The 55,155-nt window shown below is 55.8% G+C and carries 56 protein-coding genes and 1 pseudogene (2 of these 57 running past the window's edge); 24 read left to right on the top strand and 33 right to left on the bottom strand.

The window, feature by feature from the left end; genetic code table 11:
* On the bottom strand, positions 1–29 hold the beginning of the coding sequence (locus tag AC2T28_RS09290; protein WP_486748962.1) for a DUF952 domain-containing protein. Its footprint begins 310 nt before the window's first position; only the first 29 of its 339 coding nucleotides appear in the window; its start codon is at positions 27–29; the stop codon falls past the left edge of the window.
* Positions 30–273: 244 nt separating this feature from the next.
* Between AC2T28_RS09290 and AC2T28_RS09285 the strand changes: the two genes are divergently transcribed.
* The 3 genes from AC2T28_RS09285 (at position 274) to AC2T28_RS09275 (ending at position 3,076) form a co-directional block, all read left to right on the top strand.
* Positions 274–1,851, top strand: coding sequence for a bifunctional metallophosphatase/5'-nucleotidase (locus tag AC2T28_RS09285; RefSeq protein ID WP_486748692.1), 1,578 nt, complete (start codon positions 274–276; stop codon positions 1,849–1,851).
* Positions 1,852–2,056: 205 nt separating this feature from the next.
* Positions 2,057–2,545: a hypothetical protein gene (locus AC2T28_RS09280; RefSeq protein ID WP_486748691.1), complete on the top strand. Its 489-nt coding sequence runs from the start codon at positions 2,057–2,059 to the stop codon at positions 2,543–2,545.
* A gap of 36 nt (positions 2,546–2,581) precedes the next feature.
* Positions 2,582–3,076 (top strand): helix-turn-helix transcriptional regulator, encoded by a 495-nt coding sequence (locus AC2T28_RS09275; RefSeq protein ID WP_486748690.1) that lies wholly within the window; start codon positions 2,582–2,584, stop codon positions 3,074–3,076.
* Between the two features lie 53 nt (positions 3,077–3,129).
* Here the strand turns inward: AC2T28_RS09275 and AC2T28_RS09270 are convergent, their stop codons facing one another.
* The gene (locus AC2T28_RS09270; protein WP_486748689.1) at positions 3,130–4,779 is read right to left on the bottom strand and encodes a tetratricopeptide repeat-containing sulfotransferase family protein; all 1,650 of its coding nucleotides are present in this window, start codon (positions 4,777–4,779) and stop codon (positions 3,130–3,132) included.
* A gap of 62 nt (positions 4,780–4,841) precedes the next feature.
* On the opposite strand from AC2T28_RS09270, the gene AC2T28_RS09265 reads away from it, so the two are divergent.
* Positions 4,842–5,531: an SOS response-associated peptidase gene (locus tag AC2T28_RS09265; RefSeq protein WP_486748688.1), complete on the top strand. Its 690-nt coding sequence runs from the start codon at positions 4,842–4,844 to the stop codon at positions 5,529–5,531.
* Here the strand turns inward: AC2T28_RS09265 and AC2T28_RS09260 are convergent.
* Entirely contained in the window at positions 5,528–6,025 is a 498-nt protein-coding gene (locus tag AC2T28_RS09260; protein WP_486748687.1) for a MarR family winged helix-turn-helix transcriptional regulator, read from the bottom strand. The genes AC2T28_RS09265 and AC2T28_RS09260 overlap by 4 nt on opposite strands.
* A gap of 181 nt (positions 6,026–6,206) precedes the next feature.
* On the opposite strand from AC2T28_RS09260, the gene mnmH reads away from it, so the two are divergent.
* Positions 6,207–7,277 carry a tRNA 2-selenouridine(34) synthase MnmH gene (gene mnmH / locus AC2T28_RS09255; protein WP_486748686.1) on the top strand — a complete coding sequence of 357 codons (1,071 nt, stop codon included), beginning with the start codon at positions 6,207–6,209 and terminating at the stop codon, positions 7,275–7,277.
* Here mnmH and selD read toward each other — a convergent pair.
* The 7 genes from selD to AC2T28_RS09220 are packed head-to-tail and all read right to left on the bottom strand — an operon-like array spanning position 7,270 to position 15,390.
* Positions 7,270–9,429 carry a selenide, water dikinase SelD gene (gene selD, locus AC2T28_RS09250; protein WP_486748685.1) on the bottom strand — a complete coding sequence of 720 codons (2,160 nt, stop codon included), beginning with the start codon at positions 9,427–9,429 and terminating at the stop codon, positions 7,270–7,272. The genes mnmH and selD overlap by 8 nt on opposite strands.
* 51 nt (positions 9,430–9,480) lie before the next feature.
* Positions 9,481–9,849, bottom strand: a complete 369-nt coding sequence (locus AC2T28_RS09245; RefSeq protein WP_486748684.1) for a Na+/H+ antiporter subunit G — start codon at positions 9,847–9,849, stop codon at positions 9,481–9,483.
* A 7-nt stretch (positions 9,850–9,856) separates the two neighbouring features.
* Positions 9,857–10,126, bottom strand: coding sequence for a K+/H+ antiporter subunit F (locus AC2T28_RS09240; protein ID WP_486748683.1), 270 nt, complete (start codon positions 10,124–10,126; stop codon positions 9,857–9,859).
* Positions 10,123–10,620 carry a Na+/H+ antiporter subunit E gene (locus AC2T28_RS09235; protein WP_486748682.1) on the bottom strand — a complete coding sequence of 166 codons (498 nt, stop codon included), beginning with the start codon at positions 10,618–10,620 and terminating at the stop codon, positions 10,123–10,125. Before AC2T28_RS09235 ends, AC2T28_RS09240 begins: the two co-directional genes overlap by 4 nt.
* The gene (locus AC2T28_RS09230) at positions 10,617–12,173 is read right to left on the bottom strand and encodes a monovalent cation/H+ antiporter subunit D (protein ID WP_486748681.1); all 1,557 of its coding nucleotides are present in this window, start codon (positions 12,171–12,173) and stop codon (positions 10,617–10,619) included. The genes AC2T28_RS09235 and AC2T28_RS09230 overlap by 4 nt, the downstream gene beginning before the upstream one ends.
* Complete coding sequence (locus AC2T28_RS09225; RefSeq protein WP_486748680.1) at positions 12,170–12,523, bottom strand: Na+/H+ antiporter subunit C; 354 nt, start codon at positions 12,521–12,523, stop codon at positions 12,170–12,172. The genes AC2T28_RS09230 and AC2T28_RS09225 overlap by 4 nt, the downstream gene beginning before the upstream one ends.
* 2 nt (positions 12,524–12,525) lie before the next feature.
* Positions 12,526–15,390 carry a monovalent cation/H+ antiporter subunit A gene (locus tag AC2T28_RS09220; RefSeq protein ID WP_486748679.1) on the bottom strand — a complete coding sequence of 955 codons (2,865 nt, stop codon included), beginning with the start codon at positions 15,388–15,390 and terminating at the stop codon, positions 12,526–12,528.
* A 261-nt stretch (positions 15,391–15,651) separates the two neighbouring features.
* Between AC2T28_RS09220 and AC2T28_RS09215 the strand changes: the two genes are divergently transcribed.
* Positions 15,652–16,104, top strand: a complete 453-nt coding sequence (locus tag AC2T28_RS09215) for a rhodanese-like domain-containing protein (protein WP_486748678.1) — start codon at positions 15,652–15,654, stop codon at positions 16,102–16,104.
* Complete coding sequence (locus AC2T28_RS09210; RefSeq protein WP_486748677.1) at positions 16,101–16,916, top strand: CE1 family esterase; 816 nt, start codon at positions 16,101–16,103, stop codon at positions 16,914–16,916. Before AC2T28_RS09215 ends, AC2T28_RS09210 begins: the two co-directional genes overlap by 4 nt.
* 150 nt (positions 16,917–17,066) lie before the next feature.
* Here the strand turns inward: AC2T28_RS09210 and mdoH are convergent, their stop codons facing one another.
* The 7 genes from mdoH to AC2T28_RS09175 all read right to left on the bottom strand — a co-directional run bounded on the left by mdoH (position 17,067) and on the right by AC2T28_RS09175 (position 26,727).
* The gene (gene mdoH, locus AC2T28_RS09205; protein ID WP_486748676.1) at positions 17,067–18,944 is read right to left on the bottom strand and encodes a glucans biosynthesis glucosyltransferase MdoH; all 1,878 of its coding nucleotides are present in this window, start codon (positions 18,942–18,944) and stop codon (positions 17,067–17,069) included.
* The gene (locus AC2T28_RS09200) at positions 18,941–20,449 is read right to left on the bottom strand and encodes an OpgD/OpgG family glucan biosynthesis protein (protein ID WP_486748675.1); all 1,509 of its coding nucleotides are present in this window, start codon (positions 20,447–20,449) and stop codon (positions 18,941–18,943) included. Before AC2T28_RS09200 ends, mdoH begins: the two co-directional genes overlap by 4 nt.
* Positions 20,446–21,714, bottom strand: coding sequence for an OpgC family protein (locus AC2T28_RS09195; RefSeq protein ID WP_486748674.1), 1,269 nt, complete (start codon positions 21,712–21,714; stop codon positions 20,446–20,448). The genes AC2T28_RS09200 and AC2T28_RS09195 overlap by 4 nt, the downstream gene beginning before the upstream one ends.
* Positions 21,715–21,736: 22 nt before the next feature.
* Positions 21,737–23,098, bottom strand: coding sequence for a tetratricopeptide repeat protein (locus tag AC2T28_RS09190; protein WP_486748673.1), 1,362 nt, complete (start codon positions 23,096–23,098; stop codon positions 21,737–21,739).
* A gap of 248 nt (positions 23,099–23,346) precedes the next feature.
* Positions 23,347–24,558 carry a CaiB/BaiF CoA transferase family protein gene (locus AC2T28_RS09185; protein WP_486748672.1) on the bottom strand — a complete coding sequence of 404 codons (1,212 nt, stop codon included), beginning with the start codon at positions 24,556–24,558 and terminating at the stop codon, positions 23,347–23,349.
* A complete protein-coding gene (locus tag AC2T28_RS09180) occupies positions 24,545–26,158 on the bottom strand; it encodes a thiamine pyrophosphate-binding protein (protein WP_486748671.1) in 1,614 nt (537 codons plus the stop codon). The genes AC2T28_RS09185 and AC2T28_RS09180 overlap by 14 nt, the downstream gene beginning before the upstream one ends.
* 92 nt (positions 26,159–26,250) lie before the next feature.
* Entirely contained in the window at positions 26,251–26,727 is a 477-nt protein-coding gene (locus AC2T28_RS09175; protein WP_486748670.1) for a DUF302 domain-containing protein, read from the bottom strand.
* 139 nt (positions 26,728–26,866) lie between these two features.
* On the opposite strand from AC2T28_RS09175, the gene AC2T28_RS09170 reads away from it, so the two are divergent.
* A complete protein-coding gene (locus AC2T28_RS09170) occupies positions 26,867–27,778 on the top strand; it encodes an aminoglycoside phosphotransferase family protein (protein ID WP_486748669.1) in 912 nt (303 codons plus the stop codon).
* 61 nt (positions 27,779–27,839) lie between these two features.
* Here the strand turns inward: AC2T28_RS09170 and AC2T28_RS09165 are convergent, their stop codons facing one another.
* The 3 genes from AC2T28_RS09165 to AC2T28_RS09155 form a co-directional block, all read right to left on the bottom strand.
* Positions 27,840–29,513 (bottom strand): U32 family peptidase, encoded by a 1,674-nt coding sequence (locus AC2T28_RS09165; RefSeq protein WP_486748668.1) that lies wholly within the window; start codon positions 29,511–29,513, stop codon positions 27,840–27,842.
* 150 nt (positions 29,514–29,663) lie between these two features.
* A complete protein-coding gene (locus AC2T28_RS09160; protein ID WP_486748961.1) occupies positions 29,664–30,149 on the bottom strand; it encodes a GNAT family N-acetyltransferase in 486 nt (161 codons plus the stop codon).
* A gap of 172 nt (positions 30,150–30,321) precedes the next feature.
* Positions 30,322–30,498, bottom strand: coding sequence for a hypothetical protein (locus tag AC2T28_RS09155; RefSeq protein ID WP_486748667.1), 177 nt, complete (start codon positions 30,496–30,498; stop codon positions 30,322–30,324).
* Positions 30,499–30,636: 138 nt separating this feature from the next.
* Between AC2T28_RS09155 and AC2T28_RS09150 the strand changes: the two genes are divergently transcribed.
* From AC2T28_RS09150 to AC2T28_RS09140, 3 genes are read left to right on the top strand one after another with little or no spacing between them, the layout of a single operon-like run.
* Positions 30,637–30,966: a hypothetical protein gene (locus tag AC2T28_RS09150; RefSeq protein ID WP_486748666.1), complete on the top strand. Its 330-nt coding sequence runs from the start codon at positions 30,637–30,639 to the stop codon at positions 30,964–30,966.
* Positions 30,967–30,987: 21 nt separating this feature from the next.
* Positions 30,988–31,788 carry a DUF2145 domain-containing protein gene (locus AC2T28_RS09145; RefSeq protein WP_486748665.1) on the top strand — a complete coding sequence of 267 codons (801 nt, stop codon included), beginning with the start codon at positions 30,988–30,990 and terminating at the stop codon, positions 31,786–31,788.
* 39 nt (positions 31,789–31,827) lie between these two features.
* Positions 31,828–32,433, top strand: coding sequence for a TetR/AcrR family transcriptional regulator (locus AC2T28_RS09140; RefSeq protein ID WP_486748664.1), 606 nt, complete (start codon positions 31,828–31,830; stop codon positions 32,431–32,433).
* 19 nt (positions 32,434–32,452) lie between these two features.
* Here the strand turns inward: AC2T28_RS09140 and AC2T28_RS09135 are convergent.
* Positions 32,453–32,689, bottom strand: a pseudogene (locus AC2T28_RS09135) (methyltransferase family protein); the annotation flags it as partial.
* Positions 32,690–32,701: 12 nt separating this feature from the next.
* Complete coding sequence (locus AC2T28_RS09130) at positions 32,702–33,130, bottom strand: hypothetical protein (RefSeq protein WP_486748663.1); 429 nt, start codon at positions 33,128–33,130, stop codon at positions 32,702–32,704.
* 136 nt (positions 33,131–33,266) lie between these two features.
* On the opposite strand from AC2T28_RS09130, the gene AC2T28_RS09125 reads away from it, so the two are divergent.
* Positions 33,267–33,755 (top strand): TetR/AcrR family transcriptional regulator, encoded by a 489-nt coding sequence (locus AC2T28_RS09125; RefSeq protein WP_486748662.1) that lies wholly within the window; start codon positions 33,267–33,269, stop codon positions 33,753–33,755.
* A gap of 40 nt (positions 33,756–33,795) precedes the next feature.
* On the opposite strand, the gene AC2T28_RS09120 is transcribed toward AC2T28_RS09125, so the two are convergent.
* Positions 33,796–34,803: a GlxA family transcriptional regulator gene (locus tag AC2T28_RS09120; RefSeq protein WP_486748661.1), complete on the bottom strand. Its 1,008-nt coding sequence runs from the start codon at positions 34,801–34,803 to the stop codon at positions 33,796–33,798.
* 255 nt (positions 34,804–35,058) lie between these two features.
* Between AC2T28_RS09120 and AC2T28_RS09115 the strand changes: the two genes are divergently transcribed.
* From AC2T28_RS09115 to AC2T28_RS09090, 6 genes are all read left to right on the top strand, one after another.
* Positions 35,059–35,691 carry an ATP-dependent Clp protease proteolytic subunit gene (locus AC2T28_RS09115; protein ID WP_486748660.1) on the top strand — a complete coding sequence of 211 codons (633 nt, stop codon included), beginning with the start codon at positions 35,059–35,061 and terminating at the stop codon, positions 35,689–35,691.
* 145 nt (positions 35,692–35,836) lie between these two features.
* A complete protein-coding gene (gene clpX / locus AC2T28_RS09110; protein ID WP_486748659.1) occupies positions 35,837–37,105 on the top strand; it encodes an ATP-dependent Clp protease ATP-binding subunit ClpX in 1,269 nt (422 codons plus the stop codon).
* Positions 37,106–37,214: 109 nt separating this feature from the next.
* Positions 37,215–37,574 carry a RidA family protein gene (locus AC2T28_RS09105; RefSeq protein WP_486748658.1) on the top strand — a complete coding sequence of 120 codons (360 nt, stop codon included), beginning with the start codon at positions 37,215–37,217 and terminating at the stop codon, positions 37,572–37,574.
* A gap of 134 nt (positions 37,575–37,708) precedes the next feature.
* Entirely contained in the window at positions 37,709–38,095 is a 387-nt protein-coding gene (locus AC2T28_RS09100) for an NADH:ubiquinone oxidoreductase subunit NDUFA12 (RefSeq protein WP_486748657.1), read from the top strand.
* Positions 38,096–38,122: 27 nt separating this feature from the next.
* Positions 38,123–38,575 carry an outer membrane lipid asymmetry maintenance protein MlaD gene (gene mlaD, locus AC2T28_RS09095; protein ID WP_486748656.1) on the top strand — a complete coding sequence of 151 codons (453 nt, stop codon included), beginning with the start codon at positions 38,123–38,125 and terminating at the stop codon, positions 38,573–38,575.
* Positions 38,576–38,679: 104 nt separating this feature from the next.
* Positions 38,680–38,973 carry a DUF2155 domain-containing protein gene (locus AC2T28_RS09090; protein ID WP_486748960.1) on the top strand — a complete coding sequence of 98 codons (294 nt, stop codon included), beginning with the start codon at positions 38,680–38,682 and terminating at the stop codon, positions 38,971–38,973.
* Here AC2T28_RS09090 and aat read toward each other — a convergent pair.
* The 4 genes from aat to AC2T28_RS09070 all read right to left on the bottom strand — a co-directional run bounded on the left by aat (position 38,937) and on the right by AC2T28_RS09070 (position 42,161).
* On the bottom strand, positions 38,937–39,569 hold the full coding sequence (gene aat, locus AC2T28_RS09085) for a leucyl/phenylalanyl-tRNA--protein transferase (RefSeq protein WP_486748655.1): 633 nt from the start codon (positions 39,567–39,569) through the stop codon (positions 38,937–38,939). The two genes, AC2T28_RS09090 and aat, sit on opposite strands and share 37 nt — an antisense overlap.
* 57 nt (positions 39,570–39,626) lie before the next feature.
* Positions 39,627–40,976, bottom strand: a complete 1,350-nt coding sequence (accC, locus tag AC2T28_RS09080) for an acetyl-CoA carboxylase biotin carboxylase subunit (protein ID WP_486748654.1) — start codon at positions 40,974–40,976, stop codon at positions 39,627–39,629.
* Between the two features lie 9 nt (positions 40,977–40,985).
* Positions 40,986–41,480, bottom strand: a complete 495-nt coding sequence (gene accB / locus AC2T28_RS09075) for an acetyl-CoA carboxylase biotin carboxyl carrier protein (protein ID WP_486748653.1) — start codon at positions 41,478–41,480, stop codon at positions 40,986–40,988.
* A gap of 144 nt (positions 41,481–41,624) precedes the next feature.
* Positions 41,625–42,161 (bottom strand): LuxR C-terminal-related transcriptional regulator, encoded by a 537-nt coding sequence (locus AC2T28_RS09070; protein ID WP_486748652.1) that lies wholly within the window; start codon positions 42,159–42,161, stop codon positions 41,625–41,627.
* Positions 42,162–42,305: 144 nt separating this feature from the next.
* Between AC2T28_RS09070 and AC2T28_RS09065 the strand changes: the two genes are divergently transcribed.
* Positions 42,306–44,039, top strand: coding sequence for a bifunctional helix-turn-helix transcriptional regulator/alpha/beta hydrolase (locus tag AC2T28_RS09065; RefSeq protein WP_486748651.1), 1,734 nt, complete (start codon positions 42,306–42,308; stop codon positions 44,037–44,039).
* A 95-nt stretch (positions 44,040–44,134) separates the two neighbouring features.
* Positions 44,135–44,497, top strand: a complete 363-nt coding sequence (locus AC2T28_RS09060) for a CBU_0592 family membrane protein (RefSeq protein ID WP_486748650.1) — start codon at positions 44,135–44,137, stop codon at positions 44,495–44,497.
* Positions 44,498–44,666: 169 nt separating this feature from the next.
* Here AC2T28_RS09060 and AC2T28_RS09055 read toward each other — a convergent pair whose 3' ends face one another.
* The 6 genes from AC2T28_RS09055 to AC2T28_RS09030 form a co-directional block, all read right to left on the bottom strand.
* The gene (locus AC2T28_RS09055; protein ID WP_486748649.1) at positions 44,667–45,191 is read right to left on the bottom strand and encodes a cytochrome b/b6 domain-containing protein; all 525 of its coding nucleotides are present in this window, start codon (positions 45,189–45,191) and stop codon (positions 44,667–44,669) included.
* Between the two features lie 223 nt (positions 45,192–45,414).
* A complete protein-coding gene (locus tag AC2T28_RS09050; protein ID WP_486748648.1) occupies positions 45,415–46,170 on the bottom strand; it encodes an ABC transporter ATP-binding protein in 756 nt (251 codons plus the stop codon).
* 12 nt (positions 46,171–46,182) lie between these two features.
* Positions 46,183–46,938: an ABC transporter ATP-binding protein gene (locus tag AC2T28_RS09045; protein WP_486748647.1), complete on the bottom strand. Its 756-nt coding sequence runs from the start codon at positions 46,936–46,938 to the stop codon at positions 46,183–46,185.
* A gap of 11 nt (positions 46,939–46,949) precedes the next feature.
* Entirely contained in the window at positions 46,950–48,152 is a 1,203-nt protein-coding gene (locus AC2T28_RS09040) for a branched-chain amino acid ABC transporter permease (RefSeq protein WP_486748646.1), read from the bottom strand.
* Between the two features lie 4 nt (positions 48,153–48,156).
* Positions 48,157–49,179: a branched-chain amino acid ABC transporter permease gene (locus AC2T28_RS09035; protein WP_486748645.1), complete on the bottom strand. Its 1,023-nt coding sequence runs from the start codon at positions 49,177–49,179 to the stop codon at positions 48,157–48,159.
* Between the two features lie 140 nt (positions 49,180–49,319).
* Positions 49,320–50,663 (bottom strand): substrate-binding protein, encoded by a 1,344-nt coding sequence (locus AC2T28_RS09030; protein ID WP_486748644.1) that lies wholly within the window; start codon positions 50,661–50,663, stop codon positions 49,320–49,322.
* A 229-nt stretch (positions 50,664–50,892) separates the two neighbouring features.
* Between AC2T28_RS09030 and AC2T28_RS09025 the strand changes: the two genes are divergently transcribed.
* The 4 genes from AC2T28_RS09025 to AC2T28_RS09010 form a co-directional block, all read left to right on the top strand.
* Complete coding sequence (locus tag AC2T28_RS09025; RefSeq protein ID WP_486748643.1) at positions 50,893–52,188, top strand: short-chain fatty acyl-CoA regulator family protein; 1,296 nt, start codon at positions 50,893–50,895, stop codon at positions 52,186–52,188.
* A gap of 97 nt (positions 52,189–52,285) precedes the next feature.
* On the top strand, positions 52,286–52,666 hold the full coding sequence (locus AC2T28_RS09020; RefSeq protein ID WP_486748642.1) for a response regulator transcription factor: 381 nt from the start codon (positions 52,286–52,288) through the stop codon (positions 52,664–52,666).
* A complete protein-coding gene (locus tag AC2T28_RS09015) occupies positions 52,663–52,986 on the top strand; it encodes a hypothetical protein (RefSeq protein ID WP_486748641.1) in 324 nt (107 codons plus the stop codon). The genes AC2T28_RS09020 and AC2T28_RS09015 overlap by 4 nt, the downstream gene beginning before the upstream one ends.
* On the top strand, positions 52,986–55,155 hold the 5' portion of the coding sequence (locus AC2T28_RS09010) for an ATP-binding protein (protein ID WP_486748640.1). Its footprint extends 509 nt past the window's final position; 2,170 of the gene's 2,679 nt are visible here — the first part of the coding sequence; the start codon lies at positions 52,986–52,988; its stop codon lies off the right edge, out of view. The genes AC2T28_RS09015 and AC2T28_RS09010 overlap by 1 nt, the downstream gene beginning before the upstream one ends.

Genomic DNA, 55,155 nt, shown 5'->3' with positions numbered 1-55,155 from the left:
TCGGCGCGGAATATCTTGTAAATCAGCATGAAGGCGTGATGCCCTGCGGCTGCGCCGGGGTCAAGCATTTGGCTTTGTAACGCTGCCTAAATAGGCAGCGAAACCGTCATTTCAGCGTCATGTAAGTGGCCTATTCAAAGGGGCAGTTGGGGAAGTTGCGACAATAGTCTTGCGATTCCGACAGCTGGACGCAAGAATGTCATATTCCCCAACGTGGATGCATCATTCGTGTCCATCGGGGCGATAACAAGAAGAACTGGGAGATTCTCTATTATGATGACGCGAATTCTTACTTCGGTGGCGGCCCTTGGGCTGACAGCTGGTATGGCTGCGGCCGACTATAAACTGACAATTCTGCACACCAACGATTTCCACTCCAGATTTGAGCCGGTCAGCAAGTATGACAGCGGCTGCCGTGAAGGCGACAACGCCGAAGGTAAGTGCTTTGGTGGCTCTGCTCGTTTGGTGACGGCAATCGCCGATGCGCGTGCTCGCTCGAACAACTCGATCCTGGTGGATGGTGGCGACCAGTTCCAGGGCTCGCTGTTCTATACCTATTACAAGGGTAAAGTTGCAGCCGAAATGATGAACAAAATGGGCTACGACGGCATGACCGTTGGTAACCACGAGTTCGATGACGGCCCCGAAGTTCTGCGTGGCTTCATGGATTCGGTTGATTTCCCAATCCTAATGTCTAACGCCGACGTCAGCGCCGAGCCTGCTCTGGCTGGTGTTCTGAACAAATCCACCGTGATCGAGCGCGGCGGTGAAAAAATCGGCCTGATCGGCCTGACACCAGAAGACACCCACGATCTGGCCAGCCCTGGCAAAAACATCACCTTTGGTGACCCGGTTGCTGCGGTTCAGGCTGAAGTAGACCGCCTGACAGCCGAAGGCGTGAACAAGATTATCGTGCTCAGCCACTCGGGTTATGTTCTCGACCAAAAAGTTGCCGCCGAAACGACCGGTGTTGACGTGATTGTTGGTGGCCACTCGAACAGCTACCTGTCGAACGTGTCCGACCGTGCAGTTGGTCCTTACCCGACAATGGTCAACGACACAGCGATTGTTCAGGCCTATGCCTATGGCAAGTTCCTGGGTGAACTGAACGTGACCTTTGACGACGCCGGCAACGTGGTTGAGGCCGCAGGTGAGCCGCTGAGCATGGATGCAGCCGTGGCCGAAGACGAAGCCACAGTTGCCCGTATCGCCGAGCTGGGCACACCACTGGAAGAAATCCGCACCAAGGTTGTGGCCGAGTCAGCTGAATCCATCAACGGTGACCGCGCAACCTGCCGTATTCAGGAATGCCAGATGGGCAATCTTGTAGCGGATGCGATGTTGGCACGGGTAAAGGACCAGGGCGTCACCATTGCCATTGCAAACTCGGGCGGCATTCGTGCCAGCATGGAACCGGGTGAAGTCACAATGGGCGAAGTACTGTCGGTTCTGCCGTTCCAGAATACCCTGTCGACCTTTGAACTGGATGGCGCGACCCTGGTTGCGGCACTTGAAAACGGTGTAAGCCAGGTGGAAGAGGTCAAAGGCCGCTTCCCACAGGTTGCCGGTCTGAAGTTTAGCTGGGATGCAAGCGTTGCAGCCGGCGAAGGCCGAATCCAGGACGTTATGGTTGCCGATGGCGACGGTTTCGTTGCGGTTGATCCGGCCAAAACCTACATGGTTGTGACCAACAACTATGTGCGTGGCGGCGGTGACGGCTACAAAATGTTCGCAGGCGACGACAAGAACGCCTATGACTTTGGCCCAGACCTGGCTGATGTTCTGGCTGAATACATGGCAACAAACTCGCCATATACACCTTACGTTGATGGACGTATTTCTCAGAAGTAAGCACTCACGAGAAAGCTAAGAAGTGGCCCCGCTGATCGATGTCAGCGGGGCTTTTTTTACGTGCAATGTCCGTGGTTCCGGGCATAGGCCTTTTGCTTAAATACGGCAATTTCAACCAAAGTCGTATTCCTCAGACACCCGCTTGAGTGATTGGATTGGGTATATCCAGCTTGAGGAAAAGCAAATGTTGAACAAGACAATATTGATGAGTGTCGCTGCCACGCTGATGGCAACAACCGCTATGGCACAGGTCACCAAGGCGGAGATTGTTCAGGAGCTGACCGACGAGGGCTATACTGAGATCGAGATCAGGCAAACACTGTTCGGAAATACCAAGTTCGAAGCCACAGGGCCGGGCGTCGAGCGTGAAATTGTTCTGGGGAAAGACGGGACTGTTTTGCGTGACAGAACCGAGATCGACGACGAAGAAGATGACGATGAAGAGGATCTGGAAGAGGACGATCTGGAAGACGTTGAAGACGAGATCGAAGATGACCTCGAAGAGGAGGACGATGAAGAGGGTGATGATAGCGAAGACGACGACGGTGAAGACGATCCCGAGGATGAGGGAGACGACGACGGCGAAGAAGACGACGATGGCGAGGACGACGATGGTGAGGAAGAGGGAGACGACGATGGGGAAGATGACGACGACGGGGAAGGCGAAGAAGATGAGGGCGAGGACGACGACTAAGCCCTGATCAGCTTGATTAGTTTGGAGCACGTTTAGTTGAAACTACCACTGACATCATCCGCGATGTTCAAGGTTGGGGGGCTAATTTACTTAGCCTCCGCCTTGGCGTTTCTGTCGCAGCTGGTTGGCGAGATTACGGGATACTACCTGATTTCTAACAGCTGGCTGGCACATGAACTGGTGTCTCTTGCCACATTAGTGGGGTTCGTCTCTGGCGCCGTGTTGATCTGGCGCAGCCATCGCCAGCTTCAACGCCGCAACCGCGAAGTTGAGCGCCACCTGCGTGCCGCCCAGGGGCAGTTCTTTGCCATGTTGAATGGTCAGTTTGACCGTTGGGCCCTTAGCAAGGCTGAAAAGGACATTGCCTTGCTCACTGTCAAAGGACTGTCCGTTGCGGAAATCGCCGACCTACGAAAGACCAGCCAAGGCACGGTGAAATCGCAAAACAGTTCGATTTACCGGAAAGCCGGAGTGAAGACACGCACCCAACTGTTGGGGGTACTGATTGACGAACTGTTGCCCGACGATTGAGCGCATTCGTTAGAAAGCCTAGAGGTGGTCTTGTCTTTCAAGATCTGAACCGGTCACAAATCGTACTCGGGCCACAGTGTCGCATCCAGTTTGGCAAGAAAAGGTTGAAGCTCTTCAGCGGCCTGCTTCCACTTGCCAACAGATCTAGATGAGATTTTGCTCCGCACCTGATCAATGCTGGCGGTCTTAACGGTCGAAGTGTTTCGTTCAGGCGCGATCATCGCTGGATCCCAGTCAATCCCACAGTGTGCGGCAACTTGCCTGATAACGGTTTCGGGCTCAGCTATGAGCTGCTCGTATTGAATTGTAAGGATCTGGCCTGCAAACTTTGCCTGCCACATATTTATGTAACGTCGATACAGGTTGGCACTATGGGCCATGGCAGCCCAGTCATTCGCGTGAGTTATGCCGCTGGCTGGAAACCGTTGGATCCATGTGGATAGCGCGGTATCACGGGGATCTCTGAGGATATTGACGACCTTGGCGTTTGGGATGGCCGACAAAATATGACCTACATTCTGGTAGTTATGTGGCATCTTGTCGACAAACGCTTTGCTGCTAGGCAAAAGCGGAGGCAGGCTCTCGGCATAATAAGCGGCAAGTTCGTTCGCCTCTGACACGGAAAATCCATGCGCGCTTTTCAGGTGTTCTCTGCAAAACTGGCCCACAGCTGGTAGCTCGCCACAGGCCTCTGTTGTTTTCGATGATGACAACATCATCTCAAGCAAAGTTGTTCCAGATCTGGGCTGACCAACAACGAAGATGGGAACAACCGAGGCCAAATCAGGATGCCCATCGGCGACAACGGGATCTTCGAACCCCTGTCTTGCAACTTCAAAGAGCTGGTCTTGTTTCACTTCATCATATGGGTTCTTGGCAAATCGAGCGGCGTTTGCTTTGGCAAAAAGAGGCAAGGCGTTCGTCAGGCCTTCGCATGTCTTTACAAGTTGGGCATGCGCATAATGAAGCAGGTCTTCTTGCTGGATGGCATCCGTTGAAATCTGGTCTATGTTTTTGAGCAGCCTTTGGGCCTCGTCTGGCGTTGCCAGCAGAGAAAGCTCGTAGATTGCATTTAGATCGCTCGGGTCTCTATCGACTATCGAAGCAAAGATCTGCTTGGCCTCTTGCTTGTCGCCCCGCTGATGCAGGCTTTGCGCGTATAGTCTGGCAGCCATGGGGTGGGTCGGCGAAAGCTCATAAGCCTGGAACCGATCCTCAAAACTAAGATCATAGCGGTTCATGTGGTTGTAGGCTGTGCCACGCAAGCAGAGCAATTCCACCTTGCCTGGAAACCGGTCCAGCCGATGCGTGGTGAATTTAACCAGTTCAGCCCATTGCTCACTTCTGGCCATCAGGTTTCCAAGCAACGAGACAAAGTGTAGGCGATCGGGGTATTTTTCGATCGTCTTGAACAGATATTCTTCCGCGACGGTTACCTGGTTCGACATCTCAAGAGCTGAAACGAGGTTCTCAACGTCCTTTTCGTCACCTGGGCGTAATTTGGCTGCACCAAGAAAATACTGAGCGGCCTTTTTGTACTGTCCATCGGATTGCAAAACAAAACCAGTCATCGACCAAAAGTCAGGATCTTTTGGGAATTTTTTCACTCCCAGTTTGGCCTTCTTCAGGGCTTGGGAGTTCTTCGCGTTCTCCATGTCTGCTAGGATCTTTGACTTGAGTAGAGAAGCTGGGGGCGCGGACATGAACTTTGGAAATCCTTGAGTTTTGTCTGGACTTGGCAGTGCAGTTTGGGGATTTTTGGACCATGTGTGGACGACTTGCAACTACTCTTCCCAACGATGCCATGGCGCAGCTGTTTGCAGCTGTGCCCGCCAATAATCTGCCCAATGTCCCGAACTTCAATGTCTGCCCTACAAACCCAGTACATGTGGTGCGCAGTGGCGAGTTGGGGCGCCAGCTGCTGTCAATGCGTTGGGGATTTCTGCCGCATTGGTATCAAGCTCCAAACGCTGGTCCGCTGCTGATCAACGCCCGTGCCGAGACAATCGCCAACAAACCCGCCTTTGCCTCGGCCTGTCGCGAACGCCGCTGCCTGATCCCGGCGACTGGTTTTTATGAATGGACCAAGGACGCGCTGGATCGCAGGTTACCGTGGTATTTCCAGCGCCGTGATGAGGCCCCTGTGGCCTTTGCCGGGATCTGGCAAAGTTGGGGCAACGACGATTCCGTTAACAGCTGCGCGATTGTCACCACAGCTGCCAATCAACAGATTTCATCGGTCCACCACCGGATGCCCTTGATCCTGGAACATCAGGATTGGCCACTCTGGCTAGGGGAGCAAGGGCAGGGGGCCGCCACATTGATGCAGCCCGGCGATAACGATGTGCTAGAGTTTCACCGGGTTGACCCGGCGGTGAACTCCAACCGGGCGTCAGGCCCCGAATTGATCGAGCCCTTTGACGAAAATGATATCCCGCGCGGGCAGCTGATCTAGGCGTTGCCCTGGTCTGATGTAGTATCCAGGCTGCGGTGCGGCGCGCGGCTCAAGTCATTTCCAGCCAGAACAACCTTCTGCATCAAATTGACCAGCAGTTCTTGTTCCTCAGAATCCAAGCCCGCCAAAATGTCCGGCTGTGCGTTTTCCACCAGCGGATGCGCTTGCTTTAGCAAAGCCTCACCATCTGATGACAAAAACAGCTCGCGCGCACGCCGGTCGGTGGCTGAGACTTTTCTTTGCACCATGCCCTTGGCCTCCAGGCGATCAATAACCTTGCCCAGGGTGGCACGGTCATAGGCAATCAACCCCGCAACCGAGGCCTGATCGATGCCAGGATGATCCCGGATTGCACAGAGTGCCGCATATTGGACCGGTGTAATGGAAAGCCCGCCAGAGGCCACATGCTCCATGAACTGGGCCACGGAAATTTGGTTCAACCTGCGGATCAGGTGACCCGGCATATTATGAATATCCAAAGGGTGTAATTCCATTGTGTTCCCGCAAATTAGCCCAGTTTTTGTAGGGTGGAAGGACACCCATCTCGCCAAGTATCGTTCAAAATACTCAAATTAAGATTACTTATGCTGGGAACCACTGTGCAAGTAGCTTTTTGTTGCGTGCCGGGTCGAAACGACACTTCCCTCAGGTCAATGCTGCGGGTACAGAGAGCCTATGGCTTTGACTTTTTGCTCGTTACTAGAATTGCTTGATCACTCGTTTGATAGTGTGATCGATGTGCGCAGCCCCGCCGAGTTTGCCGAAGATCATGTTCCGGGTGCTATCAACCTGCCGGTGCTGGACAACGATGAACGCGCCCAGGTTGGGACGATGTATGTGCAAAAAAGCCGGTTCCTGGCCCGCAAGCTGGGCGCGGCCATGGTGTTCAAAAACGCTGCACAGCACATAGAAACAACAATGACCGACAAAGACGGTGGCTGGCAGCCGCTGGTCTATTGCTGGCGCGGTGGCCAGCGCTCTGGGTCATTTACTTGGATGTTGCAGCAAATTGGTTGGCGCGCTGATGTAGTGGAGGGCGGTTACCAGACCTATCGCCGTTTGGTGAAGGCCTATCTCTATGACACACCCTTAGCACATCGCTTGATTGCCTTGGATGGCTATACCGGCACAGCCAAAACCGACCTGTTGAAACTGGTACAGGAACGTGGTGCGCAGGTTCTGGATCTGGAAGGTCTGGCCAATCATCGCGGATCATTGCTGGGTGGGATGGACGGCCCCCAGCCAAGCCAAAAGGCGTTTGAAACAAACGCCGCTGCCCAATTGGCACGGTTTGACCATACCAAACCCGTTTTGGTCGAGGCGGAGTCCAACAAGATCGGCGAGCGCATCATTCCGCCATCGTTGTGGACTGCAATGAAGGCAGCCCCACGTATTCAGGTCAACGCACCAGTTGCCGCGCGTTGCCGATATTTGGTTCGAGCATATGATGACATCTTGTCCGATGCATCAAAACTGCGCCGAAAACTGAACCCACTGCGGGCGCATCGTTCAAATGTGGTAGTAGACAAATGGCTGGATCTGATCGCCACGGGGGACAAGTCAGGATTGACCGAGGCCCTGATGGTTCAGCACTATGATCCGGCATACCTCAAATCACGGCAAACGGCTAACGCCGAGGTCAGGAGCGAAGTGACCGTAGACGAGCTGGATACAGATGGGCTGAATAAAGCAGCTGATCAGATATCTGTATTGGTCCAGTCGTATGGTGCGGCCGAAATTAGTTAATCTTGATACCAGCGTGAGCGTCCGTGACCGAGCCGATTACGGCTGCTTGTTCACCAACTTCGTGTAATCGCGCCATGAGGGTTTGCGCCTCGTCGGCGGCAACCGCGGCCAGCAAGCCACCTGCGGTCTGCGGGTCAAACAACAGCTCCTGGGAGCCGCTGATTTGATGCTCAGGAGCCAAAGCCCGGTTTTCAACAAACAACGAGGATTTCACTCCTTGTCGGCTCAACTCCTTGGCCCCGGACATTAGCGGCACTGCCGCCATGTTCAGAACGGCGCCAACACCGGATGCTTCACAGATCCCAGACAGGTGGCCATACAGGCCAAAGCCAGTGACATCAGTTATGGCATGGGCGGGTTGCAATATCTTCGCGGTCTCCGCCTGTGGGCGAGACATCATCGCCAGGGCCTCGCTCACCCAAGCGCCATCAGCTTGGCCCGCCATTTCAGCTGCCATAATCACGCCCGAGCCAATTGGCTTGGTCAGGAGCAACACATCTCCGGGTTTGGCCCCGGCAAGTGTACTTGCCGGGCGAGGGCACAGCCCCGTCACGGTGAAGCCAATGGTCAACTCGTCCCCCAGCGAGGTGTGCCCGCCGACAATCTCGGCTCCAGCACTCCGCATGACGTCGGTAGAGGCAGCCATGATCTCACTCAGGGTACGTTGCTGCAGTTCAGACGACATGCGCGGCAAGATCAGATTGGCCGTGGCCGCTTGCGGCTCTGCCCCCATGGCCCAGATATCGCCCAGTGCATGAACCGCTGTGATTCGGGCCATTAACACCGGATCATTAGTTAGTGCGCGTAAATGATCCGAGCTGATAACCAGTTTAACCCCGCCAGTGATCAGCAAGGCAGCATCGTCGCCGGGCAGTGGGGTGATGTCATCGCGAACGCTACCGGGAAGCGGTTCCAGCGCAGCCCGCAGCGCAGTGCGCCCCACCTTGGCCCCACAGCCACCGCACATCGGCTTGTCTCCCAATGCTTCGGCCATTCCAAGCGTATGATGCGGGGGTAGTTCTGGCTGCTCCATTTCGGGCAACTCGCGAAACTTGATCATGAAGGTCTGGTCGATGTGATTTTTCCAGCGCCACATCAGCGACCCCGATAGGGTGAGTCCATGCCGTTCGGCCAGGGCAGATTTCTCACCAAGTGAGACCAGCTTCAGGTAATCATTTTGAGGCTTATACGGACGCAGATCTTCGCCGCTCAGAACCGCACATAGATTGTCAAACAGCACCGGTGCCTGCCGCACCGCATAGACCCCAGCTTTGGGGCGCGGCGTGTGGCTTAGATGGGCGCAATCGCCCGCAGCAAAGACCAAAGGGTCCGAGCTTTGCAAATTCTGATCCACCGAGATGAAACCATTGTGCAGCTCAAGTCCGGTCCCTGCGATCCAGTCATAGGGCCGCGCTCCCGCAGCGCCAGTGGTGAAATCCGACAGCACCTCGCGCCCATCCGCCAGGCGTATGTGGTCTGGTTCGATACTTGCGATCTCGACACCTTCCAGCAATGTGACCGCGTGTTCGGTCAAGGCAGTGCGCAACTTGGCGCGGGCCTTGCTGCCAATGGCCCGTAACGCATGGGCGTTGTCGATCAGAGTGGCCTGCGCCAGCCGTCCACGCGCGCGCAGCGAATGGGCCATTGCCAGAACCAGCTCAACCCCGGCAACGCCGCCGCCAATGACCGCAATATGGGCTGGGCCATCGCCATTTCGAAACGCCCCCCATGTCTTAGCAAAGGAACCCAATGGTTTGGCGGGTACGGCATAGTCAGCAAATCCTGGTAGATCTGGCATGTCCGAAGTGATGCCAATATCAACCGAAGCCACGTCATAAGCGATCGGAGGCCGCCCCGGCACATGTATCTGCCGCTCCTCGGTGTCGATGCCCGTAGCAGCCCCGAGCACAACCCGAGCTCCCGCAAAACGGGCCAGCTTGACCAGATCGATGTCCAGTTCTTCACGTTGATAGTGCCCGGCTACAAATCCCGGCAGCATGCCCGAATAGGGCGCGGTGGGGCCAGGGTTGATAACGGTCAGTCGCGCACCGGGCAGGGGAGACATCCCCCATTTGCGCAACACCAGTGCATGAGCATGCCCGCCGCCAATCAGTACAAGGTCTCTGGTCAGCGGCAGGCGTGTATCATGCATATCAAGTGGGGCCTAAAATATAGGAAGTGGTGCTGAACAGAGGGGTTCCGTTCAGCTCTCTTTACTTTCGGGCAGGTCTGTTGTTGCCCAGTCGCCATCTTCACCCGCCGATGGCAGGCTCTCGCGGCTTTCTCGACGGTGGATATGCACCTTGGCAATGAAGTTCGCCGTGATCGGAGCTGTCAGCAGCAAGAACAGGGTGATCATCAGCTCGTGCACGGACATATAAGGACCATTTGCAAAGGCATTGGCCATCGAGGCCAGCAACACGCCGCCCACACCCAAAGTGGTCGCTTTGGTTGGGGCGTGCAGGCGTGACATGGCATCGCTCAGTTTTAACAACCCGTACGAGCCGACAAAACCAAAGATGCCCGCCGTAACCAGGAACACAGTGATCAGGATTTCGAAAAATTGCGCCATGTCAGCCTCACTCGATGATGTTGCCGCGCAGGATAAAGCGGGCATAGGCTACGGTTGATACAAAGCCAAGCATGGCAACAATCATGGCAGCCTCAAAATAGATGCCGGTGCCAAGCGCGATGCCATACAGCACCATAAGGGCGATGGCATTGATGAACATGGTGTCCAGCGCCAGAATGCGGTCGGCGATTTCATCGGCAAACAGCACTTTCCAAAGGTTCATCAGAATGCCCAGGGCAAAACAGCCAAAGGCAAAGATTGCAGCATAGGTGATCATTCGAAAATCTCCATCAGGCGGCGCTCGTAGCGCTGTTTGATCTCGTCGCGGACTTCATCCGGGTTTGGCGCGTCCAGGCAATGTACCAACAGGGCGTGGCCCTCGGCGGATACATCCGCCGATACGGTACCCGGCGTCATGGTGATGGTGCCAGCCAGCGTTGTAATCGCCTCGGGGGTGCGCAGGTCTAGCGGGATGGTGACCCAGTTGGGCTGGCGATCGGCGTTGGATTTGAACACCACGATCTTGGCGACCACCACATTGGCGACAACGATGTCATACAGAACCACCAGAATGTACTCGATGACCTTTAGCGGCTTGGCCAGACGTGGGCGATCGGGCCAATAGGGCTGGGTGAAAAACGGGATCACCAGGCCCAGACCTAAACCAAACACCAGCGAGTTCAGCGACCAGCCATTGACCAGCAGCAGCCAGGTCACAGTCAGCAACAGGGTCAGGATCGGGTGCGGCACCAGCCGTCGTAGCAGCTTCATTGTTCAGCCCTCCGTAGAACGGCATCGATGTAAACGCTTGGCTCAAAAAGCTGAGCCGCAGTGGCTTCGGAATAGTCCATCATTGGCCCCGCAAACACTGTCAGCAAAGCCAATCCGGCGATTAAGCTGAAACAAGCAACAAAGGGCAGAGCAGTAGCCTTGGGGGCCTCTTCCTCGGGCACGGCTTGAGTGTCATCCACGGGCAACTCAGGTTCGGCCTCGCGGATATGCTCGGCGTCGTGGCTTTTCCAGAAAACCTCGGATCCGGCGCGGGCCAGACCGATGATAGTGATCAGTGATCCCGCCAGAATGACCAGCCAGATCCAGCTCACCAACTCGTGGTCACGGGCGGCATCCATAACTAGCAGCTTGCCAATGAAACCGGATAGCGGAGGCATGCCAGCCATTGCAATCGCGCCAATAAAGAACAGAGTCGCAATCAGCCCGGTTTGTGCCATGGGGCGTTGCGCGATGATGGCACCGCCGCGACGTTCCATCACCAGATCAGCCACCAGGAACAGCAACGCCGCGGCCAATGTGGAATGCACGGTGTAATACAGTGCAGCAGCCGTGGATTCGGGAGTGAACAGCGCAATCGCGATCAGCAGGGTTCCCATCGAGGTGATGGCGCCAAAGGCAACCAACCGACCAATCTCACGCGATCCCAATACACCAAAGGCGCCAACAGCCAGGGTGAGCATCGCGGCGGGCAACAGCCAGTCGCCAACCAGTCCGGCAGTGATGGCCACATCGGGGCTAAACACCAATGTGTACATCCGCAAGATGGCATAGGCGCCCACCTTGGTCATGATGGCAAACAAAGCGGCTACGGGCAGGGGGGCGTTGGCGTATGAGGCAGGCAGCCAGAAATGCAGGGGCAGAACCGCGGCCTTGATCGCAAAGACCAGCAGCAACATGATCGCACCCACCCGCAACAACGCGGTGTCATCGGACGAAAGCTCGGCCACGCGCACCGCCAGATCGGCCATGTTTAGCGTGCCAGTGACCGAATACAGGGTCCCCAGCGCTAGCAGGAACAGGCTGGAGCCCAGCAGGTTATAGACCACGTATTGAACACCAGCCTGCAATCGCTTGGCACCGCCGCCGTGGATCATCAGACCATAGGATGCAATCAGCAGCACCTCGAAAAACACAAACAAGTTGAACGCGTCACCGGTCAGAAACGCGCCCAGAATACCCATCAGCTGGAACTGCAACAGCGCATGGAAATGACGCCCACGGTTATCCCAGCCAGATCCGATGGCATAAAGCACGACAGCCAGAGCCAACCCCGAGGTTAGCAACAGCATCAGCGCTGACAGGCGATCCAACACCAGAACAATGCCAAACGGCGCGCGCCAGTTGCCCAGCTCATAAACCTGAACCGTTCCATCGGCAGCTTGTGATGCCAGAACCAGTGTGACCACCAGCAAGGCAACCGTACTGGCAACCGAGAAAATCCGCTGCAAGCTTAGATGGTGACGCAGCACCATGATAATAAAGGGTGCGATGATGGCAGGCAGCACCACCGGCGCAATCAGCAAGTGGTTCATGCGTCGTCTCCTGCGCCGTCGACATCTTCGATCATGTCTATATTGTCATCCTTGGCTGACAAATAGGCCCCCAGCGCTATCATCACCACCACAGCAGTCATACCAAAAGAAATCACGATTGCGGTCAAAACCAGCGCCTGTGGCAGCGGATCGGTATAGGGCACGTCGACGTATTTGTTCAGCACCGCAGGGGCGTTAACCGTCAGGCGTCCGGTGGCAAACAGGAACACGTTGACACCGTAAGTCAGCAACGACAGCCCCAGAATGACGGGGAAGGTGCGTTTGCGTAGGATCAGATAAATCCCGGCAGCAGTCAGAGCGCCCACAGCTGTGGCAAATAGGATTTCCATGCTCAGACCTCCTCTTTAGTAGTTTCGGGCGCGTCATCGCGGGCCGGGTTAATGTCCATGGCGTGTTCGGATGTCATGCCGGGCTGCCAGGCCAGACGGGCCAGGCTTTCCAGTGTCAGCATCACCGCACCGACAACGGCCAGGAAAACACCAAGGTCGAACAGCGCTGCTGTGGCCCATTCAAATTCCTCAAGTGGTGGCCAATGCAGATAGCCAAACGAGCTGGTCAGGAAGGGGCGACCGGCCAGCCACGAGCCAACACCGGTGGCGGCCGCAATCAGCACACCGGATCCGATGATGCCATGGTAATAGAACTTCTGCCGTTCAGCCGCCCAGCCAAAGCCAGACGCCATGTACTGCATGAGCATCGCAATCGCGGCGATCAGGCCAGCGATAAAGCCGCCGCCGGGCAGGTTGTGACCGCGGAAGAAGATATAAGCAGCAACCATTAGGGCCAGCGGCATCATCACACGGGTGGCAACAACCATCATAAGCGGGTGCGGGTCACCGTCCTGCGGCAGGTCGGGTTTGCGGTTCAGCAAATAGGCGCGGACTTTTGAACCCAGAATGGCCTCGGTCAGTGCATAGATCACCAGTGCGGCAATCCCCAGCACGATGATTTCGCCAAATGTATCGTAACCACGGAAGTCGACCAGGATCACGTTCACCACATTGGTGCCGCCGCCGCCTTTGTAAGAGTTGGCAAGGTGGAACTCGGAAATTGATGGCATGGCAAAATTGCGGGTCATCAAGGCATAGATCAGCCCGCCGACACCCGCACCCGCAGTGATCGAAATCGCCGCATCGCGCAGGCGCGTACTGACTGGGGTTTCAACCGGTGTTTCCTTGGGTAGGAAGTTCAGCGCCAGCAGCATCAGGATGATGGTCACCACCTCAACCGAGATCTGGGTCAGTGCCAGATCCGGGGCCGACAGATAGTTGAACGACAGCGAAACAATCAGACCGACAACACCGATCAGCACCAGCGCCAACAGACGGTTGCGGTGATGCACTACGATGAAACCCGTGGCGACGATCAGGCAGAACCAGCCAATGATTGGCAAAGGCCCGGCCTCTTGCACTGCACGTGTCGCGTCGGACATCACACCGGTGCGATAGGCATAGAGCGAGATCGCCGTGGTAAAGACCACCATGATCGCCGAGTAGCGGGTGATAGAGCCATTGTGTAGCGTATCAGTCAGGCCGCGGGCGAACCGGGTCAGCGCGCCAATCAGCCCTTCAAAGATTTCCTTGGCCTCGGGGCGGGGCGCTGCCTCCCACACGGCAGCAAGCTTCTTGTGTGACATCAGCAAGATGATACCGCCCGTGATCGCCGCAATCGACATCATCAGTGCGGTGTTGAACCCGTGCCAAAGCTTGGGCTTGAAGTAGGGCACCTGTCCGTCGCCAATCACCGCAGCCGAAGCAGAGGAGACAACGGGGCCGGAAATGATGCCAGGGGTCAGGCCGATGGCAATCACCAGCGAAGCCAAGAAAGCCGGGGCCAGCCATAGGCCAGGATTTGGATCATGCGGCTGCGTTGGATAGTCGTGCCGCTGCGGGCCCAGGAACACATGAACAATATAGCGGAACGAATAAGCCGCCGAGAACATCGCTGCAAAGACGGCTAGTGCAGGAACCAGATAATGGTTGCCACGCCACAGCGTATTTATAGTTTCCTCCAGCATCATTTCTTTGCTGAGGAAGCCGTTCAACGGTGGCAAACCGGCCATCGACAGCGAAGCAATCACCGCAATGGTAAAGGTGATCGGCATCAGATGTCGCAGACCACCCAGACGTTTGATGTCGCGAGTATGGGCGCCATGGTCGATGATGCCAGCGGTCATAAACAAGGCGGCCTTGAAGGTCGCGTGGTTGACGATGTGGAACACCGCCGCAACGGCCGCTGCCTTGGTGCCAAAGCCCAAGAGCATGGTGATCAGACCCAAATGGCTGACGGTTGAAAAGGCCAGCAAACCCTTCAGGTCATCCTTGAACAATGCGATCACCGCGCCGATCACCATGGTGATCAAACCAGTTGTGGCCACAATGTAGAACCAGGCCTCGGTGCCCGCCAGAACCGGCCACATCCGCGCCATCAGGAACAAGCCCGCTTTCACCATAGTGGCCGAGTGCAGATAGGCTGAAACCGGCGTTGGTGCAGCCATGGCATGGGGCAGCCAGAAGTGGAACGGGAACTGTGCCGATTTAGTAAACGCACCAATCAGGATCAGGATCAGCGCAGGCATGTATAGTGATGAGGACTGGATCAGTTCTTTGTTCTGCAGGATCACAGTCAGGTCATAAGACCCTACGATATTGCCCAGGATCAGCATCCCCGCGATCATCGCCAGACCACCGGACCCGGTAACGGCCAGCGCCATTCGCGCTCCTTGGCGTCCCTCGGGTAGATGCTTCCAATAGCCGATCAGCAGGAACGAACTAAGCGAGGTAAGTTCCCAGAAAATCAGCAAAAGCAAGATGTTGTCGGACAGAACAATACCAACCATCGCGCCTTGGAATAACAGAAGGTAAGAGTAGAACTGCCCCATCGGATCTTCGCGCGACAAATAGAACCGCGCGTACAGAATGATCAGCAGGCCAATACCCAGAATCAGACCGGCAAACAGAAAGCCCAGCCCATCCAGATAGAAGTTGGCGTTCAACCCCAATCCAGGCAGCCAGTCCAATCTCGCTTGAACCACCTCACCGCTTAACACGGCAGGGGCGTTTAGCAACAGACCAACAAAGGCCAGCAGGGTGGTAAAACCAGCAGAAGCCGACGCGGCGTTTCGTCCGGCTCGGATCAGTAATGCAGGCAAGAGCGCGCCAAGAAATGGCAGGGCCGCAATCAGAAACAGGGACACGTGTGGATCTCCGGGCTTGGGCAAGGCAAAATTTCTTGTTGCCTAAGCAATTTTTGACTTTTGTGCCAGCCCCCACCGCCCAATCAAAGGGCGATTTCCAGAAGCTGTGCTGTGTTTGCTGAATTTCTAAGCAATAGATGGGCAGGGGGGCGGCGCTGACAAGAACTTGAACGCTGCGTCATCGGCTTTTTCTGACGGCGGCTCTGGAACATGGTATTTCGCCGGTACAGATTTTAGATAATTGGGAAACCTATGACCCAAATGAACATTTCCAGACGCCAACTGATGCTTGGTGGTACAGCGATGGTCGCTGTTGCAGGTGTAGCTGTTTGGTGGCGCCGTCAACCGCCGGGCCATGAACAGCCAAGGTTAAGCGTGACCGAGGCCTATCAGCATGCGCAATCCGGTGATGTCACCCTGATCGACATCCGAACTCCTGTTGAATGGCAGGCAACAGGTGTGCCGGTTGGTGGCCATCAGATCGATATGCGGCGTAAGGATTTCACCGACGCGGTTGCCAAGGCTGTGGGCGATGACCGCAGCGCGCCGATTGCGCTGATCTGCGCGCGCGGCGTGCGCTCAGCGCGCATGACCCTGGCGCTGACCAAGGCCGGGTTCAGTAATATCATTGACGTCCCCGAAGGTATTCTTGGCTCGCGCCAGGGTCCGGGATGGATTGCCAGCAACCTGCCGGTGGCGCGGTGGCAATCATGAGCCGTGCGGCCTTGGCACTGGCCCTGATGTTTGCCGCCTCAACCGCCACAGCCGATTGCGATGGTTCCGCTGACCCCTGTGAAATCAGCACGGGGGAATACCATATTTCCTTGCCGCACGGGGTTGAACAGCCCACCCCAGCTGTTGTCTTCCTGCACGGTTATGGCGGGTCAGGGGCGGGGACGATGAAAAACACCAAAATGATCGAGGCGCTGAACGCGCGCGGATATGCAGTGATCGCCCCCAACGCCACCCGCCGCCGCAATGGCAACCGATCCTGGGTTTTCTTCCCGGGTTGGGAGGGGCGGGATGAGGCTGCCTTTTTGCAAGAGGTGAAGGCGGATGCGCGCGATAGGTTTGGCATTTCCCAGCAAAACACGGTGCTTGCCGGGTTCTCGGCCGGTGCTTTCATGGTCAACTACCTTGCCTGCGCCCATCCCGATGACTTTGCCGCATACGCGCCAGTGGCAGGAGGGTTTTGGCGTCCCCAACCCGACAGCTGCGCTGGCCCGGTCCGCTTGTTTCACAGCCACGGCTGGGCGGACAGAACGGTTCCGTTGGAAGGTCGGTATTTAGGCGGTAAACAGTTCCAGCAGGGCGATATCTACGCGGGGCTGGAATTGTGGCGGCAAACCAACAGTTGTGAAAGCCATGCCCCTGACCAAGTCCGACAGGAAGGCAAAGTCCTGCGCCGTCGCTGGAACTGCGGCGAGGGGCGCGACATTGAATTCCTGTTGTTTCCGGGTGGCCATACTGTTCCCCAAAGCTGGGCAGGTCAAATGCTGGACTGGTTCGAAGCAAAGGTGAACTAAGGAACGGCTCCCGCCCGTCGTCGGCCTCTTGTCAGAGGCGCTCCTCCCGTTGGGCGTGGCACCGCGCCTGGCGCGGTGCCACGCCCAAGGCCGCCAAGGGATTTCGGCGCAGCCGAATGCCCTGTGGGCGCGGGAGGGTTTGGAGAGGGGCTACTCTGCTGCACTGCGGCTGGGGCTACCGCCGTCCAGAATATCCTTTAAACTAGACCGGTGCGCCCGGGCGGTGCGGGTGATTTGCAGTTCAGCAAAGACCTCGCGCGTGCCCATCCAGGTCTTCAGCCGTCTGACGACGGGCAGACCTGACAGGGCTGACAGCGGCACCGCCAGAACCAGGGAAAGGGCAATTGGTAACAGCCAGACAGAGACCATGCCGGATAGGATCCCAGCCCAAAGCGCCAGCCCGCTTGTGGTTTCCAAAGCATGTGAGATCAGCAACGTACGCCACCCATAGCTGCCGCCATCGCGGGCCTGCGGGGCCCAGCCGCGCTGTAGTCCCAGTGCTGTGCGGATCACCGCGATCATCTGCTGTACCATTAGGATCGGGGCGTAGAGAATGGCAAGGATGATTTCGGACACAAAGGACAGGGCAAAACGGCTAGCCCCACCGTAGTCTGCAAACCGGCTGCCACTCAGGGGCAGGGCAGCGATGGCCAAAAGCTTCGGTGCCAAAAGCATCGCATAGATCAGCAGGATCACCAGTACATGGCGTGGCTCAGACATATCCGGCCAAGAGGGCATCAACGGGTTTGTTGCATTAAAATAGGTCAGCACCGAGGCCTCCTCGCCGCGACCAATCAGTGCCCAGATCACCAAGAGGGCAAACCAGATCGGCGCCATCAGGTAGCCAATCGCGCCGTGTAGCAGGTGAAAGCGCGAAATTGAACGAAACCCTTTGGCCCTCAGCAGGTTCAGGTGTTGCAGGTTGCCCTGGCACCAGCGGCGGTCTCGCTGGATGTGGTCAATCAGAGTAGGCGGGGTTTCCTCATAGGATCCGCGAATGCGTGGCAAGAACCGAACCGACCATCCGGCCCGGCGCAGCAATCCAGCTTCGACAAAATCATGGCTCATGATCAGCTTTTCACCCCGGCCCAGGGCGCTGGGAATGCGAGGCAGGCCAGCACAGGCGGCAAAGGCGCGGGTGCGCAAGATGGCGTTATGGCCCCAATAGTTGCCCTCGTGGCCAATCCAACGGGCCAACCCCTCGGCCAGAGCCGCTCCATGCACGCCGTTGGCAAATTGCTGCATGCGGCCAAACACCGACTGCGCGCCAATCAGCTGCGGAAAACTCTGGATCAGCCCGGCACCGGGATCACGGGACAGCGCATCCGACAGGCGGGCAATAGCGCGGCCGGTCATCAGGCTATCAGCATCCAACACCAGCATCGCCTCGTACCCGCTGCCCCAGCGCCGGACCCAATCGGTGATATTACCCACCTTTCGATCCGTATTCTGGTCTCGCCGCCGGTAATAGAGCTTCAATCCGGGTGGCATGATCGCGTGGAGCGCACGCACTGAGATCAGTTCTTGTGCGGCCAGTTCATCGTTACGGGTGTCGGACAGGATGAACATGGAATAGTCATGCACGCCGCCACGCCTGCGCAGGTCTTCCAGCATGGTCCGGGCATTGCCCAGCACATACCAGGGCACTTCGTTGTGCACCGGGATCAGCAGCGCCACCTTCATCGGTTGTGCGCGGGACAGGCGGCGTGTCTTAGGGCGTTGGGACAGGGAATAAAGCCCTAGTAAAACTGTGGCGACGGTGAAGCAGATCCAGAAAAAATTGAAGGCAATCAGGGCCAACAACGCGACCTCAAGCCCGGAAAAACCACCAACGGCAAACCAGTCTTGCATCACCCAGGTTAGCAACCCAGTGCCTGCTATGGCTGGGGAAAAGGCCAGTACCCGCCACATGGCCACATTTTTAGGGGCGTGCTGATTGGGTGCTGCATCGTCTTGAAAAGAACACCCAAAATCCTGTTCTGGCATGTCCAGCGGTTGTTCCGGGGGCATCAGGTGTGGTTGGCTCATGCGGTCCACCGATACAGCCAGACCTCAGACACCGGTTGTCCATCCCTGCGCAGCTGCGCCCGCAGCTCCACCATGTCGCGCTCCCCTGGATCAAAGGAAAATGCCAGTCTCAGCCCGCCGCTTTCCGGGTTGCGCTGCAATACGCCCGCGCTGGTTTCTACATGCGGTGACGAGACGTGGATGTCGTAGCTTTCTGGATTGTCCGCTAATAGAGGATGCGCGGCCAGATCAAGGGTCATGATCCGCCCCGGATCACCAAACACCCGTGCTCCGCCAGAGGTATTGGTCACACGCGGTAGGTCTAGATCAGGCTCGCTCCCCCAGCCCAGCCGATAAGACAAGTCTACCTGCGACCCAGCCACATAAGGCTGGTGCGGACGCCAGTAGGCGACGATATTGTCATAAATCTCTTGATCCGCAGGAATCTCGACCAAGGTCACTGCGCCTTGCCCCCAATCGCCCTTGGGTTCGACCCACAGGCAAGGGCGCTTGTGGTAATTGGCCTCAAGGTCGGCAAAGTCCGAATACTTGCGCGCTCGTTGCATCAGGCCAAAGCCACGTGGGTTGTCATCCACGAATGAGGAAATCTGCAGGGTCTTGGGGTTGGCTAGAGGGCGCCACAGAACTTCGCCATTGCCATTGTGGACCAGCAGCCCGTCACTGTCATGCACGGCGGGGCGGAAATCATCAAACCGGCTGCGGTTGGTCTGATCATAGAGGAACATCGAGGTGAGCGGCCCAAGCCCCACATGGCTCAACTCTTCGCGAGCAAACAGCGTTGCTTCAACCTCCATCACGCAGTTTTCACCCGGTAGGATATCAAACCGATAAGCGCCGCTCACCGAGGGGCTGTCCATCAGGGCATGAACCACGATATTGCGCTGGCCGGGGGCTGGGGTTTCCAGCCAGAATTCGATGAACTCGGGGAATTCTTCTCCCATCGGGTCACCGGTTTTCAAGGCTAGCCCTCGGGCGGACAGTCCATAGGTGTTGGCCAGACCAATGGCGCGGAAATAGCTGGCACCTTGGAATACGCAGAACTCGTTCTTTAGCCCTGGCTGGTTCAGCTCGGTGCGCAGACGTAGGCCAGAGTATCCAAGTGGACCATCCAGGCTCAGCTCTGGCGCCTTATCGGTCTTGTCAAACAGCGACAGATCAAAGGGCACCAGCTGGGCCACATGATCCTGCACCGTGTTGACCTGAACTGGGCGCGGGAAATACAGCCCCGGCAAAAAGAAATCGACGTTATAGCTGCTGGCGGTATCCGACCACAGCGCGTCTTTGCTGCGGAACCAGCGGGTCTGGTACTCCAGATAGGACATGTCCAGCCAGTCCTGCGGGACTGAGGGGCGCGGGGCATAGTCTCGCCTGGACAGTTCCCGCGCCAGTTGGATCACTGTATCACGAGTGAAACGCAGCGTTCCGGTGGCATGTACCGGCAGGGCAAGGGCTGAGGTGCTGGCGAGCGCAGAAGCGAGGAAGGAACGGCGGGTCAGGGCGGTCATCGCTTGGTCCTCCAGGGTTGGGATTTGAACCAGGCCGCCGCAAAGGCCACCAGAATGATAATTGCATAGCCGGTCAAGTTGGCGGCGGCGGTGGTGATGATGGCCCTGTCGGTCTGGTCCAGCGCAAAGCCGATCAAACGTGCCAGCGCCATCGAGAAGACAAAGACTGCCAGCGACTGTTGGCCAACCTTGGTGATCAATTTGAGTAACACTGCCCAAATTCGTGCCGCCACGGATTGGCCGGTGGCGATCAACCGTTTGCCACCTTCACCGGCAATCACCCAGCCCAAGTAAGCCAGCGACAGGAAGTGGACATAGCGCAGCAAGCCAAAGTCGCTCTTATTGCGCCACTCAGCTGTCAGCGCCCAAACGGGACGTATCGTATCTGCCAAGTCTTGGTTCCAGCCTTGCACCCACAAGAACACCTTCCACGAGCCAAAGGGAGCCGAGAAAATAACAAACCCAGCCGCTGCAACGATCAGAAGATTCGACACCGGAGGCTTGGGCAACCAGCCTTTCATGAAGGCAAAGCCGGTAAAGAACAGCAACTGCCAGCCAAAGGGATTGAAGAACCACTTGCGGTCTGACCAGGGCTCTGCCGAGAGGGCAAGACCATCCGGTCCCAGCCCAATCATATAAGGGTTGGCAGTCAGCCAGATCAGTACCGAGGCTGCGGCAACGGCCCATAACCCAACCTTCTCAAGCCCCATCATCACTGGCATCAGCGCCAGGACCACAAGGTACATTGGCAGGATATCAAAATAGTTCGGCACATAGGTTAGGGTGAAAAGCCCAACCAACTGCTGTGTTGTGTTGTTGAAGAAGGGCCTCAGGTTCAACGAGGCAATATAGCTTTTGTCAAAGCCACCGTAGAGGTCGATCACGGCCATCATAGTGGCGATGAAAAAGAACAATCCGATGTGGGCCCAGTACACCTGCCAGACGCGGTAAATCACCCGCGCCGTTCCCAAGGCCCAGCCGCGTCGCGCATATGAGCCACCAAAGGCAATGGCGGAGGCCATGCCGGAACAGAACACAAAAATCTCGGTAGCATCGGAAAAGCCAAACCGCGCCGGGATCCAGCCGGTCCAGCGGTTGCCGGGGATATGGGCGGTCAGGATGATAAACATCGCAATGCCGCGGTAGAAGTCGAGCCTCGGATCACGAGGACGTGCCGCCCCATGGGCCGGCGCTGCTGTCTGATTGGCAGCAGATCCAGGCAGGGCAGAAGCCTGGGTGTCAGGATGGGGGAGAATAGTCGCCATCTAAATTATTTGCCTTTCAAGGTCACTCAGCGGGGACGCTTTGCGCGGGTGAATTGCTGCGGCCGGCAGTAATCAATTCGCGCCGGGCAATGGCGTAGTTGTCCTCAAACCCACCGCGCTTGCTGCGCCGGTCATCCAAGATGGTCTCGACAGCGTCAAGTTGCCCAGCCCGCAGGCCAGCATCAATGGTGATACGTTCAAACACGTCGCGCTGGGCATGACTGCCCCCGGCCAGTTGCAAAGATCCACGCCCCTGCGACAGATGCCTGAACGCGCCCGTATAGTCTCCATCGCCAAAGGCTTCGAGACCCGAGGCCATGGCACTGCCCGGTTCACCCATGCGCTGACCGGTTTCATCCGGGCGGTTCTGCGCATCCGCGTGGATGCGTTGCACCAGCCGTGTGGTGGCCTCTTGGCGGTCATGTCCAGCCAGCGCCAGAAGGTAGTGAAGGTCAGCAAAGATCAAACAGCCATCTTCGGTTCGATTGGCCGAGAGCTCTGACAGTTCTTCCCAGCGACTGCCAACATCGACGCCCTCCAGCTCTAGCCGCATCAACAACGACGTGCCGTTGGAAATATCGCGATAATCGTCGGTCTGATCCTTGCGCACTTCACGATCATAAAGATCCAGCACTTGATCCACCTGACCCAAATCTAGATGCATCAGCGCCTTGTGCCACCACACGTGATAACGGAAGTTGTTGCAATGGGCCCAGGCCTCCTCACGCCCCTCCAGCCACTCCAAACCGGCCTTGGCGTTGCCGGTCATGTCGTGCACATGCGCCACGGCGTGCAACCCCCAGGCATCATTTGGCGCCGTCCAAAGCGCCTGACGACCTGCAATGCCAGCCTTTTCGTACTCGCCGGTCTCTTCCAGTGTAAAGGCGTGACAGCCTAGCAGATAGCCATGCCCGGCATGATCGGTACCATAGGCAGGCAATACACACTCAACCGAGCGCCGCATCCCGGTACTGTCGCCCAAGATAAAACGGATCGAATGGCTCAGCTTCATGGCCAAGGTGTCTGTGGGATGATCCCGCAAGACCTGCTCCATCTTGGCAATTGCCATCGAAGGTTTACCAGCTAACCAGGCCGCTAAGGCCTCGATATACAACCTCTCGCGGGGCAGGGCGGTTGCTGCATTCTGCTTGGCCGACGCCAAAGCCTCACGCGCGGTGGGGATCAGCTCTGACCGGCCAAGCATCAGATAGAACATCCCTTTGCAGGCCTGACCCAAGGCAAAACCCGGCACGGCGGACAAAAGGGACACAAGATGCGTAGGCGTTGAGGCCGCATGGGCAAGAACACCCATTTGTACGGCGTTCCAATCTTGCATTGCTGCCGCATCCGTCAGGCTGGTGTCTTGGCCAAAAGTATCTTGCATTACAAAGCGTCCGATCTGAGCTGAATAAAGGTCTAGGGTCGTTTCAAACAACTTTAGTTCATGCACTTCCACCCGGCGACGCCGGCTAACGCATTGGTGATGTGGTGTGTGTGCAACGGTGAGTTTTGTTGCGAAGTGGCAGAGAAATAGGGGAAATTGTCACAATAGCGGCATCTCTACCCGCACTAAGGCGCGGGTAGAGCAACTGGCTTGGTGCTTTCTGTAACACTTGGCCGATTTGATTTCGGCTAGCGCCCGCCCGGTTCCAGATCAAACGGCGAGTCCGCCGACAAAACAGCATCACTGTCTTCACCGCACCAACGTGGCGCATGCCGATAGGTCACGGGCGTGCGTGAAAGCTTCAGCGGATTGCCGATCAGATGCACCTGACCAGCGCTGCTCTCCATGTCGATCTGCATCTCACGCGCCGCCACCTGATCCGAGGCAAAGACATCCTTCAAATCTTGCACTGGGCCCACTGGAACTTTGCGCGCCTCGAGTCCGGCAATGATGTCATCCGTACTGAACCGTCGCATGGCTGGGATCAGGATCTCATCCAGCGCGGCTCGATATTCTAGCCGGCTTGGGTTGGTTGCAAATCTAGGGTCTTCGATCAGACCAGACAGGCCCAGAAATTCCATATAACGCGCAAACTGGCTGTCGTTGCCAACCGCCAGTATGACATGACCATCGCTACTTTTGTACACGCCATAGGGCATGATGTTCGGGTGCCCATTGCCGCGCCGTTCAGGGATATTGCCGCTTGTGAGGTAATTGACACCTTCGTTGATCAGCCAGGCAATCTGACTGTCGACCAATGAAATGTCGATCTGCTGGCCTTCGCCGGTCTGGCCCTGATGACGCAGGGCTGCAAGAATACCCACAGTCGCATACATGCCGCACATCACATCGGCGATGCCCACGCCAACCTTCATGGGCTCGCCCTCTGGTGCACCGGTCAGTGACATGACCCCGCCATAGCCCTGTGCCATCAAGTCGTAACCGGGTTTTTGTGCATTAGGGCCGTTTTGCCCATAGCCCGAGATCGAGCAATAAATCAGCCGCGGAAAATCGGATTTCAGGCTGTTATAGTCTAACCCGTACTTTTTAAGCCCTCCGGGTTTGAAATTCTCGATCAGAATATCCGCCTGCGCCGCCAAGTCGCGGATAATGCGCTGGCCTTCGGGGCTGGCAATATCAATGGCGACGGATCGCTTGTTGCGATTGGCGGCCATAAAATAGGCCGACATGTCGGTGGGATTGCCATCTTGATCAGTGGCATAGGGCGGCCCCCACTGGCGGGTGTCATCGCCGCCGGATTTTGGGTTCTCCACCTTGATGACTGTGGCGCCCAGATCGCCCAACAGTTGGGTGCAGGTAGGCCCGGCCAAAATGCGCGACAGGTCCAGCACCTTGACGCCGATCAGCGGCCCGTGGGGCAATTGTTCAGATCCGGCCATCATAGCCTCCAGGTTCGATTTCAGCAGCAATCACGGTGAAGACTTCGGCATGTTGCGCCTCAACCAGTGCCGCACGCAGCTCGTCCCGATTGCGCACGGTCATACCATTACCACCAAAGGCCCGGCCCATCGCAGCAAAGTCATGACGACCAAAGTCTACGGCGGCATTAGTCAGCTGCCGTTGTCGTTGTTTCAACTCGATCAGGGCGAGGCTGGCATCGACAAAGACCAAAAAGATCGGTGCCAGTTTCATCTCGGCAGCTGTTGCTAGCTCTCCGGCCACCATTAGAAACCCAGCATCGCCGGAAAAGCTGATCACCGGGCGGTCCGGCTGGGCAAGCTTGCGCCCAATCGCCATCGGCAGGGCACAGCCCATGGTACACAGTCCCGAAGACTGGATCAGCGCACGCGGTTCAGAACAGGTCCACATCTGTGACAGCAGAATGCGATGCGCGCCGCTGTCAGCCGTGGCAAGGGTATTGACGGGCAGCGTGGCGCGCGCTTCGGCAATCACCGCGGCTGGCCCCCAGGTGTCATCCGTTGGAAAGGCTTGTGAAAGAGCCAGCTTGGTGACCTCGGGTTGTCCTTCGACCCAAGTTGATCTGGTTTTTAAGCCTTCCGACATGGCCGCAAGGGTTGGAGCGATCGAAGTAACAAAACTCAGCCCCGATTGGTGCATGTAATGCAAGTTGGGTTCTGGTGCTATGTCGATGACATTCTGTGAGGATACATCCCAGACATCCCGCCAACCGGGGCGCATCTCAATCGGGTCATAGCCAATGCTGAGCACCAGATCCGCAGAGCGGAACAATGGCAGCAAATGCTTGTCTGCCAGCGGAGACAGTCCGGCCCCACCCAGACAGAGTGGGTGATCCTCGGGGATGATGCCTTTGGCTTTGTAACTGGTGACAAATGGGATGTTGTGATGCTCAACAAAAGCCTTGATTGCGTCTCCGGTCTCCTCCTGCAGGGCATCCAGGCCAATTATGGCAATGGGACGTTGGGCCTGTGCCAACCACTCCCGCGCCTGCGCCAGGTCAGCGCCTGCTGGCGCCGTTTCACTTGCAGGCGCGCGGCGATGTCCGCGATCTCTGGCAGGCATATCCGCAACCGAGATCGGCACGTCGATATGCACCGGTCCATTGCGGGGCTCGGTGGCGATTGCGACAGCCTTATCCGCAATCAGATCCACCGTTTCGGCGTCCAAGAAAAAGGTGGCCTTGGTGATCGGGGCAAACACCGCGCGATGATCCAGAACCTGATGCGTGTAGCTTTGTTCTTCGGCGGCATCGACACAGCCGGTCAGCACCAACATGGGCACCCGGTCCTGATGGGCGTTGGCCACCACATTGACACCGTTCAGCGCACCGGGACCCAGGGTTGCAATCAGAATGGCCGGGGCGCCGTCGCTGTGATGCACCGCCTCAGCCATGAAGCCGGCGCAGTTTTCGTGTTTGGCCAGATGCACTGTGATCCCAGCCGCCTGCAGCGCATCCACCAGGGTCAGCACCTCGCCACCGGGCATGCCAAAGGCGTGGCGGCATCCGGCCTCGTATAGCCGTCGGGCCAAAACATCCGCTGCGCGGGAAGGGGTGGTCATCATTGCTACTCCGTACTCAGTTGTCTGCGAGATTGCGGAGTATGGCCTGGGGCGCAAGCCCGCTCACGCCAGTGTGACCAGATGTTGAAGTCTTATTGAGTTGCCTGCTGAGCCAGGGCCTCAAACCGCATATCAAGCTGCCTGGCCAGATCCAGCAAGGCCGCGCCGCCCTCATCCGCGTAAGGAGCAAAGACATAGCTTGGGGTTTTGTAGGAGAGGGTGGCGGTGTCGTCTTGGTTTTCTGTGACATAGACCCGGACTGGGGCCTCGATCATCGCAGCGGTTGAGGTGGCCAGTATCTTGACTGCAAAGTCGTTATTGAACAGGCCAATCACCCGGTTGCCGGGAATGGTAATACCGCGTTTGGCTGCCGCACCAGTCGGGCCTGCCTGTGTCACAACACCAAGTCCCTGCGCTTTGGCGGCGGTTTTCACATCTGAGATCAGCTGCTTATAACTTTTGGAGGTTTCCACAATCACCCAGCCCTCGCGCGGGGCAATTGGGCCCGCAAATGTGGTGGTGGCAAACAGACATAACAGAGCGGCAGAGAAAAATGATGTGAACGGCATAGATAGGCTCCAAATGAAATTCGGTTCACACTAGATGGGTTTTGCGCAATGCTCGGTCACAATGGCGTGCCTGTTGTGATGGTATGCTGAGACCAAGCCAAACAGGCTGATTTTTTCTGTCTCAGGCGCTTTTCTATGAATGAGTTTTTGGAGTGCTGATTTTATGGATGACCGGATTTCTGTTGCCGCCGAACAAGTCAAAGGCCTGATCGCTGACCAGTTCCCTGAGTTGCAAAACCTCGCCATTTCCCCGATCACACCCGGGGGCTGGAACAACCGAAGTTTTCGATTGGGCAATGACCTTGTAGTGCGACTTCCAGCGGCAGAACGATACCAAGCTCAGGTGGGGCGAGAGAGTCTGGGATTGCAAAAGCTACCCTCCAACCTGCCGGTCGACACGCCAAGGTTTTTTGCCAAGGGCAAGCCGGGTCGGGGCTATCCCTATGAGTGGTCTATTTTGCATTGGGTCGTGGGCAGCGCGCTGGATGCTGAGGTTCTGATCGTAGATCCAGAGCTGGCGGTTGAGATTGGTCAGTTCCTTTGGGGGCTGCACCAAGCCAAAACGCCGGAAAACCTGGCCCCCGGCGTGGACAATTTCTATCGGGGTGGGGCACTTCGTTATTATGACGGTGAGACACGAAGGGCACTGCTGCACTTTTCCAAAGATAATCAGGCTGTGCTCACGCAGCTGTGGGAGCAGGCCCTATCCAGTGAGTGGCAGGCTGCACCTGTTTGGGTGCATGGAGACATAGCACCGGGAAACCTGCTGGTACAGAAAGGGCGCCTGTGTGGGGTGATTGATTTTGGTCTGGTGGCCGTCGGTGATCCGGCCTGTGATCTGGTAATTGCCTGGACCCACATGGATGCAACCTGCCGAGAGCAGTTTGTATCAACCCTGTCGCTGGACCAGGCCTGCTGGCAGCGGGCCAGGGGCTGGGCTTTGTGGAAGGCTTCGATTGTTCTGGCTGGGGAAGACGCCCCACACGAGCAGGTAGCTGTTTCACAACGGGTGCTCGACCTTTTGGCTTCAGATCCCGTACTATCCGACTAAAACGTCGTCGCTGTCGCATGAAAGCCAGCTTGCTCAGCTTATTGGGCAAACTGGGAGTGGGTTAAACGTTAGGCGGCAGCTCAGCAGCCGTCGGAAGTTTAAACGCGCTGGCCTCGGCACGGCTTAGCTGCTCGCCTTGATTACGTTTTAACAACACATCGCGGGCCACTGCATATTCATCACCCTGCCAGAAGATCAGACAGCCGTTGCAACCTTTGCCACAGCACCCGGCGGTGCCCACACGATTGGTCTTGAACCGGCGGGTGCTGGTGTCAGCCTCAATCGCGTCAACCAGCGCATCGCGGCGGCGCTTATAGGCGGTCTCGCCGGTGCTGTCGCGGATCTCCATCGCTTGCGCAGTCTTGTCGAGTTGCAGCCGTTTCCACTGCTCATCCGTCAGGGCGCGTTCCTTGCGGATGACGGTTAACGCCGGGAAGTTGGCTTTCAGATCGTTTTGATCCTCTTGCTCGAACAGAGAGAAGGGCAGGCGGATCATCGATTTGTTTGACCCGTGCACCACCTCCTTGCGCGCACCGCTGGCAGCGATTTCATAGTCATAGGCACGCAGCAGAATGGTGTTGCGGGCAATGGGAGAGACCAGTTCCAGCACATCGCCAGCCTCAAGCTTGTTCTTGACCTCAACCAAGAACGCATCCTCGGTCACTTCGCTCACCACACCGGCATATTCCCAAGTCGAGAGCGGCGCGGTGTGTTCATAGCCATGTGACAGGTTGGTCAATCGCCCCTTGTGGAAGGCCAGCGTGTAGCCCCGGTTGCCGACGGTTTCCAACTCAGCCATGTAGTCAGACGCATCCCAGTTGTCGGGGTCGGCATAGTAGTCATCAATAGCCATGCGATAGGCGCGCGCGACCACGGCGGCATAGTATTCCGACTTGCCGCGTCCTTCGACCTTGAGACTGTCCACGCCAATACGCAGATAGTCATCCAGCTTGGGCATCAGGCACAGGTCTTTGGAGTTCAGGATATAGCTGCCGCGCTCATCTTCCTGAATGGGCAGGAACTCACCGGGGCGCACACCTTCTTCCAGCAGGAATTCAAACATGTCGAAGTTGCTTTCATCGACAATCAGCTCTTGTACGGTGCCATCCTTAAGGCGCATGTGGAACTTGTAGTTCCAGCGGCAGGAGTTGGCGCAGTTGCCCTGATTGGCACCGCGTTCAGCCATAAAGTTCGATAGTAGGCAGCGCCCGGAATAGGTCATGCACATGGCGCCGTGAATGAACGCCTCTAGCATGATATCCGGGCACTTCTCGCGGATCTCTTCCAACTCGGGGAAGGACACTTCGCGCGCCAGTACCGCCAGATCTGCGCCCTGATCTTGCCAGAACTTCACAGACAGCCAGGAACAGATATTGGCCTGAGTGGATACATGTAGGGGGATCTCGGGGGCCCGTTCACGAACATACTGGAACACGCCGGGGTCGGCGATGATCAAACCATCGGGGTTCACCTGCCGAACGGTGTCGATGTATTCATCCAGCTTAGGGATGTCTTTGTTGTGGGAATACAGGTTCAGAGTCAGGTATGCACGGCGTCCGTGTTGATGGCAGAACTTGACGCCTTCAATCACGTCTTCCAGCGAAAACTCGGACTTGGTGCGCAACGACATATCCGGCGTGCCGAGATAGACCGCGTCCGCGCCATACAGGATGGCCATCTTCAGTTTGCGCAGGTTGCCCGCAGGCATCAGCAGTTCGGAACGGTGTTGGGACATTGGACCAGCCGGAATAGGGACGAAAGCCGCCTTCTAGGTCAGAAGGCAGAGCGAGTGAACCCATTTCTAAAAAACAGCTTTAGACCGTTGCATAGAGACCTAGAAGTCTGGCGTGCCGTCGACAGGAAACATGTTGTGTCAAACTAACCGCTACTTGGTATCAAGCCGATACTTGAGGAACTTAGCACCATCATAGGTGACATCACCGACATGCTCCGCCCCAAGCCGCGACAAAGCCCCTAATTTTGTACGAGATGGCGGCAGTAGAAACGTCACATACGGAATCCGACCGTCTGCGGCGGCAAACTCAAGGGCTTTCTTTGAAATACGTATCCCAAGTCCAAAGCAATCCGGTTTTAGCACCAAACCAAAATCCCATTCAGCGCCTTCTTTTTGAAAACCTCCCCAGCCGACATAGGTGTTGTCACACAGGATGGCCCAATGCCCAAGACCGTCACATGCCCAGCATTGTTCCTTGGTAGATACGAACTTGGCTACAGTCTCGTGATCCCACTCAAAATTCAAAAGCGGCATATGCTCTGCGACCCGGGGATCAGACATATGCTGAATAATCTCATCGGGCGCGATTTTTGGTAGCCGAACAAATGTTATTGCTTTGCTTTGCTTAAATGGCATGTCGGGAATATCTGCTCTACGTGGTTTGAAATTACACAAGAGCACAAACCAGCCAGCTCACAACTGAATTTGACCGGGCGTAACGCAGGTTTGAACGGGTGTCAGAATCCAGTTTGTCGCTAACAAAAACTGGCTTGTTATTTTTGTTTAGAAACAGGGCTGACTTTTTGCCTTATTTCTTGTCGCGTGCAGCTTTCTCATCTTTGGTTAGCTTGTTGTTCCAAGCGTTGTTGCTGAGACTAAGCTCGCTTGGCAATGGTTTGGTTTTGCCAATGCTGACTTTACCACCCTTGTTCAGGTATTCTTGGATAAGGGCATCATCGGTGGTTTCTTTTGGGATATGTTTCATAAGTAAGAGCCTAGCCGGTATCCGATGGACAGGCAACGAAACGTTCAAGTATCAGTGTGAACTGCGTTCATAAAATGATTGACCTATATATCTTCGCTGGTTATGTATTGTGAACACCGTTCACATTGGAGCATGGTTATGAACTTTTTCACCTCCCCAGCAGTACTACTTGCCAGTTGTCTTGCCACCTCAGCCAGCGCTGGGCCAAGCAGTCAACATTCAACGCAGGCCTCTAACCACAGTGGCCAGGCCTCTGAACATGGCTCGGCGTCTGTCGCTGAAGCGGCCGCGACCATCGTGGCCGTACCAGTTATGGCAGTGGGTTCCGTGGTCCTGATTACCGGGGCGGCGCTTGAGAAATCAGGGGCGGGGTCACAGGCAGCTGGCCGTGCCTCGGCTGGCTCGGACGATACCACAACCATAACCGTCATCGGCATTACCCCCGACGGCAAACCCATTTTGAAATAAACACTACAATAGGAGGCTCCCATGCCCCGTTTTATTGCATTGACGTATTTATGTCTGGCCTATGCGCTGCCATCCCTGTCACAGGCCGGCAGCAGCGAAGCGGGTAAGTCTTATCTGCCCGAGGCCGAAGTTGCGGCCTTCTCAAACCGTGTTCAGCAAGACCTTGCATCGCGTGGGGCTCATGTTGCGATTGTTGCGCGTATGGGTCGGGACCCCAAGGTGCTGCCACGTGGGGTCAAATACACCCATGTCAGCTTTTGGGTCTATTCCAACATTACCCGCGCCGATGGCAGTACGGGGCGGGGCTATCAGGCCTTCAATCTCTATCAGAACGCAGACAACAAAAGGCGCAGCAGTCTGGTACAGGATAGCCCGGCTGATTTCTTTGCAGGCGCGCACCAGCTGGATGCGGGTATCATCATTCCCGACAAGCGGCTGCAAAAGAAACTGTTGAGGGTGATCACCAGCTCCACCTATTCAGAACTTCATAATGCCAACTACTCGGTTCTGGCAAACCCAAACACCAGCCAGTTCCAAAACTGTACCGAACACACGCTCGATGTGATGATGGCCAGCCTCTATGACACGACCAGTGTGCCGCAGATCAAAGCCAACATTACCGCCCATTTCGATCCCCAACCCATCAAGGTGGGCGGTATCAAGCGTCTCCTAGCGCCGGTCGCCTCACAAGCACTAACCACCTCGGACCATGGCAACAGGATCGAGACCGCTACCTTTGGGTCCATCGCCCGTTTCATGCAAGAAAACGACTTGTCCGATCAAACCTATCGGATCACCCCAGAGCAGGTCATCGCCTTCTAGATTTGACTTGTGTTTCAAGTTGTCTCAAACACTTGGCCTATGACATCACAACCAACCCTCACCAGGCGGGAACGCAACCTGGCTGACATCCGCGAACGGGCTATCCCAATTGCCGAGCGCATCATTCTTGACGAGGGGATTGATGCGCTCACCGCCCGTCGGTTGGCCAAAGATCTGGGTATCTCGGTGGGTTCGCTCTACAATGCCTTTGGTGATCTGGATGGTGTTATCCGCATGGTCATTCACAAATCGACAACTTTGCTGTCCCAAATCCTGCATACGGCTTTGGAAGCAGCCGAGCAGGACGCACGGGCACGTGTGGTTGCACTGGGACAGGCCTACTTTGAATTTGCCTTGTCCGAGCCACGTCGTTGGTGGTTGTTGTTTGAATACAAAACCAATGCGCCGACAGATCAAAAGGCGCAGGACTTTCAAAAGGGTCTGCTCAATATGCTGATCCAGGCAGGTGAGGGGGATCCCAACTCCGAACAGCATCAGCAGTTCTTTTTGTTGCTCTGGGCCTCGGTACACGGGTTGGTTTCGCTTGCGTGTCGCCCGTCCATTGTTGCGATTAATCCGGATATGGCGCGCACCTATATCGGTGATCTGGTCCAGTCGGGCTTCAACTCGTTTCCCGAAGCCTGAAGCCCTGAACGGTAGTTGATTAGTAAAGGAATGGCACAAACTTGGCCGTCTTGGCTGCATAGGCATTGAATTCATCCCCATAGCGCTGGGCCAAATAGGCATCCAGGGGCGGGATGTGAAAGAACACAAAGCTAGCCGTGATAAAGATCGGGATCGGCCAGGCAAAAATAGATGCGGCTAGTATGGCCCACCCGGTAAACAGTACGGCGTCGCCAAAATAGTTGATGTGCATCGCATAGGCAAAAAGCCCTTGGGTATAACACCGCCCTTAGGACGAGGGCTGTTTCTTCCACTGCCAGCGCTGTAATTCCGACCCGGTGTTCAGGAATGACCCAAGCAGCACCAAACCAACTCCGACCCAGTCCCACACACCAAACGGCGTAGGCGAGCCAGTAATGACGCCAGCCCCCAGCACCAGAAACCCGATTTCAAACAGCGCAATAAACACGCTGAGTCCCAACACCTCTGACATCTCTACCCGACGTTTGAGCAGTACAAACAACGTCACAAGATGGCGCATCCCGTATAAAACCGCGCAGGCAGCCAAAACCTTGGCGCGCTGGGCATCGGGCCAGTCAAACCCTCCAAATGCCAGCCACAGGCAAACCGCGACGATGCCAGCATGTAACAGGGCAAAGATCAGCTTGGGGCCAAGTGACTGATCATGGTCACGGTTGATGCCGCCAGATTTGGACATTCGTGATTTCCTTAAATGGGGCCAACCACCGGGGCAGGCGCTGAAAATTTGTTTTAGACCAATTGGACTATTTAAGTCTCCCTAGACCTTTGCCCAAAACAATGTCAATAGTTTTCGACCAATCGGACGAAAACGCATGCCCAAGATAATTGACCACGACGCCCATAGAACCGAACTGGCCCACCGCGCCGCCGCCTACTTCTCGGCCCATGGATATGCAGGGGGGAGTATGCGCAAGATCGCCGAATACCTCGGCATTTCCAAAAGCGCGCTGTATCACTACTTCCCAACCAAAGAGGCGCTGTTTCTGGCCAGCACCGAGCAGGTCATGTCTCGCGTCAGCACCGACCTGGTCCTGGACGAGGGCGACGAGCAGGCGCAGATCCAGCAGCTGATAGATACCTTGCGCGCTGATTTTGGGTCAGAAATGGCGCTGGTGTTTGACTATATACGCGGCAAAAGCCGTGACGAGATCGCGTCGGACGAGGTGATGAAAATCTCACTTGCCGCCTATCAAGGGCTTGTCGAAAAGATCGTAGGAACAGAACGCTCAGATGAAACTCTCGCCCGTATCATGGGCACATTGCTGTTGGATCATCTGTCGGGGAGAACGTGGGAATCCTGATCGGCCTAGAAATTGGGGACTGTTCTTTCGATGCAGGCGGTCAAACCCAGCCTTTGCGAAAGAAATGTGGGCTGGCGCCGAACTTGCGTTTGAATTGGCGCGAGAAGTGCGTGGCGCTGTTAAAGCCCGAGGCAAGAGCGATTTCGGTTACTGACATCGCGGTTTCATTCATCAGCGCATAGGCATGGCTTAGGCGCATGTCGAAATAAACCTGCATCGGGCTTTGATCCAGATAACGCGAAAATAGCCGTTCTAGTTGGCGACGTGAAATATCCAGCCGGTCACAGAGCACGCCAATCGACAGCGGTTCCTCGATCGATTCCTGCATCAATTGCAGCGCCGTCAGCAAGCGCTGGTTGCGGCTACCAATGGCGACGGCATAGTTGGATTTCTGCGGTGCCATTTGCCCACCAGATCGAACATGCAGGCACATATCGGCGACAATGATCGCCAGTTTCTTGCCATGGCGTTCTTCTATCAGGTTCAGCATCATATCGGTGGCCGCATTGCCTCCACCACAGGTCATAAAGGTTTTGGTGATCTCATAGATATTCGGCGAAGGCTGAAGGTTTGGGAACTTCTCGACGAACCCCGGCTGGTTTTCCCAGTGCAGGGTGAACTCATGTCCTTTCAGTAGTCCTGCCTGGGCCAGGGCAAAGGCCCCGGTGCAGATGCCACCCATCCGGCGGCCAAACCGGTGTTCGCGGCGCAGCCAGTTGATTGTTGCCTCACCCGCCGAGTGTTGCGGTTCCACTCCGGCGCAGACAAACACGACTGCATCGGATGGCAATTGCCCTAGTGGCAGATCCGGAGTTACGTTCATGCCGTTGGAGCAGGTAACCGGTTCACCGTCCTCGGTCATGATGAACCAGCGATACAGCGCGGTGTTGGTCACCTGATTGGCGATGCGTAGCGGTTCGATGGCGGCAGCTATCGGGAGCATGGTCGCCTTGGGTAGCATCAGGAAGTAAAAATCCTGCGGTTCACCACTAAATGGGATCGCCAATTTGGCGGCAGCGCCTTTTTGAATGAAGCTATCTGACTGCATGACGGGATCCTGTGGCAAGGATGGCACAATGGTCATCGTGGCCAAAAAGTTTCTGAAGCGGTGTTAACTCGACTTTGACGACTGTAGTTATCATATTGCGACAACGAACCATAGGATTGCGACGGGAGGAAAAATGCATCGGCTAGAAACCGCAATTTTTTTACGCCCTCTTGCAGCCCTTATGCGCCGATACTAAGAATCAAGTAACACTCTGTCGGGTATGGTCCCGATTAAATTCAAAGCAGGCAGGCCCAAATGTTCGATCCAAAAGAAACTTACATGAACACACTCGTCCCAATGGTGGTTGAACAGACCAGCCGTGGAGAACGGGCGTATGATATCTTTTCACGCTTGCTGAAAGAGCGGATCATTTTCCTGAATGGTCCTGTTCATGATGGCATGAGCTCGTTGATCGTAGCGCAATTGCTGCACCTTGAGGCGGAAAACCCGTCAAAAGAAATCTCGATGTACATCAACTCGCCCGGTGGCGTTGTGACCTCGGGTCTGTCGATCTATGACACCATGCAGTACATCAAACCCAAGGTTTCGACCCTGGTGATCGGCCAGGCGGCTTCGATGGGCTCGCTGCTGCTGACCGCCGGTGAAAAGGGCATGCGGTTCTCGCTGCCCAACAGCCGCGTCATGGTTCACCAGCCGTCAGGCGGGTTCCAGGGCCAGGCCACAGACATCATGATTCACGCCGAAGAAACCTTGAAGCTGAAGCGCCGTCTGAACGAAATCTATGTACACCACACTGGCCAAGAGTTGGAAAAGGTTGAAGCCGCGCTGGAACGGGATAATTTTATGGCTCCGGAAGATGCCAAAGAGTTTGGTCTGATCGATGAGATCGTGACGAATCGTTCCAAGGGCGACGACGAAGAGAGCTGAAGCTCAATTCGTAACTAACTTGTACGTCCTGGAATAGGCTGGGGCGTACTTTGCGATTGTAGCGGCTGAGGCACTGGCCTAAGCTGTTTTAGAAGTGGGAGACGCCTAGAATGGGCCCCTCCTAGCGCGGACTGAAAGGTAGACCATGGCAACGAACTCAAGCGGCGACAGCAAGAATACGCTTTACTGTAGCTTCTGCGGCAAGAGCCAGCACGAGGTACGCAAGTTGATTGCGGGCCCAACCGTGTTCATTTGCGACGAATGCGTCGAACTCTGTATGGATATCATCCGTGAAGAGACCAAGGCCTCGGGGCTGAAGGCTACCGATGGTGTGCCGTCTCCTAAGGACATCTGCGAAGTATTGGATGACTATGTCATTGGCCAGGCAATGGCCAAAAAGGTGCTGTCGGTTGCAGTACACAACCACTACAAGCGCCTGAACCACGCACAAAAAGCCGGGTCCGAACTAGAACTGGCTAAATCCAACATCTTGCTGATCGGCCCGACTGGCTGTGGTAAGACACTGCTGGCACAGACATTGGCGCGCATTCTGGATGTGCCGTTCACCATGGCAGACGCCACTACATTGACCGAAGCTGGTTATGTGGGTGAAGACGTCGAGAACATCATCCTGAAACTGCTGCAGGCCAGCGAATATAATGTCGAACGCGCACAGCGTGGTATTGTCTACATCGATGAAGTCGACAAGATCACCCGCAAGTCTGAAAACCCATCGATCACTCGTGACGTATCGGGCGAGGGTGTACAGCAGGCGCTGCTGAAACTGATGGAAGGCACCGTTGCGTCGGTTCCACCTCAGGGCGGTCGCAAGCATCCACAGCAGGAATTCCTGCAGGTCGACACTACCAACATCCTGTTCATCTGTGGTGGCGCCTTTGCCGGTCTGGACAAGATCATCGCAGCACGCGGTAAGGGCTCGGCGATGGGCTTTGGTGCGGATGTGCGTGACAACGACGAGCGTGGTGTGGGCGAAGTGTTCCAGGATCTGGAACCCGAAGATCTGCTGAAATTTGGTCTGATCCCTGAATTTGTTGGCCGTTTGCCTGTATTGGCAACGCTGGAAGATCTGGACGAAGACGCTCTGGTTACGATCCTGTCGAAACCGAAGAACGCACTGGTCAAGCAATACCAGCGTCTGTTCGAGCTGGAAGAGACTGAGCTGGACTTTACCGATGATGCACTGAGCGCCATTGCCAAGCGTGCCATCGAACGGAAAACCGGTGCACGTGGCCTGCGTTCCATCCTCGAAGATATCCTGCTGAACACCATGTTTGAACTCCCCGGTATGGAGAGCGTGACCAAGGTGGTGGTGAATGAAGAGGCTGTGAACTCTAACGTCGAGCCGCTGATGATCCACGCCGATGCAGAAAAAGAACCTGCATCTGCAGGGTAACCCATGGGTTACCTGACTTGATTAAACGGCGCGGTTCATCCCGCGCCGTTTTGCTGTGAAGCGCCTGGTTTTCAGGTTTTTGATAATGATGATTTGATTGGACAGAGTGATGAGCATTAAGCGGATCTCCTCGGGTGGTGAGTTTGAAGCCAAGGTTGGCTATTGTCGCGCCGTTGTGGCGGGCGGATTTGTACATGTTGCGGGCACCGTTGGGCAGGGCGACGATGTTGTTGCCCAATGCCGCTCGGCGCTGGATATCATTGGCAAGGCCTTGGCAGACGCGGGCAGTAGTTTTGAACAGGTAGTACGAATAAATTACTACCTGCCCGAACGGTCCGAGTTTGACGCTTGTTGGCCGATGCTGGCAACGACCTTTGGTGAGAATCCCCCAGCGGCAACCATGATCGAATGTGGTCTGATTGATCCCAAATACCGGATTGAAATCGAAGTTACCGCGCTGGCGTCTTGAATTGCAGGGGGTGAACCCCGCATGACGTGGGAAATAGCGCACAACTTAGGGGCTGTGCGCTATTGGATGGGGCGCAGTGTCTGGACCTCTGCTGCAAACTGCGTCATATCAGGGGGGAATTTACGGAGGCATACATGTCAATCCTGAGCACTCTTTTGCGCGCCGTCACCTGGTGGAACGGTCAAACGCTGAACACTCAGCTCTTCACCGCCCGTAAGGGTATCAAAGTTGGCGACGACGATCAGGGCAATGTGTACTATCGCAATGCCGATGACAGCAAACGCTGGGTGATCTTCAACGGCGAGGTCGAGGCGTCGCGCGTCAATGCGGACTGGCACGGCTGGCTGCACCACACCTTTGACGAGGTGCCATCCGAGAAGCCGCTGGCGCACAAGGACTGGGAAAAGCCGCATCAGGAAAACCTGACCGGCTCAGCCTTGGCCTATGCCCCTGCGGGTTCGATTCGCCGCGCTGCTGAACCAGCTGAGCGTAGCGATTACGAGGCATGGGTGCCGGAGTAATCCGGCGCTTGGCAGAGGCACAGCGAAATGTCCCATAACACTACCGAAGTATTGGTCGGCGGCGCTGTCTTGGCTGCTGCAATTGGCTTTGCCGTTTATGCGGGGCAGGCGACAGGTCTGTCCAAGGGCGGCGACCACTACCACCTGAACGCGTCGTTCCGTTCTATCGAAGGCGTCAGCGTCGGCACCGATGTGCGTTTGGCTGGCGTCAAGATTGGCACAGTGACCGATGTTGATCTGAACCCACAGACGTTTCGGGCCGACACCCGGTTTTCCGTGAAAGAAGGGGTCGAGATCCCTGATGACAGCGCGGTCATCGTGTCATCCGAAGGCCTGTTGGGCGGCAATTTTGTTGAGATCATGCCTGGTGGTTCTCCCTTTGGCTTTGCGCCTGAGGATGAGATGGAAGATACGCAGGGTGCGGTTAGTCTGATTACCCTGCTGCTGAAATTTGTGTCCGGAAGCGGAGAAGAATCGTGAAGCGATTCTTTGGTTGGGCCGTCGCATTGTCCTTTGGACTGTCTTCGTTTGCCCAGGCGCAGGACAACACCACCGAGCCAGAAGCCGCTGCAACCGGGAGTGCCGTGACAGGTAGCGCGGCTGTGTTGCGGGGCTTGGACAAGGTCAATGGTCGCACCGCAGACGCTGAAGTGGCTATTGGCGGCAGTGCTGAGTTGCTGGGATTGTTGGTGACCGTGGTGGATTGCCGATATCCCGCGGACAACCCGACTGGTGATGCCTATGCCTTTTTGACTATTCGCGATCCGGACAATGGCGCCGTAGAGTTTGAAGGCTGGATGATTGCCTCAAGCCCGGCCCTGAGCGCGCTGGATCACAGCCGCTATGACATCTGGGTGTTGCGCTGTAACAGTGTCTGAGCCGTTGGGATCGCGGGTTTGATAAAGTCCGCTTCACCCTCTACCGCCTCAAGAAGCATAGATCTATAGGCTGCACGGCTGATTTCCCGCCCTCCAAGCGATGCCAGGTGTGGGGTGATGAACTGCGTATCACAAAGTTGAAACCCAGCCTGATTAAGACGATCCACCAAATAGGCCAGTGCAATTTTTGAGGCGTCAGTGCGACGCGAGAACATGCTCTCCCCAAAGAAGGCCGCGCCAACGGTGACGCCATAGACACCGCCTGTCAGCTCGCCGTCGTGCCAAATCTCCAGTGAATGGGCCTTACCCATCTGGTGCAGCTCGACATAGCGTTGGTGGATTTCTTCATTGATCCAGGTCTCAATCCGATCTGCGCAGGCGGTCACAACGCCTGCAAAATCACGGTTGATGGTCACTTCAAAACCACCGCGGCGCATACGCCGGGCCAGGGATCGGGAAATGTGAAACCCGTCCAGAGGCAGGATGCCGCGGCGTTTGGGGTCCACCCAGAAAATTTCAGGATCATCTTGGTGCTCAGCCATGGGGAAAACCCCGGCTGCATAGGCCATCAGCAACAAATCAGCTGTCAGCGTCATCGTACAGGCCTACGATGGGGTGTAGGGTGCGTGCTGGCACGCACCGCTACAGTTGTTTTAACTGGCCAGATTGGTTTCAAGCCAGTGCTCCAGCCAGTGGATGTTATAGTCACCTGACAGGATGTCAGCTTCGGCCAGCAGTGCATCAAACAGCGGCACCGTGGTGTCGACACCATCAACGATCAACTCACCCAGGGCGCGGCTTAGACGGGCCAGAGCCTCGTTGCGGTCACGACCGTGGACGATCAGCTTGCCGATCAGGCTGTCATAGTAAGGCGGGATCGAATAGCCATCGTACAGCGCTGAATCCATCCGCACACCCAGGCCACCAGGGGCGTGGTATTGCGAAATCTTACCGGGGCACGGTGCAAAGTTTGGCAGCTTTTCAGCGTTGATCCGCACCTCAATGGCGTGGCCATTGATCGTCAGATCGTCCTGTCCGAACGACATTGGCAGGCCTTCGGCAACGCGGATTTGTTCGCGCACTAGGTCGACACCAAAGATCGCTTCGGTCACCGGGTGTTCCACCTGCAAACGGGTGTTCATTTCGATGAAATAGAACTCGCCTTTTTCGTACAGGAACTCGATGGTGCCTGCGCCGATATAGTTGATCTTGGCCACAGCGTCAGCACAGACTTTACCAATTTTGGCGCGCTCGGCGGCACTGATGCTGGGGCCGGGGGCCTCCTCAAATACCTTTTGGTGGCGGCGCTGCAGCGAACAGTCGCGCTCGCCCAAGTGTACCGCCTTGCCTTTACCATCGCCAAACACCTGAATTTCGATGTGACGTGGGGTGGTTAGGTATTTTTCGATGTAGACTTCATCGTTGCCAAAGTTGGACTTGCCTTCGGCCCGCGCTGTGCGGAATGCCATTTCCATGTCAGCAGCGGTTTTGGCCACTTTCATGCCCTTACCACCGCCGCCAGCAGTGGCTTTGATGATGACCGGATAGCCGATCTCTTCACCGATTTTCTGAGCGGTTTCCAGATCTGGAACGCCACCGTCAGAACCAGGAACACAGGGAACACCCAGTTCCTTCATAGTGTCCTTGGCGGTGATCTTGTCACCCATGGTGCGGATGTGCTGGGCTGTTGGGCCGATAAAGGTCAGGCCATGATCTTCGATGATCTGCACAAAGTTGGCGTTTTCGGACAGAAAGCCATACCCGGGGTGGATCGCCTGCGCACCGGTGATTTCACAGGCCGAAATGATGGCCGGAATCGACAGGTAGCTGCTGGCGCTTTGAGCCGGGCCAATGCAGACCGACTCATCTGCCATCCGCACGTGCATGGCATCGGCGTCGGCGGTGGAATGCACCGCAACACTGGCAATGCCCATTTCTCGCGCCGCGCGGATCACGCGCAGGGCGATCTCGCCGCGGTTGGCAATCAGGATCTTGTCAAACATGTCAGATCCTTACTCGATGATGACCAGAGGCGTTCCGAATTCCACGGCAGCGCCGTCTTCAACCAAAATCCGCTTCACGGTGCCGCCTTTAGGGGCCGGGATGTGGTTCATGGTCTTCATGGCTTCGACGATTAGCAGGGTGTCGCCTTCGCTGACTTTGGCACCAACCGAGATAAAGGCCGGGGCGCCGGGCTCAGCCTGGGTGTAGACAGTTCCCACCATTGGCGAGGTCACTGCGCCAGGGTGGCTGGCAGGATCTTCGGCAGGAGCGGCGGCAGCTGGTGCTGCAGTTGCTGCAACTGGGGCTGCAGCCGCAGCCGCGGCAGGCACTGCAACTTGAACCGGGGCTGCCATTGCTGCCATCTGACGAGAGACGCGCACATTCAGGCTGTCGTCATCGCCGTATTCCCGTTTGACCTGCAGTTCAGTCAGATCGTTGTCGCGCAGCATTTCGGCCAGTGCCTTAATAAAGGCGACGTCTGCTTCGTGAGTTTTGTTTTTCATATTGTCCTCAGCCGGTTCTCAGTGACCTGCGAAAATGGCAGGTCGAAATTTAAGGCGCTTATAAGGCAAGGTTGACTGCAAGGAAAGCACCCTAACAGAGAGTCAACATGGGCTGTTGGCACCAGATTTACAATTCTGTTGCCATCAAAGGGGCATTCCGGTCAGTTTCGCTACCAATTCCGGGAGTTTGCGGGCCCCGAACTTCTTGAGCAAATGAGCCCTATGGGTCTCGATCGTGCGATAAGACAGCTTGAGCTCGGCACCGATTTCCTTGGCTGATAACCCACGGCAGGTCAGAATCGCCACATCCCGTTCACGCGGGGTAAGTGAGACCACGGGGCGATCTTCGGAAATATCAGCAAAGGACCAAATCCCCCCGCGAAAAGGCTGCTCGGGGGTCAGGGAGCGACCGCGCACCCTGCACCAGAACAGATCTCCGTTGGTTCGGCGCATAATCCGCTCGTCATCGTATCGCCCGGATTTTGCATTTTCTTGCTGAAGCAGGGTGCCAATACGATCAAAGTCTTCACGACTGGGATAGAGTGCAGAAATCTCAAGATCGATAAAGGCCTCGGGGCTGTCCCCAAAGGTTTCGGCAAATTGCAGGTTGCAGCGGCGGATGAAGCGATTTTCCAGCTGCGCAAGCCCGATGGGGGCATGATCAAAGGCGATATCAGTCATGGGCGTATTTTTGGACTGATTTGGCGAATATGGAAAGGGGATAAGGGGAACTAGGAACCCAAGTTATGGAATACTTGACTATCTGTACAACTGGTAAACCTGTTAAGTATGGCTTTTGGTTGCATTTGAGTAAGGTATTTCGAAATGTCTGATAAGTTCGAGCAGCTGACCCATATGGTATATGAGGCGTCTTTAGACAATTCGCTCTGGCCGGAGTTGATACTTGAACTGACCGAAGAGGTTCAGCGCGCCCGTGATAGTCGTTTCTTAGAGCACGAGAATAGCAAAGGTCTGGAAAATCTGTCGCGTCACTTTAAACGCGCTTTTGGCATCTCCAAAAGGATGGTGGATCTACAAGAACGAGAAACCTATCTGTCTTCGGTTTTGAACAGCTTTGCCTTTGGCGTTGCCTTGCTAGGTGAAAATGGGCAGCTTTTGATGGCCAACCGAACAATGCAGGAAACCTTGCAGACTGGAACAGTAATAGCCAACGGCAACCAGCCTAGCATCTTGAACGAAAAAGGGGCTCGATCACTATCGAAGTTGGTTGAGACCTGCATTCAAAGCGGAAAAACACAGCAGTTCCAGTTACCAGGTGGCAGCTTGGAGCCATTGATGATTTTGCCTCGGCAAGAGGCCGAGCGCATTGGGTTCCCCTCAATCGCCGCTGCGGTTTTGATCTCTGGAGGGAGTGGTCAAAGCGATGCGCTGCGCAGTTTTTCCAAAACACACAACCTGTCGCGACGCGAGGCCGAGCTGCTCGGGGAGTTGAACAAAGCGGGAGATGTTCGTGGTGCTGCGACGGCAACAGGGTTGTCATACGAAAGTGCGCGAACTTATCTAAAACGGATCTTTGACAAAACAGGATGTCATAGCCAGGCGGGACTAATCTCGGCACTTGCCTCAACTCCTATGTCAGCATTACGCCGCAGTGAGTTGCTAAGAGATGAACGCCAAAATGTCCGTCGAATGCTAACGCTGAGTGATGGCCGAGGTTTAGAGTATTTTAGCCTTGGTCCCGAAGCTGGATACCCGGTTTTGGTTTTTGACGCGCTGTCTGGGGTAGCAATAGACATGTTGGGCTATCCGGATCTTTGCCTGAAGTATCTGGAGCGGTACAATATCCGGCTGGTTACCCCCTGTCGTCCCGGAGGTTTTCGATCCGAAGCCAAAGTCATGCACGGGCTGAGGGATTTTTCGTCGGATATTGAGCAGTTGTTGGACCATCTGGGATTAGACCGGGTAGGTGTCTTGTCGCTGTCATTTGGGTCTGGCAGTGCATTGGCGGTGGCGCATGATTTGGGTCAGCGTGTTGAAAAGATAGTTCTATCCTCGGCCGCTTACCCAACGTACAGGCATCCAAACTGGCGGGAGTTGGATCAGTTTTATCACATGTCTAGCATTCTGGGACGTCACTGGCCGTCCATGCTGCGTCAGGTAATCCCGTTTCTGGTGCGATCCATTTTGCAAAATCGGGACAGCTACTTTGACCGGTACTGCAAGCGGACCCGGAGCAGCGACGATGTGGAAATTCTGTCGCATCCAGTTGTGCGGCGCAGGACCGCCGAAATGCTGGCGCAGCGCACGGCGATGGGGATGGACGGTATGGTCGAGGAGAACTTGCTAAACGCTCAAGGGTGGGACTTTTCTGTACAAGATATCACTGCTCCGGCTGAGGTATTTCAGGGAACGCTGGATAACGTAGCCCCGGTTCAAGGGGCCGAGTTATTGGCAGAGCATTTACTAAACGCAAAGTTCACAGCAATGGAAGATAAGGGGCACTACCACCATATCACCAACTGGCCCTGGTTGATGGCACGTGCGGCTGGGCATGATGTGGCGCCAGGTAGCGACAGGTATTGTATTCCAGACCTTTGAGCGTTTTGTCCCCAAATGGGAATAGGTCGACATAGTAAGGCTTTCTAGGTTGCCGACGTGGTTAACGAGTAACCTCTTTCTAAGGCCTGTCCAAAATGATTGTTGAAAATTTCTATGACGTTTTTGCGTCTCTGCCAGCACAGGTTTCTACCGGCTGTGGTGTCGTTGGTTTTATTTTTTACCTGTCCAATTACACCTTGGTGACCTTTCGTGTCATCGACAGCCAAGGGATAGCATTTTTCCTGATCAATATCTGCGGCGCATGCCTCATTTTGATCAGCTTGGTGCAAAACTTTAATCTGGGTTCAATGTTGATCCAGGTCTTCTGGATTTGTCTGGGAATAATAGCAATTGCTATTCGTTTGCGGGCACGGGCTGCTTGGCGCACCAGCAATGCGCAAATGCAGGATCGAACAAATTCAAGCAATACATTGATAGAAACACACAATCACATCTGACCCCACTCTCTCCAGTTTGGGTTGGGTGAATGCGAGAGACGAGTTTTAGTCCGATCGCAAAGGTTTCTAGAGGTTCAGGATAAGCAAAGGACAAGGCCAACTCTAGCAGAGTTGGCCTTGTTCGCCCGTATTCCCTAAATTTGAGGTCGTTGCGGGTAGGATAGCCAGATTATTCGGCGGGGATGCTCTTGGTGCCGGTAACCATAGCGCGTGGCAGATTCACCTTGGTGCGGTTGCTTTCGAAAATGACGGCAGCAATGTGTGCCAGAACTGAAATCTCGGTCCAGATGACGCAGAATTCATGCAGGTCTTCGATCCAGTCGAGGCTGCCAAACAGAGGTGTGGTTAGGGCGATGCCGGGCAGGCCGATCAGTAAGAGCGCAGCCAGCATGTTATAGATCATCAATGCGCCCAATGGGGTGTGGCCGCGGTGGATGGTCTTGCGGTTTTTGACAATGTCGGCCACTTGCTCGGTTGCGCCGGATAGGCTGGGGGCGAAGCTGGAGAACCGAGCATAGCGGGTGCCGACAAATCCCCAGATCAGTCTGGCCAGTACCAGGCCAACGATGCCATAGCCGATCCACTGGTGCATGGGAGAGTCATCGCTGACCAGAAAGGCGTTGGCCAAAAATGCGACGGCCAGGGACCAATGGAAGACCCGTACAATAGGATCCCAGACTTTTACGTGTTGCATCATGCTTGTCCTTCGAAATTGAAATATGCCGCAGCTGGAGGTTCAGCGTCTTGGTTGCGGTTGAATTCGCGGTTTCTGGGGCGGTCTTAAATAGCAATAAGGTCCTGTTTGGCTGGGGCTAGACCTGGGTTTATGCCTGCGGGATGCAAAAAAGGCCGGTCCCAAAGGAACCGGCCTAGAGTGTGTCTACATTGGCGGTGGCCAATGCGACAGGGATAGTTCGTCAGATCGCCAGGTATTCGGCGCGCAGTTCTTCGTTTTCAAGCACCTCCGAGGCACCGCCGTCAAAGACGATGCCTCCGGTATCCAGAATGACTGCTCTGTCAGCCAGTTCCAGCGCTCTCACCGCGTTCTGCTCGACGATGACCGTAGTGATGCCTTGTTCCTTGATGTGGATAAGTGTTTTTTCAATCTCGTCTACGATGACCGGCGCCAGACCTTCGTATGGCTCGTCCAGCAGCAGCACCTTGATGTCGCGGGCAAGGGCGCGGGCGATGGCCAGCATTTGCTGCTCTCCTCCTGACAGGGTGACGCCTTCTTGCTTGCGGCGCTCACCCAGCCGCGGGAACAGCTCGTACAGGCGCTCTAGAGACCAGCCGATGGGCGGAGCGATTTGCGCCAGTTGCAGGTTTTCCTCGACCGTTAGGCCGGCGATGATACGGCGGTCTTCGGGCACCAGTGCCAAACCGGCCGCCGAGGCCTCATGTGCCGCCATGTTGTGCAATGGCTTGTGGTCCAGCCAGACTTCACCTTTGTTAAGCTGAGGATCGTCAAGTCGGGCAATGGCACGAAGGGTTGAGGTTTTTCCAGCACCGTTTCGGCCCAGCAGGGCGAGGATTTCGCCCTCGTGCACGTTAAAGGAAATGCCCTGCACGATATAGCTTTCGCCATAATAGGCATGCATGTCCCAGACCGACAGAAAGGCCGGGGCGGTGGCCGCCTGATTGGCGCCTTTGGAGAAATCGGGTTTGACGTTCATGGTGGTTTCTCCTTACGCCGACTCGCCCAGATACGCTTCGCGCACCTTGGGGTTGCCTTTGATATTTTGCGGATCATCTTCGACCAGCGGAGTGCCCTGAGCCAGCACTGTGATCCGGTCGGCCAGCGAGAACACTACGTGCATGTCGTGTTCGATGATGGCGATAGTGATGTCACGCTCTTCGTTGATCTGCTTTAGCAGGTCGATGGTGTTGTTGGTGTCAGCCCGCGCCATGCCGGCGGTGGGTTCGTCCAACAGCAACAGACGCGGCTCTTGTGACAGGCACATGCCGATTTCCAGGCGACGTTTGTCACCTCGCGACAGCGAGGCGGCGTTCATGTGCCGCTTGTCGGCCATGTTCATGTCGACCAGCATGTGCTCGGCTTTTTCGATCACATCCTTCTGGCTAAGAACCGAGGAAATGGCATTCATTTCAAATGCGCCATCCCGTTTGGCAAAGCAGGGGATCATCATGTTTTCCATCACCGACAGATCACCAAAGATCTCGGGTGTCTGGAAAACGCGGCTGATGCCCATTTGATTGATCTCATACGGGGCGCGGCCCAGCACTGATTTGCCATCGAACATCACCGACCCGGTGTCCGGGATCAGCTTGCCCACCAACACATTCAGCAAGGTTGATTTGCCCGCACCGTTTGGGCCGATGATGGCGTGGACCGAGTTTTCTTTGACGCTGAGGTTCACATCCCCTAAGGCCTGCAATCCACCGAACCGTTTGTTGACGCCTTTGACTTCAAGAATTCCCATCTTGTGTCTCCTTATTCCGCAGGTTCGGTTGTGCTGGAGGGCGTATTCTTGCCCGCCTTTTTGTTACGCAGCCAGCTGGATACTCGTTGGCCACCTTCAACCAGACCACCGGGGAGGAATACCACCACCAGGACAAACAGGATGCCAAGTGTCATATGCCAGCCTTTGCCGACAAAGGGGTAGACCAACGTCACTAGAATATCCTCTAACGCATCGGGCATGGCGCTGAACCAGCTGTGCAAAACCGTTTCGTTGATCTTGGAGAAGATGTTTTCGAAGTATTTGATGAATCCCGCGCCCAGTACCGGACCAATCAAAGTGCCTGCACCGCCGAGGATGGTCATAAGAACAACTTCGCCCGATGCGGTCCACTGCATACGCTCGGCACCAGCCAGGGGATCCATCGAGGCCAGCAGACCACCAGCCAAACCAGCGTACATGCCAGAGATGACAAAGGCAGCCAGAGTGTAGGGGCGGGTGTTCAAGCCAGTGTAGTTCATCCGCTGTTGGTTTGATTTGACAGCTTTCAACATCAACCCAAAAGGGGAGCGGAAGATGCGGATCGACAGGTAGAACACTGCCAGCATGATCAGCGCGCACAGGTAGTAGCCGACATTGAACTGGAAGGCCCAGGGGCCAACTGCCATCTCGAATGTCGAGCGCATTTCCAATCCAAACAGGTTGGTGACCGGGATCGAGCCGTCAGCTGTTTGCGATACACCCAAAACACGTGGGTCGTTCAGGGTCAGCTGCAGACCTGTTTCACCGTTGGTGATTGGGGTCAGCACTGAATAGGCTAGGTTGAATGACATCTGCGCAAAGGCCAGCGTCAGGATCGAAAAGTAGATACCCGAGCGTCTGAGCGAGACATAGCCGATTAGCAAGGCGAACACGCCAGCCATAGCCACCGAAAGCAAAATTGCCGGGATCACGTTCATCGCAAGCAGCTTGAACATCCAAACCGCCGAGTAGGACCCCACACCCAGAAAGGCCGCGTGACCAAAGCTGAGGTAGCCGGTGAGGCCGAATAGAATGTTGAAACCGATTGCAAAGATGCCAAAGATCACAAACCGCTGCATCAGGTCCGGATAGCCGGCGTTGAATTGAGCCAAGCCGCTATCAGTCGGGAAAGGGTTCAGGATAAAGGGTGCAAGCATGGTCAATGCAGCGACCAGTAGCAGCATGGTTGTGTCGTTTTTGTTCATTCCGAACATGTTCTTAATCCTCCATCACGCCTTTGCGGCCCATAAGGCCCCGGGGGCGCGTGAGCAGAATGATAATTGCCACCACATAGATGATGATTTGGTCGATGCCTGGGATGAGAGATTTGATCTCGTTCATCGAAGCAAAGCTTTCCAGGATACCCAACAGGAACCCAGCCAGCACCGCGCCCGGTAGGCTGCCCATGCCACCAACAACCACCACAACAAAGCTGAGAACCAGAAAGTCCATGCCCATGTGATAGTTGGGTGAGTTGATCGGGGTATACATAACGCCAGCCAGACCCGCGACAGCGGCGGCAATGCCAAACATGATGGTAAAGCGTTTGTCGATGTTGATACCCAGCAGGCCAACGGTTTCACGATCTGCCATGCCAGCGCGCACAACCATACCAAAGGTGGTGAATTGCAGGAACGAGAAGATGCCGCCGATGATGAGCAATGAGAAGCAGAAGTAGACAACGCGCCAGACCGGATAGACGATATCCATGCCTATGATGGCCCCGACATTCATAATACCGCTCAGCGCCTCGGGGGCGGGGGTTTGAATGGGGTTGGCGCCGTAGAAATATTTGATCACTTCCTGCAGCACGATGGCCAGACCAAAAGTGACCAGAATCTGATCCGCGTGGGGGCGTTTGTAGAAGTGCTTGATCAGCCCGCGTTCCATTGCGTAGCCGACAAAAATCATGATCGGGATGGCGAACAGGATTGCCAGTGGCACCGCCCAGTCGATGATTGCACCGCCCATCTGGGGGCCAAACCAGGCTTCAACATAAGGGGTTTTGACTTTCAGTGCATTGCCGAGAAAGTCGGTCTGTGTTTCGTCAATCGTTTCAAAGCTGAGATTGAGGAGACGTTGTAGGGTGACGGCGCAAAAAGCACCGATCATGAACAGGGCCCCATGGGCAAAGTTCACCACGCCAAGCGTGCCAAAAATGAGTGTCAGTCCCAGCGCGATCAGCGCATAGGCCGAGCCTTTGTCGAGCCCGTTTAAGATTTGCAATAGGATTGCGTCCATAGCCCCCACCTTTGGGTTGGTTAGTCTATTTTATGTGCGATTGGCGGCCATTTGGTTGTCAGATCTGAACTGTCTGATCAAAGCGGCGGCCAATTGGGGAGGTCGGGCGCAGCAGTTGCGCGCCCGACAAGGCCAAAGCCTTAGCCCGCGTTACAAGTGCCCAGGGCACCGCCAGCGAACATGGGGTGGTCAACAGGGTAAGTAACCTGTGCCGCCGGAGTAACTTCGACAACTTCGAGAAGGTCGAACTCGGATGTTGGGTTTTCTTTACCACGCACAACCAACACGTCCTTGAAGCACTGGTGATCGCCGGCACGGTACAGTGTTTTACCGTTGCCCAGACCATCAAACTCAAAGTCTTCCAAAGCTTCGGCAATGCCACATGGGTTGAAAGTGCCCGCGCGTGTTGCAGCGTCAGCATACAGCAGGGTCTGGCAGTATACGGTGTGGGCCGCCTGTGAAGGTGGGAAGCCGTATTTGGTGCCGAAGGATTTAACGAATGCTTTGGACGCATCGTCCTGCAGCGACCAGTGCCAGTTGGTGGAACCGTGGATGCCCTTAACGTTGGCACCGGCACCCTTGGCCATCAGGCGCGAATACAGCGGAACAACGATTTCGAAGTTCTTGCCGTTGACGACTTTCTCGCGCAGGCCGAACTGAACCGCGTTGGTCAGCGAGTTCACCATGTTGCCGCCGTAGTGGTTCAGAACCAGAACGTCAGCACCCGAGTTCAGAACTGGGGCGATATAGGACGAGAAGTCAGTCGAGGCGAGCGGTGTGCGCACCTTATTGACTGTGTTCCAGCCCAGAGCTTCGGTTGCGGCTGCAATCGACTCTTCCTGGGTCCAACCCCAAGTGTAGTCAGCAGTCAGGTGGTAGGCATTCCGGTCGGTGCCATACAGGTTCTTCAGCACTGGAGCCAGAGCCGCGCCCGACATGTAACCGTTAAAGAAATGACGGAAGCCGTTGGCTTTCTTGTCTTTACCGGTTGTGTCGTTCGAGTGGGTCAGACCAGCCATAAAGATAACGCCAGCTTCCTGACACAGGCCCTGAACAGCAATCGCAACACCTGAAGATGAGCCACCAGTGATCATCACGGCACCGTCTTTTTCGATCATCGACTTGGCCGATGCGCGGGCAGCGTCAGATTTGGTTTGGGTATCGCCTGTGACGAACTCAACCTTTTTGCCCAAGATGCCGTTGCCCTGCAGCTCTTTGGAGCTGAAGGTGTTCATCATGCCGCCGTCGCCTTCACCGTTCAGGTGCTCGACTGCAAGCTGATAAGCGCGCAGCTCATCCGCACCCTCGTCAGCATAGGGGCCGGTCTGTGGGACGTTGAAGCCCAGAGTGACAGATCCGCCCGTGGGTTCATTGGTGTAAGCCGCAACAGATGACGCGGTAAAGATTGTCGGCATTGCAACGCCTGCACCTGCAATGGCGCTGGTTTTCAGCATACCACGACGCGTGAAATTCGAATTGGACATATAATCCTCCCTTATATGATTGACGCGTCGCAGCTCCTCTACTTCTGCGATGCGCAAGCACAATTGTGCAAAATCAGTATGCGGGCGGGTTGTAAAATTGCGCAATAATTGCCTTGTTTTTCTAGATAATTCTGTAAATAAATGCACAAAGTGGCGCGGTGTTTGTAAATTTTTTTATATTGCGGTGCAGAAAATGTATGAATTGTTAAGGAAATGAAAGGTCTGGGCGATGGGGCGTGACACACTGACAGGGACCCGGATCCGTGAGCGCAGGCAGTTTCTGGAAGTGCGTCAGGCCGCATTGGCGCGCCAGGTTGAGATTTCGGCGTCTTACTTGAACTTGATCGAGCACAATCGCCGCAGAATCGGCGGCAAACTCTTGGTAGATATTGCCAGGGCTTTGGGCGTAGAGCCATCTATGCTGACCGAGGGGGCTGAAGTTGCCTTGATTGCCACCCTGCGGGAGGCTGCGGCCGATGCAGGTAAACCAGTGGCTGAGTTGGATCACGCAGACGAATTTGCCGGACGTTTTCCGGGTTGGGCCGAGGTGTTGGCTGGAGAGCATCGTCGGGTGGCCACATTGGAACGGACGGTTCAAGTGTTGTCGGATCGTTTGACCCATGACCCACATTTGGCGGATTCTCTGCATGAGGTTTTGTCGACGGCTGCGGCAATCAGATCAACCGCCTCCATTCTGGCCGAAACAGGAGAGTTGGAGCCCGAGTGGCGTGATCGCTTCCACCAGAACCTGAACGAGGATTCTCGTCGGCTGGCTGAAAGCAGCAAATCACTGGTGAGCTTTCTGGATGACAGCAACACGCCCGAAACCCGTCGCGGTGTGCCGCAAGAAGAGGTAGAGGCGTTTTTTACCGCGCATGACTACCATTTTGCCGAGATCGAACAGGGCGCGGCGCTGCCAACTGAACTGGTGTCGAATGCCCCGGAATTGATGAGTGACGCGGCGCGTTCCATCGCCAAGGGAGCTCTGGAGCAATACCGGCAGGATGCCATGAAATTGCCGCTGGATGAGATTGCACAGGAAGTTAGTGGCGGAATTGATCCTGCACAATTGGCAAAGACGTTTGGCTGTGGCGTGCCACAGGTTTTGCGGCGGTTGGCGGCTTTGCCGGAAAAAATCTTGGGGCGTCCGTCCGGATTGGTTTTGTGTGATGCCTCGGGCTCTATTCTGTTTCGCAAGCCAATTGCAGGATTTGCATTGCCCCGGTTCGGCGCATCTTGTCCGTTGTGGCCACTGTATACGGCCCTAAGCCGACCGCAGGTGCCATTGCGTCGGCAGGTGGTTCAGCATGGTCGAAATACAGCTGGGTTTGAGTGTCTGGCTGTGGCCTGGCCCAAATCACTGCCCGATTTTGATCACGATCCGATGTATAATGCGGTTATGTTGATATTGCCGAAATCTGATAACAGCGACGATGCTTTGAAGGTGGGGGCAAGCTGTCGGGTCTGTTCAAGTAAAGACTGTATAGCGCGTCGTGAACCGTCGATTTTGGACGAAGAGTTTTGACAGTTCCCCAAACGCAGGTCTAATCTGCCTGAAATTTGGGGATGTGCGTTGGGTTCACTTGGACCGGGAGACAACGTTGGGGGAGGTATGTCAGCGAATGGGCAGGCATGTAGTATTAGTTGAGGATGAGCCGAATATCACCGAGGCCATCCGGTTTCTGCTGACGCGTGATGGTTGGACAGTTGATTCTCACTCTGACGGCAGTGATGCCTTAGAAGTCATCAAGGCGGCGAATCCGGATCTGGTTATTCTCGACCTGATGTTGCCGGGCAAAAGCGGCATGGAGATTATCAAGGATCTGCGTGACCAAGAGGGGATGCGTAACCTGCCGGTGTTGATGCTGACCGCGCGGGGGCAGGCCAAGGATCGCGAGATGGCGGAAAAAGCTGGTGTGAGCCGGTTCATGACCAAGCCGTTTTCCAACACCGAAGTTCTGGCGGCAGTGCGGGACTTGCACGCACAGGCCAATCAGGAATGAGCAGCGACGACGGCGGCAGGCAAACATCAGCGCTTTTTGTCGAGCGCGAAACCTATCGTCGCCGTCGGCTGAGAGATCTTGCACGTTTGCTGCCGCTACTGGGCGGCTTGCTGTTTCTTGTGCCGCTGTTGTGGCCAAATCCCGACCCATATCCAGCCCCTGACACGACTGCAGGTATGCCCATGTCCGAGGCGATCACCTATATGTTTGTTGTCTGGATGTTGTTGATTCTAGCCAGCTTTGGTTTTTCATTTGCGGTGCAACGCTGGGCCGAGGACTGGACCGATGGCAGCGATGGGCCGGACGAGGAGAGCAATTAATGGCCTCGTTGAATGTGCTGGTTCTGGTGTGCCTGGCCTATGTCGTCTTGCTGTTCATCGTGGCCTTTGTGGCGGATCGCAAGGCCACGCGAGGCCATCGAGCGGGATGGCTGCAATCGCCGATGATCTACACGCTTTCGCTGTCGATCTACTGCACGGCCTGGACGTTTTATGGCGCGGTTGGCTACGCCGCGCGGTCCGGGTTGGAGTTCATTACCATTTATCTCGGGCCAACGCTGGTGATGATTGGCTGGTGGTGGGGCTTGCGCAAACTGGTGCGTGTTGGGCGCAGCCAGCGCGTGACGTCAATCGCCGACCTGATTTCTGCACGCTATGGCAAATCCAATACGCTGGCCATTTGCGTTACCATCTTGGCTGTGATCGGCGTGACACCGTATATTGCCCTGCAGTTACAATCAATTACACTGTCTTTTTCAACCTTTGCTGAGGCAGATCCATCACGTCAGTTGAATGAAGATACCACTGTTTTCTGGATCGCTGCTGGCTTGGCTGTGTTTGCGATTTTGTTCGGCACGCGCAACCTGAATGCCAACGAACGTCATCATGGGGTGGTGACAGCGGTTGCACTTGAGGCGGTGGTGAAACTGTTGGCGCTGCTTGCGGTTGGCATATTTGTGGTCTGGGGGCTGTCCGATGGTGTGTCGGAAACCATGGCGCGCATTGATGCCTCCAAGATTGGCCACTGGGAGGTGAACGGGGGCCGTTGGGCAACTATCACCTTTTTGGCAGCTGCAGCTTTTGTCTGTCTTCCCAGGATGTTCCAGGTGATGGTGGTTGAAAACGAAGATGAACGCCATCTGCGCACTGCTGCCTGGGCCTTTCCTTTGTACTTGATGCTGATGAGCCTTTTTGTGGTGCCGATTGCGGCCATTGGGTTAGAGCTGCTGCCGACGGGATCCAACCCCGATTTGTTCGTTTTGACGTTACCGCTAAGCCAAGGGCGAGACGGGCTGGCGATGTTTTCCTTTCTTGGCGGTTTTTCTTCGGCGACATCGATGGTTATCGTGGCCGCGATGGCGCTGTCGACCATGGTTTCGAACCATATTGTGATGCCCATTTGGTTGCGTTCTCAGGGCGCGGGAGCCTCTGTTTCCGGGGATGTGCGCAATGTGGTTCTGTTGTCACGTCGTGTTTCCATCGCGGTGATCATGGCACTTGGCTATTTCTATTATCGGTTGTCGGGGCAAGGGGCGGCACTGGCCTCGATCGGATTGATTTCTTTTGCCGGGATCGCGCAGATCTTACCCGCTCTGGTTGGTGGCTTGTTCTGGCGGGGGGCGACACGGTCAGGCGCGTTGGCAGGGCTGACGGTGGGGTTTGTGCTGTGGCTGTACACCATGTTGTTGCCTGCCTTGGGTGGGGGGCTGTTGCCGGATACTGTGCTTATGAACGGGCTGTTCGGGCTGTCTTGGCTGCGTCCTCAGGCACTATTCGGGATCGAAGGCATCGATCCAATCGTGCATGCGGTCATGTGGTCTATGATGTTGAATACAGTGGCTTTTTGTTTGGTTTCTTTGGCAACGTTCCCAAGCCCGCTGGAACGGCTTCAGGGTGCTCAGTTTGTCAATGTCTTTGACCATTCTGCGGGTCCACGTGGCTGGACCGGGCTGGTGGCGCAGAGTGAAGATCTGATGGTCATGTCGCAGCGTATTCTGGGGGCCGACGAGGCGCAGGTGTTTTTTCAATCCGAGGCGTCTAGGCAGGGCAGCCGGGGGAACCTGCCAGAGCCAACCCCTGCCTTTCTGGAGCGACTGGAACGTGAATTGAGCGGGTCTGTGGGGGCTGCTGCGGCACATGCGATGGTGGGGCAGATCGCGGGGGGATCGTCGGTTTCAGTTGAAGATCTGTTGGCCGTGGCCGATGAGACTGCGCAAATGCTGGAATATTCGAGCCAGCTGGAAATGCAATCGGCGGAATTATCCAGAACAGCGCGGAAGCTGCGAGAAACCAACGAAAAACTGACCCTGATTTCGCAGCAAAAGGATGCGTTCTTGAGCCAGGTCAGCCACGAGCTACGCACCCCAATGACATCTATTCGGGCTTTCTCGGAAATTCTGCGTGATACCAAAGGGCAAAGCGCTGCGGAGCACAGCCGGTATGCCGGCATTATCCATGACGAAGCTCTGAGGCTGACCCGGCTGCTGGACG

The organism is Parasedimentitalea nitratireducens (assembly GCF_057444295.1).
This window is presented reverse-complemented; position numbering and strand designations above follow the sequence as displayed.

Excerpts from the sequence above, each read along its gene's own strand:
- AC2T28_RS09285 (WP_486748692.1), top strand. The coding sequence starts at position 274 with ATGATGACGCGAATTCTTACTTCGGTGGCGGCCCTTGGGCTGACAGCT.
- AC2T28_RS09280 (WP_486748691.1), top strand. The coding sequence starts at position 2,057 with ATGAGTGTCGCTGCCACGCTGATGGCAACAACCGCTATGGCACAGGTC.
- AC2T28_RS09270 (WP_486748689.1), bottom strand. The coding sequence starts at position 4,779 with ATGTCCGCGCCCCCAGCTTCTCTACTCAAGTCAAAGATCCTAGCAGAC.
- AC2T28_RS09265 (WP_486748688.1), top strand. The coding sequence starts at position 4,842 with ATGTGTGGACGACTTGCAACTACTCTTCCCAACGATGCCATGGCGCAG.
- AC2T28_RS09260 (WP_486748687.1), bottom strand. The coding sequence starts at position 6,025 with ATGGAATTACACCCTTTGGATATTCATAATATGCCGGGTCACCTGATC.
- mnmH (WP_486748686.1), top strand. The coding sequence starts at position 6,207 with ATGGCTTTGACTTTTTGCTCGTTACTAGAATTGCTTGATCACTCGTTT.
- selD (WP_486748685.1), bottom strand. The coding sequence starts at position 9,429 with ATGCATGATACACGCCTGCCGCTGACCAGAGACCTTGTACTGATTGGC.
- AC2T28_RS09245 (WP_486748684.1), bottom strand. The coding sequence starts at position 9,849 with ATGGCGCAATTTTTCGAAATCCTGATCACTGTGTTCCTGGTTACGGCG.
- AC2T28_RS09240 (WP_486748683.1), bottom strand. The coding sequence starts at position 10,126 with ATGATCACCTATGCTGCAATCTTTGCCTTTGGCTGTTTTGCCCTGGGC.
- AC2T28_RS09235 (WP_486748682.1), bottom strand. The coding sequence starts at position 10,620 with ATGAAGCTGCTACGACGGCTGGTGCCGCACCCGATCCTGACCCTGTTG.
- AC2T28_RS09230 (WP_486748681.1), bottom strand. The coding sequence starts at position 12,173 with ATGAACCACTTGCTGATTGCGCCGGTGGTGCTGCCTGCCATCATCGCA.
- AC2T28_RS09225 (WP_486748680.1), bottom strand. The coding sequence starts at position 12,523 with ATGGAAATCCTATTTGCCACAGCTGTGGGCGCTCTGACTGCTGCCGGG.
- AC2T28_RS09215 (WP_486748678.1), top strand. The coding sequence starts at position 15,652 with ATGAACATTTCCAGACGCCAACTGATGCTTGGTGGTACAGCGATGGTC.
- AC2T28_RS09210 (WP_486748677.1), top strand. The coding sequence starts at position 16,101 with ATGAGCCGTGCGGCCTTGGCACTGGCCCTGATGTTTGCCGCCTCAACC.
- mdoH (WP_486748676.1), bottom strand. The coding sequence starts at position 18,944 with ATGAGCCAACCACACCTGATGCCCCCGGAACAACCGCTGGACATGCCA.
- AC2T28_RS09200 (WP_486748675.1), bottom strand. The coding sequence starts at position 20,449 with ATGACCGCCCTGACCCGCCGTTCCTTCCTCGCTTCTGCGCTCGCCAGC.
- AC2T28_RS09195 (WP_486748674.1), bottom strand. The coding sequence starts at position 21,714 with ATGGCGACTATTCTCCCCCATCCTGACACCCAGGCTTCTGCCCTGCCT.
- AC2T28_RS09190 (WP_486748673.1), bottom strand. The coding sequence starts at position 23,098 with ATGCAAGATACTTTTGGCCAAGACACCAGCCTGACGGATGCGGCAGCA.
- AC2T28_RS09185 (WP_486748672.1), bottom strand. The coding sequence starts at position 24,558 with ATGGCCGGATCTGAACAATTGCCCCACGGGCCGCTGATCGGCGTCAAG.
- AC2T28_RS09180 (WP_486748671.1), bottom strand. The coding sequence starts at position 26,158 with ATGACCACCCCTTCCCGCGCAGCGGATGTTTTGGCCCGACGGCTATAC.
- AC2T28_RS09175 (WP_486748670.1), bottom strand. The coding sequence starts at position 26,727 with ATGCCGTTCACATCATTTTTCTCTGCCGCTCTGTTATGTCTGTTTGCC.
- AC2T28_RS09170 (WP_486748669.1), top strand. The coding sequence starts at position 26,867 with ATGAGTTTTTGGAGTGCTGATTTTATGGATGACCGGATTTCTGTTGCC.
- AC2T28_RS09165 (WP_486748668.1), bottom strand. The coding sequence starts at position 29,513 with ATGTCCCAACACCGTTCCGAACTGCTGATGCCTGCGGGCAACCTGCGC.
- AC2T28_RS09160 (WP_486748961.1), bottom strand. The coding sequence starts at position 30,149 with ATGCCATTTAAGCAAAGCAAAGCAATAACATTTGTTCGGCTACCAAAA.
- AC2T28_RS09155 (WP_486748667.1), bottom strand. The coding sequence starts at position 30,498 with ATGAAACATATCCCAAAAGAAACCACCGATGATGCCCTTATCCAAGAA.
- AC2T28_RS09150 (WP_486748666.1), top strand. The coding sequence starts at position 30,637 with ATGAACTTTTTCACCTCCCCAGCAGTACTACTTGCCAGTTGTCTTGCC.
- AC2T28_RS09145 (WP_486748665.1), top strand. The coding sequence starts at position 30,988 with ATGCCCCGTTTTATTGCATTGACGTATTTATGTCTGGCCTATGCGCTG.
- AC2T28_RS09140 (WP_486748664.1), top strand. The coding sequence starts at position 31,828 with ATGACATCACAACCAACCCTCACCAGGCGGGAACGCAACCTGGCTGAC.
- AC2T28_RS09130 (WP_486748663.1), bottom strand. The coding sequence starts at position 33,130 with ATGTCCAAATCTGGCGGCATCAACCGTGACCATGATCAGTCACTTGGC.
- AC2T28_RS09125 (WP_486748662.1), top strand. The coding sequence starts at position 33,267 with ATGCCCAAGATAATTGACCACGACGCCCATAGAACCGAACTGGCCCAC.
- AC2T28_RS09120 (WP_486748661.1), bottom strand. The coding sequence starts at position 34,803 with ATGCAGTCAGATAGCTTCATTCAAAAAGGCGCTGCCGCCAAATTGGCG.
- AC2T28_RS09115 (WP_486748660.1), top strand. The coding sequence starts at position 35,059 with ATGTTCGATCCAAAAGAAACTTACATGAACACACTCGTCCCAATGGTG.
- clpX (WP_486748659.1), top strand. The coding sequence starts at position 35,837 with ATGGCAACGAACTCAAGCGGCGACAGCAAGAATACGCTTTACTGTAGC.
- AC2T28_RS09105 (WP_486748658.1), top strand. The coding sequence starts at position 37,215 with ATGAGCATTAAGCGGATCTCCTCGGGTGGTGAGTTTGAAGCCAAGGTT.
- AC2T28_RS09100 (WP_486748657.1), top strand. The coding sequence starts at position 37,709 with ATGTCAATCCTGAGCACTCTTTTGCGCGCCGTCACCTGGTGGAACGGT.
- mlaD (WP_486748656.1), top strand. The coding sequence starts at position 38,123 with ATGTCCCATAACACTACCGAAGTATTGGTCGGCGGCGCTGTCTTGGCT.
- aat (WP_486748655.1), bottom strand. The coding sequence starts at position 39,569 with ATGACGCTGACAGCTGATTTGTTGCTGATGGCCTATGCAGCCGGGGTT.
- accC (WP_486748654.1), bottom strand. The coding sequence starts at position 40,976 with ATGTTTGACAAGATCCTGATTGCCAACCGCGGCGAGATCGCCCTGCGC.
- accB (WP_486748653.1), bottom strand. The coding sequence starts at position 41,480 with ATGAAAAACAAAACTCACGAAGCAGACGTCGCCTTTATTAAGGCACTG.
- AC2T28_RS09070 (WP_486748652.1), bottom strand. The coding sequence starts at position 42,161 with ATGACTGATATCGCCTTTGATCATGCCCCCATCGGGCTTGCGCAGCTG.
- AC2T28_RS09065 (WP_486748651.1), top strand. The coding sequence starts at position 42,306 with ATGTCTGATAAGTTCGAGCAGCTGACCCATATGGTATATGAGGCGTCT.
- AC2T28_RS09060 (WP_486748650.1), top strand. The coding sequence starts at position 44,135 with ATGATTGTTGAAAATTTCTATGACGTTTTTGCGTCTCTGCCAGCACAG.
- AC2T28_RS09055 (WP_486748649.1), bottom strand. The coding sequence starts at position 45,191 with ATGCAACACGTAAAAGTCTGGGATCCTATTGTACGGGTCTTCCATTGG.
- AC2T28_RS09050 (WP_486748648.1), bottom strand. The coding sequence starts at position 46,170 with ATGAACGTCAAACCCGATTTCTCCAAAGGCGCCAATCAGGCGGCCACC.
- AC2T28_RS09045 (WP_486748647.1), bottom strand. The coding sequence starts at position 46,938 with ATGGGAATTCTTGAAGTCAAAGGCGTCAACAAACGGTTCGGTGGATTG.
- AC2T28_RS09040 (WP_486748646.1), bottom strand. The coding sequence starts at position 48,152 with ATGTTCGGAATGAACAAAAACGACACAACCATGCTGCTACTGGTCGCT.
- AC2T28_RS09035 (WP_486748645.1), bottom strand. The coding sequence starts at position 49,179 with ATGGACGCAATCCTATTGCAAATCTTAAACGGGCTCGACAAAGGCTCG.
- AC2T28_RS09030 (WP_486748644.1), bottom strand. The coding sequence starts at position 50,663 with ATGTCCAATTCGAATTTCACGCGTCGTGGTATGCTGAAAACCAGCGCC.
- AC2T28_RS09025 (WP_486748643.1), top strand. The coding sequence starts at position 50,893 with ATGGGGCGTGACACACTGACAGGGACCCGGATCCGTGAGCGCAGGCAG.
- AC2T28_RS09020 (WP_486748642.1), top strand. The coding sequence starts at position 52,286 with ATGGGCAGGCATGTAGTATTAGTTGAGGATGAGCCGAATATCACCGAG.
- AC2T28_RS09015 (WP_486748641.1), top strand. The coding sequence starts at position 52,663 with ATGAGCAGCGACGACGGCGGCAGGCAAACATCAGCGCTTTTTGTCGAG.